This is a genomic window from Bradyrhizobium sp. 153, from assembly GCF_023073835.1.
Classification (GTDB): Bacteria; Pseudomonadota; Alphaproteobacteria; order Rhizobiales; family Xanthobacteraceae; genus Bradyrhizobium.
This window is the reverse complement of record NZ_JADPKH010000069.1, coordinates 57,672-115,342: the sequence shown is the minus strand read 5'-3', so window position 1 is coordinate 115,342 and position 57,671 is coordinate 57,672. Positions and strand designations below refer to the sequence as shown.

The 57,671-nt window shown below is 60.0% G+C and carries 37 protein-coding genes and 6 pseudogenes (1 of these 43 only partly in view); 24 read left to right on the top strand and 19 right to left on the bottom strand.

Annotated elements, in window-relative coordinates:
- A protein-coding gene (locus IVA91_RS15780) for an ATP-binding sensor histidine kinase (RefSeq protein WP_247458955.1) crosses the window boundary here: on the top strand, positions 1–3,437 show its 3' portion. Its footprint begins 2,134 nt before the window's first position; 3,437 of the gene's 5,571 nt are visible here — the last part of the coding sequence; its start codon lies off the left edge, out of view; it ends in the stop codon at positions 3,435–3,437.
- Between the two features lie 524 nt (positions 3,438–3,961).
- On the opposite strand, the gene IVA91_RS15775 is transcribed toward IVA91_RS15780, so the two are convergent.
- On the bottom strand, positions 3,962–4,588 hold the full coding sequence (locus IVA91_RS15775; RefSeq protein WP_247458954.1) for an FMN-binding negative transcriptional regulator: 627 nt from the start codon (positions 4,586–4,588) through the stop codon (positions 3,962–3,964).
- A gap of 979 nt (positions 4,589–5,567) precedes the next feature.
- On the opposite strand from IVA91_RS15775, the gene IVA91_RS15770 reads away from it, so the two are divergent.
- Both IVA91_RS15770 and IVA91_RS15765 read left to right on the top strand, forming a co-directional pair.
- Positions 5,568–6,782: a hypothetical protein gene (locus IVA91_RS15770; RefSeq protein WP_247458959.1), complete on the top strand. Its 1,215-nt coding sequence runs from the start codon at positions 5,568–5,570 to the stop codon at positions 6,780–6,782.
- 407 nt (positions 6,783–7,189) lie between these two features.
- Positions 7,190–8,119, top strand: coding sequence for a TauD/TfdA family dioxygenase (locus IVA91_RS15765; RefSeq protein WP_247458953.1), 930 nt, complete (start codon positions 7,190–7,192; stop codon positions 8,117–8,119).
- Between the two features lie 754 nt (positions 8,120–8,873).
- On the opposite strand, the gene IVA91_RS15760 is transcribed toward IVA91_RS15765, so the two are convergent.
- The 5 genes from IVA91_RS15760 to IVA91_RS15740 all read right to left on the bottom strand — a co-directional run bounded on the left by IVA91_RS15760 (position 8,874) and on the right by IVA91_RS15740 (position 14,858).
- On the bottom strand, positions 8,874–10,427 hold the full coding sequence (locus IVA91_RS15760) for a carbohydrate porin (RefSeq protein WP_247458952.1): 1,554 nt from the start codon (positions 10,425–10,427) through the stop codon (positions 8,874–8,876).
- A gap of 249 nt (positions 10,428–10,676) precedes the next feature.
- The gene (locus IVA91_RS15755) at positions 10,677–10,820 is read right to left on the bottom strand and encodes a hypothetical protein (protein ID WP_247333138.1); all 144 of its coding nucleotides are present in this window, start codon (positions 10,818–10,820) and stop codon (positions 10,677–10,679) included.
- An 860-nt stretch (positions 10,821–11,680) separates the two neighbouring features.
- Positions 11,681–11,830, bottom strand: a complete 150-nt coding sequence (locus tag IVA91_RS15750; protein WP_247278995.1) for a hypothetical protein — start codon at positions 11,828–11,830, stop codon at positions 11,681–11,683.
- 232 nt (positions 11,831–12,062) lie between these two features.
- Positions 12,063–13,397 (bottom strand): oxygen-independent coproporphyrinogen III oxidase, encoded by a 1,335-nt coding sequence (gene hemN, locus IVA91_RS15745; RefSeq protein WP_247458951.1) that lies wholly within the window; start codon positions 13,395–13,397, stop codon positions 12,063–12,065.
- Between the two features lie 1,134 nt (positions 13,398–14,531).
- Positions 14,532–14,858 carry a GcrA family cell cycle regulator gene (locus tag IVA91_RS15740; RefSeq protein WP_247418522.1) on the bottom strand — a complete coding sequence of 109 codons (327 nt, stop codon included), beginning with the start codon at positions 14,856–14,858 and terminating at the stop codon, positions 14,532–14,534.
- A 560-nt stretch (positions 14,859–15,418) separates the two neighbouring features.
- On the opposite strand from IVA91_RS15740, the gene IVA91_RS15735 reads away from it, so the two are divergent.
- Together IVA91_RS15735 and IVA91_RS15730 are read left to right on the top strand one after the other, a co-directional pair.
- The gene (locus IVA91_RS15735; RefSeq protein ID WP_247458950.1) at positions 15,419–16,657 is read left to right on the top strand and encodes a cytochrome P450; all 1,239 of its coding nucleotides are present in this window, start codon (positions 15,419–15,421) and stop codon (positions 16,655–16,657) included.
- A 600-nt stretch (positions 16,658–17,257) separates the two neighbouring features.
- Positions 17,258–17,728 carry an EAL domain-containing protein gene (locus tag IVA91_RS15730; RefSeq protein WP_247458949.1) on the top strand — a complete coding sequence of 157 codons (471 nt, stop codon included), beginning with the start codon at positions 17,258–17,260 and terminating at the stop codon, positions 17,726–17,728.
- Between the two features lie 456 nt (positions 17,729–18,184).
- Here the strand turns inward: IVA91_RS15730 and IVA91_RS15725 are convergent, their stop codons facing one another.
- The 4 genes from IVA91_RS15725 to fixL form a co-directional block, all read right to left on the bottom strand.
- Complete coding sequence (locus IVA91_RS15725) at positions 18,185–18,883, bottom strand: helix-turn-helix domain-containing protein (RefSeq protein ID WP_247458948.1); 699 nt, start codon at positions 18,881–18,883, stop codon at positions 18,185–18,187.
- A 103-nt stretch (positions 18,884–18,986) separates the two neighbouring features.
- Positions 18,987–19,406, bottom strand: a complete 420-nt coding sequence (locus tag IVA91_RS15720; protein ID WP_247278990.1) for a response regulator — start codon at positions 19,404–19,406, stop codon at positions 18,987–18,989.
- Positions 19,407–19,450: 44 nt separating this feature from the next.
- Positions 19,451–20,068 carry a response regulator FixJ gene (gene fixJ, locus IVA91_RS15715; protein WP_247458947.1) on the bottom strand — a complete coding sequence of 206 codons (618 nt, stop codon included), beginning with the start codon at positions 20,066–20,068 and terminating at the stop codon, positions 19,451–19,453.
- Positions 20,069–20,071: 3 nt separating this feature from the next.
- On the bottom strand, positions 20,072–21,589 hold the full coding sequence (gene fixL / locus IVA91_RS15710) for a sensor protein FixL (protein WP_247302472.1): 1,518 nt from the start codon (positions 21,587–21,589) through the stop codon (positions 20,072–20,074).
- 188 nt (positions 21,590–21,777) lie between these two features.
- Here fixL and IVA91_RS15705 point away from each other — a divergent pair, with 188 nt between their 5' ends.
- The 12 genes from IVA91_RS15705 (at position 21,778) to IVA91_RS15650 (ending at position 32,142) form a co-directional block, all read left to right on the top strand.
- Entirely contained in the window at positions 21,778–22,122 is a 345-nt protein-coding gene (locus IVA91_RS15705) for a hypothetical protein (RefSeq protein ID WP_247458946.1), read from the top strand.
- Between the two features lie 48 nt (positions 22,123–22,170).
- Positions 22,171–22,605 (top strand): universal stress protein, encoded by a 435-nt coding sequence (locus IVA91_RS15700; RefSeq protein WP_247458945.1) that lies wholly within the window; start codon positions 22,171–22,173, stop codon positions 22,603–22,605.
- 37 nt (positions 22,606–22,642) lie between these two features.
- Positions 22,643–23,068: a CBS domain-containing protein gene (locus tag IVA91_RS15695; RefSeq protein ID WP_247418527.1), complete on the top strand. Its 426-nt coding sequence runs from the start codon at positions 22,643–22,645 to the stop codon at positions 23,066–23,068.
- 196 nt (positions 23,069–23,264) lie between these two features.
- Positions 23,265–24,914, top strand: a complete 1,650-nt coding sequence (gene ccoN / locus IVA91_RS15690) for a cytochrome-c oxidase, cbb3-type subunit I (protein ID WP_247458944.1) — start codon at positions 23,265–23,267, stop codon at positions 24,912–24,914.
- Between the two features lie 10 nt (positions 24,915–24,924).
- Positions 24,925–25,656 carry a cytochrome-c oxidase, cbb3-type subunit II gene (ccoO, locus tag IVA91_RS15685; RefSeq protein ID WP_247458943.1) on the top strand — a complete coding sequence of 244 codons (732 nt, stop codon included), beginning with the start codon at positions 24,925–24,927 and terminating at the stop codon, positions 25,654–25,656.
- 13 nt (positions 25,657–25,669) lie between these two features.
- The gene (locus IVA91_RS15680; RefSeq protein WP_247278982.1) at positions 25,670–25,834 is read left to right on the top strand and encodes a cbb3-type cytochrome c oxidase subunit 3; all 165 of its coding nucleotides are present in this window, start codon (positions 25,670–25,672) and stop codon (positions 25,832–25,834) included.
- Between the two features lie 6 nt (positions 25,835–25,840).
- Positions 25,841–26,716: a cytochrome-c oxidase, cbb3-type subunit III gene (ccoP, locus tag IVA91_RS15675; RefSeq protein ID WP_247458942.1), complete on the top strand. Its 876-nt coding sequence runs from the start codon at positions 25,841–25,843 to the stop codon at positions 26,714–26,716.
- A 109-nt stretch (positions 26,717–26,825) separates the two neighbouring features.
- Positions 26,826–28,292, top strand: coding sequence for a cytochrome c oxidase accessory protein CcoG (gene ccoG / locus IVA91_RS15670; RefSeq protein ID WP_247458941.1), 1,467 nt, complete (start codon positions 26,826–26,828; stop codon positions 28,290–28,292).
- Positions 28,293–28,307: 15 nt separating this feature from the next.
- Positions 28,308–28,793 carry a FixH family protein gene (locus IVA91_RS15665; protein ID WP_247458940.1) on the top strand — a complete coding sequence of 162 codons (486 nt, stop codon included), beginning with the start codon at positions 28,308–28,310 and terminating at the stop codon, positions 28,791–28,793.
- 11 nt (positions 28,794–28,804) lie between these two features.
- On the top strand, positions 28,805–30,997 hold the full coding sequence (locus tag IVA91_RS15660; RefSeq protein WP_247458939.1) for a cation-translocating P-type ATPase: 2,193 nt from the start codon (positions 28,805–28,807) through the stop codon (positions 30,995–30,997).
- On the top strand, positions 30,997–31,164 hold the full coding sequence (ccoS, locus tag IVA91_RS15655) for a cbb3-type cytochrome oxidase assembly protein CcoS (RefSeq protein WP_247458958.1): 168 nt from the start codon (positions 30,997–30,999) through the stop codon (positions 31,162–31,164). Before IVA91_RS15660 ends, ccoS begins: the two co-directional genes overlap by 1 nt.
- 522 nt (positions 31,165–31,686) lie before the next feature.
- On the top strand, positions 31,687–32,142 hold the full coding sequence (locus tag IVA91_RS15650) for a Fic family protein (protein WP_247458938.1): 456 nt from the start codon (positions 31,687–31,689) through the stop codon (positions 32,140–32,142).
- Between the two features lie 614 nt (positions 32,143–32,756).
- Here IVA91_RS15650 and IVA91_RS15645 read toward each other — a convergent pair.
- Positions 32,757–33,098, bottom strand: a complete 342-nt coding sequence (locus IVA91_RS15645) for a hypothetical protein (protein WP_247458937.1) — start codon at positions 33,096–33,098, stop codon at positions 32,757–32,759.
- A gap of 194 nt (positions 33,099–33,292) precedes the next feature.
- Positions 33,293–33,463 (bottom strand): hypothetical protein, encoded by a 171-nt coding sequence (locus tag IVA91_RS15640; RefSeq protein WP_247458936.1) that lies wholly within the window; start codon positions 33,461–33,463, stop codon positions 33,293–33,295.
- A 429-nt stretch (positions 33,464–33,892) separates the two neighbouring features.
- Here IVA91_RS15640 and IVA91_RS15635 point away from each other — a divergent pair.
- Together IVA91_RS15635 and IVA91_RS37140 are read left to right on the top strand one after the other, a co-directional pair.
- Positions 33,893–34,386, top strand: a pseudogene (locus tag IVA91_RS15635) (DUF4118 domain-containing protein); the annotation flags it as partial.
- Positions 34,387–34,735: 349 nt separating this feature from the next.
- Positions 34,736–35,743: pseudogene (locus tag IVA91_RS37140) on the top strand (nucleotidyl transferase AbiEii/AbiGii toxin family protein).
- A gap of 66 nt (positions 35,744–35,809) precedes the next feature.
- Here IVA91_RS37140 and IVA91_RS15625 read toward each other — a convergent pair.
- Positions 35,810–36,067 (bottom strand): annotated as a pseudogene (locus IVA91_RS15625) (recombinase family protein); the annotation flags it as partial.
- Positions 36,068–36,895, bottom strand: a pseudogene (gene istA / locus IVA91_RS15620) (IS21 family transposase); the annotation flags it as partial.
- Between the two features lie 115 nt (positions 36,896–37,010).
- Here istA and IVA91_RS15615 point away from each other — a divergent pair.
- Together IVA91_RS15615 and IVA91_RS15610 are read left to right on the top strand one after the other, a co-directional pair.
- Positions 37,011–37,174 (top strand): annotated as a pseudogene (locus IVA91_RS15615) (DDE-type integrase/transposase/recombinase); the annotation flags it as partial.
- 1,172 nt (positions 37,175–38,346) lie between these two features.
- Positions 38,347–46,815 carry a shikimate kinase gene (locus IVA91_RS15610; RefSeq protein ID WP_247458934.1) on the top strand — a complete coding sequence of 2,823 codons (8,469 nt, stop codon included), beginning with the start codon at positions 38,347–38,349 and terminating at the stop codon, positions 46,813–46,815.
- A gap of 568 nt (positions 46,816–47,383) precedes the next feature.
- Here the strand turns inward: IVA91_RS15610 and IVA91_RS15605 are convergent.
- From IVA91_RS15605 to IVA91_RS15585, 5 genes and pseudogenes are all read right to left on the bottom strand, one after another.
- Positions 47,384–47,604, bottom strand: a pseudogene (locus IVA91_RS15605) (DDE-type integrase/transposase/recombinase); the annotation flags it as partial.
- Positions 47,580–47,855 (bottom strand): hypothetical protein, encoded by a 276-nt coding sequence (locus IVA91_RS15600; protein ID WP_247333111.1) that lies wholly within the window; start codon positions 47,853–47,855, stop codon positions 47,580–47,582. The gene IVA91_RS15600 and the pseudogene IVA91_RS15605, both read right to left, overlap by 25 nt.
- Positions 47,856–48,680: 825 nt before the next feature.
- A complete protein-coding gene (locus tag IVA91_RS15595) occupies positions 48,681–49,259 on the bottom strand; it encodes an aminodeoxychorismate/anthranilate synthase component II (RefSeq protein ID WP_247333108.1) in 579 nt (192 codons plus the stop codon).
- Positions 49,256–50,650, bottom strand: coding sequence for an aminodeoxychorismate synthase component I (gene pabB, locus IVA91_RS15590; protein ID WP_247458933.1), 1,395 nt, complete (start codon positions 50,648–50,650; stop codon positions 49,256–49,258). The genes IVA91_RS15595 and pabB overlap by 4 nt, the downstream gene beginning before the upstream one ends.
- Positions 50,651–50,747: 97 nt before the next feature.
- The gene (locus IVA91_RS15585; RefSeq protein WP_247333274.1) at positions 50,748–51,074 is read right to left on the bottom strand and encodes a Dabb family protein; all 327 of its coding nucleotides are present in this window, start codon (positions 51,072–51,074) and stop codon (positions 50,748–50,750) included.
- A 1,508-nt stretch (positions 51,075–52,582) separates the two neighbouring features.
- Between IVA91_RS15585 and panB the strand changes: the two genes are divergently transcribed.
- The 3 genes from panB to IVA91_RS15570 all read left to right on the top strand — a co-directional run bounded on the left by panB (position 52,583) and on the right by IVA91_RS15570 (position 56,597).
- Positions 52,583–53,455: a 3-methyl-2-oxobutanoate hydroxymethyltransferase gene (panB, locus tag IVA91_RS15580; protein WP_247302516.1), complete on the top strand. Its 873-nt coding sequence runs from the start codon at positions 52,583–52,585 to the stop codon at positions 53,453–53,455.
- 14 nt (positions 53,456–53,469) lie between these two features.
- Positions 53,470–54,321: a pantoate--beta-alanine ligase gene (gene panC / locus IVA91_RS15575; protein WP_247458932.1), complete on the top strand. Its 852-nt coding sequence runs from the start codon at positions 53,470–53,472 to the stop codon at positions 54,319–54,321.
- Between the two features lie 1,139 nt (positions 54,322–55,460).
- Entirely contained in the window at positions 55,461–56,597 is a 1,137-nt protein-coding gene (locus IVA91_RS15570; protein ID WP_247458957.1) for an MFS transporter, read from the top strand.
- The last annotated feature ends 1,074 nt before the right edge of the window (positions 56,598–57,671 follow it).

Here is a 57,671-nt window from a genome sequence, read left to right as displayed (position 1 = left end):
GCGAAGAGGCTATCTTCGACATCGTCAGCCAACTCAATCGAGGTGTCGCGCTAATTGCCTCCGGTCAGGAGCGTGAGCAGCTCGCAGAGCTGAATTTAGTCGCAGGGCAGCGTGCCAGGGCGTCGGCGGCCTACGCCTCGGCACTCACATATTTCACCGTCGGTGCTGCGCTGCTCGCGGAGCACTCTTGGCAAAGGCGCCACGAACTCGCGTTCGCACTGGAGACAAGCCGGGCCGAATGCGAATTCTTGGTAGGCCAGCTGGACATTGCAGAGAGCCTCCTGTCCGTACTGTCGAAGCGCGCCTTGAACGCGCCCCAGCGAGCAACGGTCGCATGTTTGCGGGTCGATCTTTACTTGACGCTCGGTCAGCACGGGCGGGCAGTGCTCACAGGGCTCGAATATCTTCACGACGCCGGGATCGAGTGGTCGCAGCATCCGACGGACCAGGAAACATTAGCCGAATATCAGCGGATGTGGTCACAACTGCCCGACGCAATCGAGGATCTTGCTAGTTTGCCTGCAATGACAGATCAGACCACGCTTGCCACGCTTGCCGTCTTGACCCGGATTCTTCCGCCCGCAGGTTTCACGGACGCCAATTTATCCGCTTTGGTCATCTGCAGAGCTGTCACCATCAGCCTCGAATACGGCAACACTGATGCTTCTTGCGCCCATTACGCATGGCTAGGCCGAATCTTGGCCGGGCGCTTCGGTGACTACCAAGCAGCTGACAAATTTGGTCGTCTTGCTTGCGACCTGGTTGATCGCGGTGAGTTCTCCCGTTTTCGGGCTCCCGTCTATTTGGCCTTCGGGTGCAACGTCATCCCGTGGACGAAGCCCCTAAGAGGTGGCCGGGTTTTGATTCGGCGAGCGCTCGCAGCTGCGGTCAGCAGCGGCGATGTCATCTATGAGGCGTACAGCTTGCTTCATCTAACCTCAAATATGATCATGGCCGGAGATCCCCTGAAAGAGGTACAGAACGAGATAGAGAAAAGCCTCGCTACGATACGGAATAGAAAGGTTCAGTTTGCTGCTGATACCGTAGCCGCTCAGCTCGCAATCATTAGAAGCATGCGCGGCCTCACACGCTCATTCGGTTGCTTCGATGACCAACAATTTGACGAGCTCGACGTCGAGCGATCGTTGGCACGGAGTCCGGAGCTGTCACCTAGCGAAACCGTCTACTGGATCCGTAAACTTCAGGCGCGATTTATAGCCGGCGATTATGCTGCGGCTGTTGATGCTCGCGCCAAGGCGAAGCCCAAATTATGGACCATGCCGACAGAGCCGTTGATCGCGGAGTTTCACTTCTATGGTGCGCTGTCTCACTCATGTTATTGCGACAAGCCAGGCGAAAGCGAACAACAGCAACATCGGGATATCATTGATGCCCATTACAGACAGCTGCAGATATGGGCGGCGAATTGCCCCGAAAATTTTGAGAATCGGGCTGCCTTGGTCGGCGCTGAAATTGCAAGGCGGGAATACCGCGATACAGACGCAATGCGACTGTATGAACACTCAATCCAGACCGCAGCACGTGACGGTTTCGCCCACCACGAGGCAATCGCTTGCGAACTTGCAGCGCGCTTTTATGCTGCGCGCGGTTTTGACAGAATCTCCCGGGTTTACCTGCAGGACGCGCGGCGCGGCTACCTTCGTTGGGGAGCAGATGGCAAAGTGCGTCAGCTCGACGAGTTGAATCCCCATCTCAACCATGAGGAGACCACTTCTGCCGCGAATGGAATGAGGATCGGAGCTCCGGTTGAGCATCTTGATCTCGCGACGGTGACAAAAGTGTCGCAGGCGATTTCCGGCGAGATGGTTCTTCAAAAACTAATCGACACGCTTATGCGGACTGCCATTGAGCAGGCCGGCGCCGAACGAGGTTTGTTAATTCTGCTGCATGGAGGCGAGCCGCGGATCGAGGCGGAAGCCGCAACGGTAGCGGATGCGCTGCTTGTAAAGGTGAATGAACAACCCGTAACTCCGATGGCACTTCCCGAGTCCGTGCTGCATTTCGTCCTACGTGTCCGCGAAAACGTCATTCTCGAAGATGCTGCCGCCGAGCCTTCATTTGCGGAAGATCCGTATATCCGTGAGCGCAAAGCGCGTTCTATTCTTTGCCTGCCACTGATCACGCAGGGCAAGCTGATCGGCGTACTTTATCTGGAGAATAATCTCGCCGCGCGCATATTCTCGGCTGCCCGCAACTCGGTGCTGAAAATGCTTGCCTCGCAAGCTGCAACAGCGCTGGAAAACAGCCGGTTGTACAGCGAAGTTCAGCAACGGGAGTCGAAAATCCGGCGCTTACTCGACGCTAACATCATCGGAATATTTATCATCCGCGAAGGAGGCGAGATCATCGAGGCAAATCAAACCTTCCTCACGATGGTTGGATACGACCGAGAGGATCTCGTCGCGGGGCGAGTGAACGGTCTCGATCTGACACCGCCAGAATGGCACGAGCGCACACTGGATGCTGGAACAGAAGCAAAACGGACCGGAGCTGTTCAGCAGTTCGAGAAAGAGTATGTCCGCAAGGATGGCAGCCGCGTGCCGGTGCTAATTGGCCTCGCCGTCTTCGATGCGCGCGACGACCAAGGTGTTGGCTTCGTCCTCGACCTGACAGAGCGAAAGAGAGCGGAAGCGGAAGCCCGTGAAAGCGAACGACGGTATCGCGAGACTCTGATGGGGCTGGCACACGCCAATCGGATCACGACAATGGGACAGCTGGCCGCCTCAATCGCCCATGAGGTCAACCAGCCGATTGCCGCGATCAGCAGTAATGCGGGGGCGGGGCTAAATTGGCTCGGTGCTCAGCCGCCAAATCTGGAAGAAGTTCGACAGACCTTCGGTTTGATTGTCCGTGACAGTATGCGTGCAGGGAACGTGATCCGTCGGATCCGCGCTCTTATGAATAAGGCTCCTATGCAAACGGAGCTTCTCGCAATTGACGAATTGATCTTAGAGGTGCTGGCGCTAGTTCGCGCGGAACTTGCGAAAAATGATGTATGGGTGCAAACGCGACGGGCTGAGGCGTTGCCGCTCGTCCGCGCGGATCGCGTCCAGCTCCGGCAGGTGATTCTCAATTTGATCACGAACGCCATCGAGGCCATGAGCGAGATCAACGAAGGTGACCGCGAGTTACTGATCAGTGCGCGGAGAGATGACTCGAATAACGTAGTGGTCACTTTTCGGGATACGGGTCCAGGACTCGATCCGAACAGCGCTGACCGCCTGTTCGAGGCGTTTTACACCACCAAGTCCGAAGGGATGGGCATGGGGCTCGCTATTTGCCATTCTATTATTGAGGCGCACGGAGGCCGGATGTGGGCGGGCGCCAATGATCCTCGCGGGGCCGTCTTTCAGTTCAGCATGCCGGTTGCGCCGGAGGGCGTGGATCAGTCGGAACAGGTCTCTTCAACGTCTTAGGCTCGAGTTCGATATCGAGCAGGGCGCTCCGGGAGCCCCGATCATCGTGACAGAAGCGAGCGGCGAGACCTCGAGGATTTGAGACATTCGCGTTTCTGCCCATCGGGGAGTGTTGGAACGAGCGCAGATTGTCGCGAATTGTCAGAAGATCTACAGTCTGACCGTAACATCAGATTCAAGACGCTTTGAGGGCTTCCTGCAAGTCTCTTGAGACTTGCAGGGCGTCAATCCGATCTCAATGCAGAGCATTCCTGTCATGCGCCGCCGAAGCAGGCCCCGGATTACAACCGGTGTACCGCTCTTCTTCTCCGGAGTTGGCTTGGGCCCTCGCGCCGCTGCTGCCGCTCGCAATAGCTGACGCGCAAGCGATGGCGTCGTGTATGGTTTTCTGTGCTCTGTAAAAGCGCCTGAGGCGAGCAGGAACCGACCGCCGCCGGCGCATCGCTGCGCAGAAGGAGAGCAGTCGAGGATATGGAGAAAATCCAGGTGATACCGCGTCGTTCACAATACGTCGTTCGAGTTCGTCATCCTTTCGCAATGAGGTGAGCCACACGACGGTCGTCGTCACGGTCGCTCTTCGATAACCCTTCGATGACGCCGGCGCGATCCGCCGCGTTGCGGTTCTGGCTCATCTTCCGCGTGCCATCGAGCCGTGTAATTTGCAATCGCAGACCGACAATCCCCTTAAGCTCCGTTTTGATGAAATCGGCAGGGGCGTCAGAAACCGCCCAGCGGTCTTTGCCCGAGCGCTCATGCACATCGGTCAGCCGCGTGACCACCGTTCGCAGCCGATCGGCATCATCGAAGAATTCGACCGGCCCGTAGGCATGCACAGCGACATAGTTCCACGTCGGTACGGCCTCGCCTCTCTCGTGCTTGGTCACGTACCAGGAGGGGCTGACATAGGCCTCCGCTCCAGCGAAAATGGCCATCGCCTCGCCAGTCGGTGTCAGCTTCCACTGCGGATTCCCACGCGCCACGTGGGCGTAAATCGTGCCCATGGAGCCTTCGCGCTCGTCGAGTACTACGGGCAGCATCGTTCCAACAAGCCCTTCGTGAGTAGCGGTGATCAGTGTCGCCGAGCGTGCCTGGCGCATCGTCCGATGAACGTCGGTGATATCGACAACTTGGAAGGAGGGCGGCGTGTACATCGACGAAGCTCCCCGGCAGCCCGAGGGAAAGCCGGGCGACTCATGATTCGGACTGGGGTACACCTCATGCTGGATCATAAAAACGATCAGTTTTGGTGGGTGGTTTCAGTCCTCCGCGCGCGCTAGGCCCTGGGGGCAGTAAACCTATGATGCGTCAAAGGTGCAGGTGCACATCGGAGGGTGAGTTTGCACGCTGGTCAGCCGTTGCCTTCTATGCGCCCGCTTGCAGACGAATTCGGCTCTTCGTGCCGATGACTGCAGCACATGAGCAGCTTCACCTTAGGGCTGTGAGTGGGGACGACCAGAATTGCGGCTGAGCCCTGCCGCATCAGCTCGAAGCGCCGCGAGTCGCAGGTTGGCGCTGACTGGCTGTGCTAGATCCGCCCCTGGCACTGGACAGACAATCAAAAACAAGGAAATCGTAGCCATTCCGGCGGCGTGATGATTGCCGGTTATGAATCGATAGGAGGCGTCCGTCCGTGTGATGTGTCTGGCACGCGACATACGGGGCCAATCTGGCCCATCTATATCGCAGAAGAAGGGGCCTGACATCCGACGTGCAATCCAGGAAGACGAGGATCCCAGCCGCGCCGCCTATCTTCCCGCCGGTCCAGCAAAACGTCGGGAGCGACGGCCCATCCTCCCAGGCCAGACGTGTTGCGCGCTACAGTATTCCGCTGACGGGGCCTCGAAGCATCGACCGCTGCTTTCATCGGCCGTGATTGGCTCTATGGCTACCCAGATCCATCACAGCTGGCGCGGAGCCTGCGGCTGCACACTTCGGCTGTTGCGTAGCATGGTTCCGATCTTCCGATCCTGCCTTATTGAGGACGATCTGATGGCGTTAACGCCGCATGCTGATGGCCTATTCCAGTTCAGCATTTCAGTTCGAGAGTTCAAGTCCTCGTGCGGATTTTCCGGGTAAGAGAGAGCATATGCCTATGAAGGACACGATGAGCACATCAAGCGGTCGTTGCGCGTGCTCGGTGGACTTGCTGTCGTCGTCGGCGTCTCTTCCGCGCTCGGATCGAACAATGTGCGATCGGAAGCCCTCAAGGGCTTTGGCTCTGCAGCGACGGGCGGCCTTGGAGGCGAGGTAGTTCAGGTCAGATCAACCAAAGCTCTGAAGTATGAGTTGTGTCGTTCGTACAGCTACGGGCACTGCAATGACAATAGTCCGCGCGAGATCCAGGTAGCCGGAACAATAGACTTTACCGGTACGGAAGGGCAAGGCGAGGGGCAGGGTTGCCAATACGGCCGTGCTTGTTCGGCACCTTACAAGAGTGAGTCCCTTCTCCTTATAGACGGCAACGATGCGCATTGCGATGGCAAGGAGAAGACATTGGTCGGCTTCGACAGGGCCGGCAAGCGCCCGCTGGAGATTGGCTCAAACAAGACGGTGATCGGCGTTGGCCCGAGCGCTACAATCAAAGGGAAGGGGCTACGCCTAAATGGGGTCAGCAACGTCGTTATTCGCAACCTGACCATCAGTGATATCAATCAAGGCGTGATATTTGCCGGCGATGCTATTGCAATTGCACGAGCCGACCTGGTTAGGATCGATCACAACCGATTTCACAATATCGGGCGGCAGATGATTGCCGGCGGTTTTGGCCCTACGACGAATATTACGATTTCCTGGAACGACTTCGATGGCAGCGATACCTATTCCTCCTATTGTAACGGGGAGCACCATTGGAATCTCCTGTTTCTTGGTGTCCCGCAGACGATCACCATCGCAAATAACTATTTCCATGAGATCTCAGGGCGGGCGCCGCACATTGACGGAGCGCAGGCTATTATTCATCTCCTTAGCAATTACTTCCGCAACACGAATGCGCAACAGAGCGGCGGATTCTTCCATGCAGTGGATGCTGGACCATCTGTGCAAGTACTGATCGAGGGCAACTACTTTGACAACATTGAAACACCTATCAAGACTGGTAGTGGACATATCTTTGGCTTGTTGAGCAAACCGAGCCGGACCGTGCAGAACATCTGCCTCGCCGTGCTCGGACGTCTGTGCATCGAGAACATCGCGATCCCAGTGCCGCGGATCAATGGCTTTCGCCTCAGCCGTAGTTCATCGTTTGGAGCTCTTCCAAGGTCATCTATTCCTCTTCCATTTCCAGCCGATGATGTTTCGGCAGTGATCACGGCCAGGGCAGGTCCCGGACACCTTGAGAGCCGGTGATGGGCCCTTTCGCAGAGGCGGCTCGAGACTGGCCGACTTCCGCAAACTGTTGAGCGGAGGGCGCATACTGGACGAGAACAGCACGCACAGCTGGCTGCCCGACGTTGCACGAGGACCGTATGGCCTTTCTCTTCGGGTGCCGAGCGGTACATTTCTTGTCGATTATGTGCCCTATGCCTTTCGCCGCCGACCCGGGTGGCGTTGGCAAGAGGGTGGAGGTGGCATCGAGTTCCTGGCAAACTGTTTGACTCGAATCCGATCCTGTACCTGACGGACGTTCACAGCTCCGTTTTCCGACTGGCATGGTGCTTGCTCGAGAGTACCCGTAGCGCGAGGCTCGCCTTCGAAACCGAGTCACACGCGCCCTTGTCCGCTTGAAGAATCTGCAAAGCTTGGAAAAATTCGCAATGAAACAAACGGCTTCGACCGAGAGTGTCATTCCACTGACCGACGTCGTCAAGCGCGCAGCGCGCATCGGTGTTGAAATCAGAAATATCACGCTCTCGGGTGATTTACCGAGCCAAACTATCGCTGGGATCAACAGCTTGCTGCTCGAACACAAGGTGATCTTCTTCCGTGATCAGGGGCATCTTGATGACGCGGAGCAGGAGCGCTTTGCTGCTTGTTTGGGAAGGCTGGTGCCGCATCCGACACTCGGTACGATCAATGGAACGACCTCGATCATCGAGCTTGATTCCGCGCGCGGAGGTAGCCGGGCTGATGTATGGCACGCCGATGGAACCTTTCTCGCGGCGTATCCTAGACTTGCGGTGCTGCGAGCCATTGTGGTCCCATCGTCCGGTGGCGATACGATTTGGTCAAACGCTGTGGCCGCCTATCTGGATCTGCCGCGGCCGCTCCAACGGCTTGCCGACGAACTCTGGACCGTTCACAGCAACGCCTTCGACTACGCCGGGACCTGCCGTGTTCGCGAAATCGACCAGAAGCATTTTGATGAGGTCTTTACCAAAACGATCTATGAGACGGAGCACCCGGTGGTCCGTGTACATCCCGAGACCAGCGAGCGCGCGCTGGTGCTCGGCGATCTGGTGCAAAGGTTTATTGATATCCCAAAACGCGACGGTCAGAAGCTGTTTGATCTATTCCAGTCTCATATCACGGCACCCGAAAACACCGTACGCTGGAGCTGGAAAGAAGGCGATGTCGCGATCTGGGATAACCGCGCAACGCAGCATTATGCGGTCAACGATTACGGTGACCAGCATCGCGTCGTTCATCGTGCCACAATCGATGGTGACGCGCCCGTCAGCGTCGACGGTCGATGCAGTGTAACGCGCCTCAAGACGACGAAGCACTCGTCCACGAAGGTTGCCTAGCAAGGCTCGGCAAATTCACCGATCATGCACTGCTCTTATCGCATGTTCGCGCGAATAGATGTTTGAGAAGAGAAGTGAACCCAGCAGAACGCCACGCGCAATTGGGTGGGAGGGCTAACGCGCCGCAGACTCGGGAGGCGACCTCCTTGCTGGAGTAAGATGCTAAAGCTCGTCTCGACCGACGAAAATGAGTCAGCATTCGAGTGGCGCAAGTCATCCGGCCGCGTTCGGTCGATTTGCCGCCGAAGGGGGGGCACATCTCCGCCGACCTCGCGCATCGCGTTTCGGCCAGCGCCACGACCGTCGGACAGATATAGCGATTGCCGTAGTTGGGTAGCTTTGGCACCTGTGTCGCGGTTCCGCTTACCACACCTCTTCGGCGTGAACTAAGCTCCGAGGGCACGATTTCGGCTTGTCATGGCAGAGTACGAGCTCGGACGCGAGTCTGACGAACTGCACCAGCAATCATCCAAAAGCAATGTCGCTGCCGCAAGCTCAGCACTCAATTGAACAAATGAGCATCGAAGATCATTCCGCGGCCGGATCGGCCTATCGCTCGTAGACCGAAGCAGCAGGCTCTAACCTACCATTCCCAACAGCATGCTACGTTGGATATCACGGCTCAATCTACGGGGTACCCGGCTTCGCGTCAGGAGCACAGCGGATACCAAAATCGCCGTGATGGGAGGCCCACACCGTTGAAAAGGGCGAGTGGGGATATCGACTACATGACGGTCCGCGCAGTCCTGAGAGCCTAGAAGAATACCGACGTAGATACCAATATATTCAGGGCGTGTCCTGTTTGCGGCGTGTAGGTAATGCTTGTCGGGTGATTGATGTACGTCAGTCCTACGGTTGTATATATCCCGGGCGCCAGATGCGCCGTATACAGTCCCGAAATTGCTGTGCTGTCCCGGTGCGCCAGCTGCTCTTTCGCCAATGCAGCGTCCACCGCGAAATGGCTCCAGATGGTGTTGTTGACAACAAGACTCATCTGATCAGTGGGCCGGCTGTCAAATAGGCCCTTCGCATACAGGCGAAGCTCGTAGTACTGACTAGCCCTATTTAGGTCAGGCGGAGCGTACATCGCAGAGAACCCGCCATAGATTCCGCGAGATGCCGAGCCATGGACGGCAGACTGCCAGAATTGCCTATCCGCAGCTACATAGTAGACGCTGTTCGCCTTGGCTGTCGGTTGCGTCGGATGCTGTAGGTCCGTGTAGCTGCTGTTGTTAAAGCCCGCGCCAGCCCGCAGCCAAGTCTCGGGTACCCCGGGAGCAGGCTTGTTCTTATAGCAAACTTCATCAAGTAAAAGAATGCCCGCGTCGCGCGTGCTCCAGTTCAAGCCAGTGGGATTTTCGCTTACATGCGTATATTGACCGGCTGGACTAAGCGAGCGCTGGATTGAGAGCTTGTTATATAAGCGATCGTCAAAATTGTACTTCAGATTAAAAGCCGGCGTTGGCGCCCAATTGTTGCTCATGCCTGCTTGGAACAGCATCTTCGACGAGGGTCCAAAAACTTTTTCTCCGGCACCCGCAAACTCATGTTGGTTCCTGAGGTAACCCACTTTGAGTTCGATCTTCCTTTCGAAGAACGTTTGATAGTAGGAAACTGCATTAATTCCCAGTCGGTCTGGCCCGGCGCTCTTCCATGTCCAATATTGATGCTCGGCTCCCACGACGATCTGACCGTCGGGAATTCCAAACCGAGCGAGGTCATAGGTCACGATCATAGAGTTGACCGTACTAAATGTCGGATTCTGGCCGACATATTGTTGATTGGCGATGGTGCTTCTGGTCGCATTACCGAGTTGATTGTTGACAAACGTGTTTAGGGTCCAGCCGGCGAATCCAATCCCGAGATCCGAAAGCTCGGATCTGACAGAAGCTGTATCCTGATCTATGGTGTCCGCAGGACCAGGCCCAGTGAACGCCGCACCTTTTTCGCGGAGCTTCTCGAATTTTGCGAATGGGTCAATCTGCTTTTGACTTCTGCTCTTGGCGGTGACCTCCGCACTGTCGCGCGTTGTGGTAGACCTAGCTGCTTTTGGCAGCGAGTTCCCAGAAAGGCGCGCTGCTCCTTTGGGCCGGCCGCTTCGGAAGGTTACAGCCGGATTCGAGATTGTTTGGCTTCTTGCTTCGGCGAGCTCATCGGGGCTGTGACTTCTAGGGCCAGAGATATCACCAGGTTCTGCCTCCGCCGAACTGCAGGCGAGACTAGCTATCAGGGAAAGGAGAATACGCCCTCTTGACTTCGCACTTGGTCGAGAGATGAAAGCAACTTCGCCAGCCGAGTATGTCCGCATGGATACTGGCGCTATACCGCAACAATGCATCGTGATTTCCACGTCCGTCGATTTGAATAAGGTGCACGTCCACCTGACGGTCTAGACCGGTTCGGGATCCTAGTGCTCAAGGCGGACTAGGTGACGCTTGAGGCCAGGCGGCATCTCTATGCCAACGAGACCCGCTCAGCCTTCCGCGCTATCACCACTGCTGGCGCAGCTTGGCCAACGTGGTGGTACCCAGCGCGACGCAACCCAGCCGCTCGATCGCTAATCGAGTGCAAGCATCTGCTGCACCGTGTCGAGACGGGGTGTGGCCTGCTCGATGTGACGTTCGCTGGCAAGAGATTGGCGGCCAGCGCCGGAGCCCAGGGATTCTCGCGACAAATCCGCTGCCACGAGGATGTTCTTCAACAGAGAGCCGCGCTAGCTGAGCTCGCATAAGAACACGCCGGACCCTAGAAACGCCCGCAGCTCGGTCCATGGGATGAAGCACAGGCGGGCAGAAGGGGCTAACATCTTTTGACGCCCGTAAGCTCGCTGAGGCCGGCACGAGGCCTTGATTGGCTCTCATGGGAAGATGGAGAGCGCGATTGGAGGCGTTTTGATAGCTGCGGGACCAGACAGAACATCCATCAGCTCGATTGGAGTTACCGGATCTATATCGCATCGCGACTTCGTCCTTGATGTGGCCCGAGCGAGTTTCACCGGCACTGACTGGCATGTGTCCGTCATCTCCATCAATTGCTAGGTTTGGTAGGTTGACCGGGCGCGGGACGTCGGCCTCGCTGTGCGAATCTGTCGTGCCGCTCGGCGCGAGACCGTCCCGGCGTCAGGGACGAACTCCGGTATGGCAGCATCGAGGGGTGCCATTCGGGAAGGTCGCTTCGATTCCGGTTGCGCGAGGCTCTTACGGGAAACTTGTTTCGATCCCGCGGGATCCGGTTCTAACTGTGGTGCTCGATTATCGTTGGCGCCGTGTCGAGCCGGCGCCGGTCCTTTTGTGCTCTTTGGTCTAGCTCATCGCGTCGACCAGCTGCTGCTCTGGATTGCACGCAGCGATCCGTAGCGATTCCGGTCGAGCGGCGACCATGCACATCAATAGGATCCGTCGTGCATCACCACGAAGCGCTCCTCTTTGCTGGGAGTTCGTATCCAGCGTAGACCGCAGGCTGATTGCGGTATCCCGGGCTGCCAGCGCTTGAGGAGGTCGAAATATCCTCGTACATCCGGACGAGCTCGATCAGGTTTTCGATACCGAAGTCGCTGAACGCCTACATCTCATCTTCTCCGACGCGGTAGACCCAAATGAAGCCGTCCTCGATCGCCATTTTGTTGGCGACGTCCCGCAGCCAGTCGTCGTCCTGGTCGAGGTCCGCGGCCACACGGGCAATGGTGGTGATGTGATGAACTTTGTCGGTCACGCCGCTTGAGCGGACTGCGTTGCAGTCGGGGGCGTCCAATTCCAGGCAGCAACTCGCCTAGCTGACTTCGCGGCTAGGGCCGGGCCGGCTCTCGTCGCGCAGCTGCGCACGGCGTCCTTTACGAATTTGGCGCTGTACGTGAGTGCACCAGGTGAGCGAAACTCGTTACCCGGGCTTCTGGGCGCGTAACGGAAGGTAATGCATTCATACGATCAGCGCTCCTTGGCTGGCCTTAACAGAGCGGCGCGCCGAGATAAGCATCGAATGCGGCGGCCACAGCGCGAGTTAGAAAACGATGCTCCTGCCTCACGCGGATGAATCCCTTTTCCACCTCCACGATCCCATCCTCGGCGAGCATTGCCAAGCGTTCGGGTGAACCGAGGAACGGGACCGGGTCAAATCCATGAGCAATGCAAATTGCCGGCACGTCGACCTCGAAATCGCACATCAGCCGCTCGATGATTGCGGCCCGGACGCGGTCTTCGAGGCTGAGACAGTAGCCCTTTGACGTCGCCAGACGGCCGGCTTTGATTTGGCCGCTGTAAGAACCCGCTGCAACTTCATTCTGGACGTAACCATCGCCAACTCGGCCGATGGCCGACGGGCCGAAACCGATGACTTTATGGCAGGTGTCGGCCGAGTAACCCAGTGAGTTCCGCCGCAGGCGACCGGCTTTCTGCGCCAGCGCGAGCTCATCGTCCGGCAAGGCGAAATGGTCAAGTCCGATTTGGCGGTAGCCCGCAGCAATCAGTGTATTGGCCATTGCCGCGGCCTGTTCTGCACGGGCAGGGCTGTCTGGCAGCGCTGCCTCGTCGATCAGGCGCTGATTCTTCTTAAAGGAAGGAACGTGCGCGTAGCCGAATACCGCAAGCCGGTCTGGTCGCATGGCCACCGCCGTAGTCGCGGTCTGAACGCAGGACTGCACCGTCTGATTTGGCAGACCGTAGATGAGGTCGAAGTTGATGCGCATTACTCCATGCTGCCGCAGCATTTCGACAGCGCGCTCTGTTTGTGCCTCACTCTGAACGCGGTTAATGGCCTTTTGAACAATTGGATCGAAGCTCTGGACGCCCAGGCTCGCGCGGTTCACGCCGGCAGCCGCTAACGCTTCGGATGTGGCGAGCGTGAACGTGCGCGGGTCGATCTCAACAGCGATGGCGGCCGTTTTCGAAACCGCAAAGCGGCGGCGCAGAAGTTCCATCAGTGCCCCGAACTGCGCGGGCTCGATGAGGGTCGGCGTTCCACCGCCGAAGTGCACGTCGCTCACAGGCAGCCGTTGCGGCACCTGCGCCGCGACCAACTCGATCTCCTTACGAAGAACCGCCAAATATTCTCGGATGGGTGAATCCCGGCGAGTGATGCTTCGAGCGAAGCCGCAATACCAGCAAATCGATCGACAGAACGGAACGTGGAAATAGAGCGACACGGACTCATTAACCGGCAGGCGCTGCAGCCATTTCTCAGAGGCTTCGGCGCCGACCACCGTGGAGAACTGGGCTACAGTTGGATAGATGGTGTACCAAGGAAGGCGAGCATCGCAATACTTTTCCAGGACCGAGGTCTGCAACGATTGTTATCCTATGTTTACGAAGTTTGTGGTCGCAAGCGGAGTCTTTTGCATTCCTTTTTGCCGACAGTAGTCCGGAATATCGCTACACAATTGGAAGCTTGCGTGACGGCCGATCCGCTGACGAAACGCGGTGTGGGATAGCAAGCCGTTCCTCTCGAAGACAGAGAACAACTGCTGCAGGCGAGATACTCGAATCAACACGGCCACGGCGAGGCCCCAGATTCAACTCCGCTTCGCTAATCTCCGACCTTCGCCAACGAGACATCCACCGGGGCCGTTGACGCTGCTAGAGCTCGAACTGCTCCACGAACTGACTCGTGCGAGGTCCATCGATCAAAATTGATACGTCGCCTCGCAATGTTCATCAACTGACAAGGTTTGGTAGTTGACTTCTGCCTGGCGTATTCCCCATTTACCCAGGGATCCTGCGCCGGCTCGGGACATCCACGTAGTCGAACTTCACCAATGCGAGGATCGTCGGTGTCGCGCGGCGCCACGGCTGTTGGCGTGAGTGTGTTCTCGCAGTTGGTATGGAAAAAGTAATGAGCCGGGTAGGCGAGCGAGAAGTGATCGATGCAATTGAACAGCCGTTTCAGACTTGCCACCGGTTTTGCACAGATCGTCAAGGCACCTATGGTGGGTGGTGGTCGTCTTCGTGTGTCTGGGCACTGCAGGAGTCTATTTTGACCGACGTCAGACAATATCTCGAGAGCTCGGCGGTCCGTGAAGTTGCTCCAAGGCTGAGCTTGTCACCGATGCCGGGGCGGTACCTGTCGGAGGTTCCATCGGGACAGGCTCACGGTCAAGCGGCTTCACCCGAGCTCGTGTACTTCGTCGGGCACGGCGTGTGCAGAAACTTCCAAACACGGCGCAAACCAGGACGTCGGGCGCTTCCCCGAAGACGCATAACCGAAAACAGGCTCAAGAACCAGAACGCATTCTTCTTCTAATTCAGTGCATCCAGCCTCTTGAGATTGGATGACTTGACCTACGATCGAGCCTCCGCCGCGAACATTCTACTCGACGCCACTGTTCGTCCCATAGCCACAAAGCGCGCAAACCAACAAGCAAATCGTCCGGATGGACCAAGTACGGCGCATAGCCCGGGAGATCGCGGCGCGCCTGATAGTTCTACGCGGTATTCCTGACTGCCTCAGCTAGCATCGCGTAAAGCTGCCGCTTGCTCATTTCCTGAGGCTGGCTATCTAGCGCCTTTTGCGACAGCTTCGTTCCGACGCAATCGCGACCAGCCGCCATCGCCGTCGGCCCTCGCTTCGGGGCGGGTCTAATCTTGGGTTTTGCTGTTGGTGGCTTGTGACCTCGAGTGAGGCCCAACCGAGCTAGCCTGCCGCAAACTGCGTTGCGACTGCACTCGAGATGACGCGCGATCTGCGCGGCACTCTGTCCCGCGGCCCAGAGCTTTTCCAGCTGTGCCAATTCTCTTTTATTCCAGCGCATGGACGCTACTTTAGTGCCAGTTGTGACGTCAGGTTAGTTTACTCTTCGTCCGGCTCGCGCACGATCGCCGGTTTGGTCTCCTGTTCATTCATTCTACGAAAGCCCGCATCGCGAGTGAAGGAAAAACGAGTGTCCTTGGCAAACCGCGCTCTCTTCTTAGTCCCTACCGTGATTAGGGTCCCATCTGCTCGCGCAATATAAGTAGTCGAGTGGCAACCGGGCGTGCCGCTGGGTGCCATCGCGGCGAGTGCTTGTGTCCTGATGTTGACTACCACAAAAGCGAGTTCGCGCGCCTCCCCAATCTTGATAGGGGAGCTTCGCTCGCCTTTCCACTATCTTTATCGACGGGGGCCGAACCAAGTTCCCAAGTAACTTAGGCCGTAAGATAATTTCAGAGTTCTGACGATTGTGCGAGCTCTCGCGAAGCCCAGCCATGGACATGCGTCACACATTGTTACTGGAGGGCCCAGCTCGTTGTGTTTCGACCGAGCTTCCATGCGAGTGCAAATAGCGCATGAGCCGAGCTTTCAAAATTGCACGCCAATGTCCGCGAGACAATCATGACAGACTTATCGGCAGAGAACGCTTGCGAGGAGGCTGACATCCCGCTGAGCCGCCTTGATGTAAGCGAGCCCAAGCGCTTTGAAGATGATACCGTTTGGCCTTGTTTCGAGCGGCTGCGAAGGGAAGATCCCGTCCATTATTGCGAAGACAGCCCGTACGGTCCATATTGGTCGATAACAAAATACCGCGACATCGTAGCCGTGGATTCAAATCACACAATATTCTCGTCAGAGCGAAGCGTCACAATTGTGGACCCGCCGCAGAAGTATTGGACTCCCAGTTTTATTAAGATGAGTCCTCCTGTCCATGCTCAGCAGCGTAAGACTGTCAGTCCGATCGCAGCATCGGAGAACCTGGCGAAGCTTGAAGGCTTGATCCGCTCGCGGGTTCAGAAGATCTTGGACGGTTTGCCGCGCAATGATACCTTCAACTGGGTCGATAGAGTCTCCATCGAGTTGACGACCCAAATGCTGGCCACGCTGTTCGACTTTCCATTTCAAGATCGACGGCTGCTGACCTACTGGTCGGACGTAGCCGCCTTGAGTCCACAAATGGGCCACCAGATCGACAGCTGGGAAAAGCGAAAGGCGGTGCTGTCCGAGTGCTTGGACTATTTCACACGGCTTTGGAGCGAACGGGCAAAATCCGAGCCGCGCGCTGACCTAATCTCTATGATGGCGCATTCACCGGCGACCCGAAACATGGAGCCATGTGAGTTCCTGGGCAACCTCATTCTGCTGATTGTTGGAGGTAACGATACTACGCGCAACTCAATTACCGGTGGCGTCTTGTTCATGAGTCAAAATCCGTCCCAACTGCGAAAACTCCGCGATGATGCTTCGCTAGTGCCGGGGGCGGTATCCGAGATTATACGATACCAAACGCCTATCGCGCATATGCGCCGGACCGCTGTGGACGATTTCACGATAGGGCACAAGCAAATCAGGCGAGCCGATAAAGTTGTGATGTGGTACATCTCTGGCAACCGAGACGACGACGTTATTGCTAGCCCCAACAGCTTCATCATCGATCGAGAACATGTACGGCAACATCTCTCTTTTGGCTTTGGGATTCATCGTTGCATGGGTAGGCATCTTGCAGAGCTGCAGCTGAAAATCCTGTGGCAGGAGATGCTGAAGCGATCTCTGGAGGTAAAGGTGGTCGGCGAACCGGAGCGAGTTCAATCCAATTTTGTGCACGGTTATTCCGCACTGCCGGTGCAGATTCCAGGTTAGTCTCGGTTGCGAGCGACATTCAACACTGGTCATATCGTGCAGAACCAGTTAGGACCTCGTGGAGACCAGTTGTCTAGGTAAGTTCACCGGGGTTGCCTTGCGGGCTTCTGGGTGTTTTGACGCTTGCCGGCAGGGCCACAGCGTCGCTATCCCGCCGAAGACCTTGGCCGGGCGGTTGCGATATTCATCGCGCCACCCCCTGGTACCACCTCCGACGGCCTCGCTTTCTGTGTCCTGGTTGTGCTCCGCCGAGCGGCCCTCTCGCCTTGTTCTGGGCGAAACGCTCGCTCGCGTTCGCCTTCGAGGGATGGTGAGCGGATCGGCTCTCTCCGAGAAGCCCCAAGTGACGGACCGATCCGTAATGGCTTTGTTTCCATGGGCGATCGCCTGCCGGAACTTTCCGCCCCGGTCGCTTGGCTTCAAAAAGCGCGTCCCACCCGACAGTTCTGTCATGCGATATCCCCTCGACATGCCTGAGCGGGCAAGGCCTTTTTGGCGGTAGGCTGATCGCGCTTAAGCGGCGTGAGCGGCGCTCTGAGGCTGTTCGATTGCCCAGATTGACGACCGGGTGCTGATGGAAGCTTGCCGTGAGGCCGCGTCGTGGAACCGACTCTTGAGATCGCCGTCAACGTCTCGGCCGCGCAATTCCGCAGGGAGAACCTCGATGCGCAAGTCCGAAAGGCGCTGGGCGAAAGCGGGCTGTCGCTGGCCGGCCTCGAGCTCGAGATCACCGAAGGCGTGCTGATCGAGGATGTCTTGCGCGCGAAGAAGACGATGCAATCGCTCAAGAGCTTCGGCATCCTGATCGCGCTGGACGACTTCGGGACCGGGTATTCCTCGTTGTCCTACCATCGAGGCCTTCCCTCTCGACTGGATCAAGATCTATCGGGCATTCGTTGGCTCGCTTGGACAGAACGAGCGATCGTTGGCCATCGTTCGCGCTGTCATCGGCTCGCTCAGGGTCTTGGCGTGCCGGTGCTTGCTGAAGGGATCGAAACGAAGGTCCAAATGTCGCTCCTTGTCCAGGCGCGCTCTGATGAGATGCAAGGCTACTTGATCGGACGCCCGTAGCGTCTTGCGGCGGAAAGTCGGTCCAAGCCGAGGGTCCCATCTCTCGTCCAGTCGGCCTTGTAGGGGAGATTGCGGCGGGCTCGACAAAGCTGTCTTCAGGATTCGGCATTGAAGGACCCGGACTGAGAACCAGACCAGCGTCACTGGTGCGAGAGCTGCCAGCAGGCCCAGTACCGCGAAAATCAGGATGATCTAGAGGACGTCAACATCCGCGCCGCATTCGCCTGCGCGCACCGTAACGTCAGGCCGGCTGCTAGGCCACAACCTGATGGGAGAGGTCGAACCGGTTTGGTCGTTTTGGGCTTCAACTCCGCCGCAGCAGTTGGCACACGTTTTGGCAACTCTGATCCTCTTGGCCGGAAACGCAGCCCGCGGCTTGATTGCGGCAAGAAAGGCCCGCCGAAATGCGTTCGGCGGGCCAAGTCGGAGAGGAGAAACGCGGCCGGGTGAAAGCGATCAGGCATCGAGATTGTGCAGGCGCTGGCGGTTGCGCAGTACGATCTGGCGGGCGCCGGAGAAGCCGAGTATGCGCTTTGCGTGAAGCTGCGAGAGCGCGCGCGACACGGTCTCGAGCGTGAGGCCGAGATAGTCGCCGATATCGCGCCGACACATCGGCAGTGCCATCATGCCGGCGACGGCGAGGCGGCGATCCATTTCGAGCAGGAAGGTTGCAACACGCTCCATCGCCGTCTTGCGCCCCAGCAGCAACATGTGATCTTCGGCGTGACGCAGCTCGCCCGCCGTCATGACCCAGAGCTTGCGCGCGACCTGTACGTCGGTGCTGGCGGACCTTTCGAGGCTGGCTCGCTCCACGAGGCGTACGCTGGTGGCGATAATCGCTTCGGCCGCAAGGCGATGCGTCTGGCCGGGTTCGAGGCCGAACACGTCACCGGGAAGATGGAACGCGCCGATCTGACGGCGGCCGTCGGAGAGCAGCTTGTAGCTGCGCACCGCGCCGGAGACGACCTGATAGACATATTCGGCGGGCTCGTACTCGCCATAGATCTCCTCGTCCTTGCGATAAGAGAACTCGGTGGCAACGAGGCCGGCATGTCCGGCGATCGCGCCGAACTGTTCGGAAACGGAAAGCGCGGGAGCGATCTTACCGCCGATTTGGGTCTTAATCGCCTGGGTCTTGAGCGTCTGGGTCAGCATCTGCGCCATCTCCGTTGTGATGGTGCATTGGTACGCGGGATCGCGCGATCCGGAAATTTCGAGCGATATCTTAAGGAGGTTTACCTACGGAGAATCCCGTAGGTCAGTGGCCGCGCCTGTCCTGGATGGCGTGGCGGATGCATTTCGCTAGGTTTTCATCGAGGAGCGGCTTCAAAATCACGTCCGTGATCCCTGCCGCCGCTGCCTTTACCGAGATATTTCCGTCGGGATAGCCGGTGATCAGGATCACGGGCCTGTCGGCGTCGGATTGGCGCAGCCGCCAGGCCAACTCGATGCCATTGATGTCAGGCATCTTGTAGTCGATCACGTAGCAGTCCGCGCCGGGCGGGGTCGTCGCATTGAGCAGCGCCGGAGCGCTCCTGAAGGTCCGCACGGCAAAGCCCTCGGTTTCCAGCAGGAAGCGCAGGGATCCCAGCACAGCGGCATCGTCGTCGACCACGTAGACGGTGGGCTTTGCCGATGCGCCTGGGGGCCGCTGATGGGGCGAGCCGATCTCGATCATGCCTGCGTGGCTACCACAGGCCCGCACACGTGCCTTGACCTGCCTCAATCCTTCAGCATGCCGGCGCGCATCGCCAGCCGGACCAGTTCCGAGAGGCTGTTGGCCTGCATCTTGGTCATCACATTGGCCCGGTAGACCTCGATCGTGCGCGGGCTGATGTCGTATTCGCGGGCGATCAGCTTATTGGAGAGACCTGCGATCAGCCCCTCCATGATCTGGTGCTCGCGCGGGCTCAACGAGGCCACACGGGCGGCCATATCCTGCGCGATAGCCTCGTTCTTGGCGACCGGTTCGGCCCGGCGGATCGCGGCCTCGATCATGGTGACGAGGCGGTCGTCCTCGAACGGCTTTTCCAGGAAGTCGACCGCACCAAGCTTCATCGCTTCGACTGCGAGCGGCACGTCGCCGTGACCGGTCATGATCACGATCGGGAACGGACTGTGCTGCGCCTTCATGCACTTGAGAAGCTCGATTCCGTCAACGCCCGGCATGCGGATGTCCGAGACTACGCAGCCGAAGGCGAGGCCGGGCAGGGCGCCGAGGAAGCGTTGCGCATTGTCGAATAGGGTGACGCCGAAGCCGCAGGAATCCAGCAGGAAGTTCAGCGAGTCCCGCATCGCCTCGTCGTCGTCGATGACGTAGACATGTCCCTTGGTTGTCATGAATCAGTTCTCGTCGGCTGCCGGGAGGGTGAAGCGGAATGTTGCGCCACCCGATGCGTTGCTCTCGGCCCACATGCGGCCGCCGTGAGCCTCGATGATGGAGCGGCTGATGGACAGTCCCACGCCCATGCCGGTCTCCTTGGTGGTGAAGAAGGTCTGAAACAGGTTTGAAATGACATCGCCCTGGAAGCCGGACCCGCTGTCGGACACCTCCACTTCGATCACATCATCGGCGATGCGGCTGTTGGCAATAACGAGCTCGCGCCGCGGCGACTGCGCCATCGCTTCCAGCGCATTGCGAAACAGATTGACCAGGACTTGCTGGATCTGCACCCGGTCGGCGAGGACGAGATCGGCGTCCGGATCGAGATTGAAGCGGAGCTGCACGTTCTGCTCGCGGGCGCCGGCAAGCCCAAGCGCGCCGGCTTCCTCGATCAGCTTGGACAGGCTCTCGACCCGCTTCTCGGACTCGCCGCGAGACACGAAGTCGCGTAAGCGCCGGATGATCTGGCCGGCGCGCAACGCCTGTTCGGCGGCGCGGTCCAGCGCGCTTTCGATCTTCCGTGTGTTCGGATCGCTGCTGCCGGCGAGCAGCCGTCGCGAGCCCTTCATATAATTGCTGATCGCCGCCAGCGGCTGGTTGAGCTCGTGGGCGAGCGCAGAGGCCATCTCGCCCATCGCGGTCAGCCGCGAGACATGGACGAGCTCGGACTGCAATTCCTGGAGCCGCGCCTGGGTCTGTTGATGCTCGGTGAGGTCGCGGATGAATCCGGTGAAATAAGGCTCGGCGCCCGACTGCATCTCGCCGATCGCCAGATGCATCGGAAAGGTGGTTCCGTCGCGGCGCTTGCCTGTCACGATACGCCCGATGCCGATGATATGCGGATCTCCGGTGGTGCGGTAGCGCGCGATGTAGCCGTCGTGGCGGGTGCAGTCGGGCTCAGGCATCAGGATGCTGACGTTCTGGCCGATGGCCTCCTGCTCAGGCCAGCCGAACAGGCGCTCGGCCGCCGTGCTGAAGAGCTGGATGATGCCGTGGCCGTCGATGACGATCATTGCATCGGGAATGGTCTGGAGGATCGACTGGAGGTGAGTCTCGCGGGTGCGCAGTGCCTCCTCAACCTGTTTCTCCTCGTTGACGTCGAGAAAGATGCCGCTGAGATGGCGGGCGGCACCGGCGTCGTCCCGGATGAGACCTGCCCGGGCGCGAATCCAGCGCCCCAGGCCTGAGGCATTGGCAACTCTGAAGGATACGTCGAAGCCGCCGCCGTGGTCGACGACATGCTCGATCGCGCTCTCCAGGCGCGCGCGGTCCGCGGGACCGAGGCGCGAGAGAAGGAGTTCATAGCTCGCCGGTTGATTCCGTTCGATGCCGAGCAGCATTCTCGCGGTTTCCGACCACTCCAGCTCGCGCATCCTGAGATCGAGATCCCAGGTGCCGACGCCAAAGCCTTCGATCCGGACGCCGAAATGCTCGCCGCGAGCGTCCTCTGGCGGATGCGTTACGCGGCTCAGCGACAAGCTATTGCTCCCATTCTCCCGCGGCGGGGTCCCGTGGCGGCAATTTCGCCCAAGGCCGGACCGGAGGCAAGTTCGGATGTCTGATCGGCGGATTTCTCCCAACTGGGCGCCGAAAATTGATCTACCTCATCCTGCCTTGCGTCGGCGCGGCTAGATTTCCACAGCAACGTACTGCCCGGAGGCTCCCGATGACATATCCGACCGTGGTGGTCAGCCTGGCGCTCGATCAGCCCAACGAGGCACGTCTTCAGGTCGCGGGCGAACTCGCCGAGCGGTTCGAGGCGACCATTGTCGGCGTTGCCGTGGCGCAGTTCGCTCCGCCGCTCTATTTCGCAGATGGCGCCGAGGCCCTAGGGCTGATCGATCGGGAGCAGGCTTCCGTCAGGAACGCCTTGCCGAGCTGGAGGCGCAATCCGCGCCGCGACGAAGGCGCGCGGCGGACACTTGGAATGGCGCAGCGCCCTGGATTTTCCCAGGCGGTTTGTCCTGGCGCAGGTGCGGTGCGCCGACATCGTCGTCAGCGGCGCATATAGCCCGCTTTCTCCGATGCCTTTTCGCTTGGAAGCCTGAAGGATCTGGTAATGCAGGCTGGCCGGCCGGTCCTGATGGTAACCGACGGAGTCAACTGGCTCGATCTGCGTAGCGTGCTCATAGTCTGGAAGGACACGCCCGAGGCACGGCGGGCGGTTGTCGATGCATTGCCTAGGCTGCGCAACGCGAAGGACATAACCATCGTCGAGCTTCCGGAATACGCTGGCGACGGCTCGGCCGCGATGGGGCGCGTCACGGACGTTGCCACATGGCTCGCTCGCCACGGCCTCGCTGCGATCGCGCGCATCCCGGAAGCCGCGAGAAACCAAACCGCCGCCGCGCAATTAGAGAAGATCGCCTATAACATCGGCGCCGGCTTGATCGTCGCCGGCGCCTACGGTCATTCGCGCTTCCGCGAGCTGATCCTCGGCGGCGCCACGCATGATCTGATGACGCAATCGGCCCGCGTGTTGCTGTCGCACTGACGGCCGGCGAACCCAGACCAATCCAGGAGGACGCGCCGTGTACAAGTCTCTTGAACAGACCGTCGGCGGCTACATGACACGCAACGTACGGACGGCTCAGTGCGATCTCGACCTGCTCGAACTCAGCGAGATGTTCGAGCGCGACGATTTCAACTCCTATCCAGTCGAGGATGACGGGCAGGTGGTCGGCATCGTCACCAAATTCGACATCCTGAAGTGCTTCGCCTTCACGCCGAGCCAGATGCTGCCGCGCTATCCCGACCTGATGAGCCGCAAGATCGGCGACGTCATGACGCCCGAGTTCATCTATGTCAGCCCCGACACAACGCTGACGCGCGTGCTCCAGATCATGGTCGAGCATCGCATCAGGAGCATCATCGTGCTCGACGGCGCAAGGAAGCTGGTCGGCATCATCGCCCGCGAGGACGTCATCGCGGCTCTCAAGGCCACCGCGCGGGACTGATCCCGCGATTTCAAGCTCCGTGATTTTCCGGAGGCAATGCTTCGCGGTGTGCGCCGTGCCGTGCGCAAGCAATTGATACTACTCCCTGATCCGCCTCGGTCTCACATCAACGGAAATCCAGCTAGCTTGATTTCAATCAATTCCCCGCGAGGGCGGATGTGGTTTCTGGCGGCGTGTTCTTTCAGAGAGAATCCGCATGAGCCAGCCCGCCCTCTCCAAATCCATGACGTCAGGTGAAAGCGGCCTGGCTGTCGTGTTCGCAGTCACCGCCTTCTTCTGCTTAATCGCCTCGGCCAAGGCGCTCGACGCGCCCTTCGCCTTCCACGCTGCGCTCAGCGCGGCCGCGAGCCTGGCCGCGGTGTTCTGCATCATCAACCGGTACTTCGATCGCGCGGCGGCGCTGCCGCCGGCGGAGATCAACGGCCGCCCCAACTACAACATGGGCCCGATCAAGTTTTCCTCCTTCATGGCGATGTTCTGGGGCATCGCAGGCTTCCTCGTCGGCCTGATCATCGCCTCGCAACTGGCCTGGCCGGCGCTGAACTTCGATCTGCCCTGGACCAGCTTCGGCCGTCTGCGTCCTCTGCACACCTCGGCGGTGATCTTCGCCTTTGGCGGCAACGTGCTGATCGCCACGTCCTTCTACGTCGTCCAGAAGAGCTGCCGCGTGCGCCTGGCCGGCGACCTCGCGCCCTGGTTCGTCGTCGTCGGCTACAATTTCTTCATCCTGATCGCCGGCACCGGCTATCTGCTCGGCGTCACCCAGTCGAAGGAATATGCCGAGCCGGAATGGTACGCCGATCTCTGGCTGACGATTGTGTGGGTAGCCTATCTGCTCGTCTTCCTTGCCACCATCATCAAGCGCAAGGAACCGCACATCTTCGTCGCAAACTGGTTCTATCTCGCCTTCATCGTGACGATCGCGGTCCTGCATCTCGGCAACAATCCGGCCCTCCCGGTCTCGGTGTTCGGCTCCAAATCCTACGTCGCCTGGGGCGGCATCCAGGACGCCATGTTCCAGTGGTGGTACGGCCATAACGCGGTCGGCTTCTTCCTGACCGCCGGCTTCCTCGCCATCATGTACTACTTCATCCCGAAGCGCGCCGAGCGGCCGATCTATTCCTACCGTCTCTCGATCATCCACTTCTGGGCGCTGATCTTCCTCTATATCTGGGCCGGTCCGCATCATCTGCACTATACGGCGCTGCCGGACTGGACGCAGACGCTGGGCATGACCTTCTCGATCATGCTGTGGATGCCCTCCTGGGGCGGCATGATCAACGGCCTTATGACGCTGTCGGGCGCCTGGGACAAGCTGCGCACCGACCCTGTGCTGCGCATGCTCGTCGTCTCCGTCGCCTTCTACGGCATGTCGACCTTCGAAGGCCCGATGATGTCGATCAAGGTGGTCAACTCGCTCAGCCACTACACCGACTGGACCATCGGTCACGTGCATTCCGGCGCACTCGGCTGGGTCGGCTTCGTCTCCTTCGGCGCGCTCTACTGCCTGGTGCCGTGGGTCTGGAATCGCAAGGGCCTCTACAGCCTGAAGCTCGTCAACTGGCACTTCTGGATCGCAACCCTCGGCATCGTTCTCTACATCTCGGCGATGTGGGTGTCGGGCATCCTCCAGGGTCTGATGTGGCGCGCCTACACCTCGCTCGGCTTCCTCGAATATTCCTTCATTGAGACGGTCGAGGCGATGCATCCCTTCTACATCATCCGCGCCGCCGGCGGCGCCCTGTTCCTGATCGGCGCGATGATCATGGCCTACAATCTCTGGATGACGGTTCGCGTCGGCGAAGCGGAAGTCCAGAGGCCCGTCGCTCTTCAGCCGGCGGAATGAGGAGTTTTCCATGTCGTTCTGGACACGCCATCAAGTCTTCGAAAAGAACTCGATCATCCTGATCGTCGGCATCCTGCTGGTGATCGCGATCGGCGGTCTCGTCGAGATCACGCCGCTGTTCTACCTCAAGAGCACGATCGAGGCGGTCGACGGTGTCAGGCCCTATACGCCACTGGAGCTCGCAGGCCGCAACGTCTACGTCCGCGAAGGCTGTTATCTCTGCCACTCGCAGATGATCCGCCCCCTGCGCGACGAGGTCGAGCGCTACGGCCACTTCTCGCTCGCCGCCGAGAGCATGTTCGACCACCCGTTCCAGTGGGGCTCCAAGCGCACCGGTCCCGATCTTGCCCGCGTCGGCGCCAAATATTCCGACGACTGGCACGTCACCCATCTCACCAACCCGCGCGCGATCGTGCCGCAGTCGGTGATGCCGGGCTATCCGTTCCTCAGTCAGACGGAGGTCGATCCCGACATGATCGCCGACCACATGCGTACGCTGAGAACCGTCGGGGTGCCCTACACCGACGATCAGATCGCGAGCGCCGGCGCCGATATGAAGGCCCAGGCCGATCCGGACAACTCCGGCAGCGATGCCTTCAGCAAGCGCTACAAGGCCGTCGTGCGCAATTTCGACGGCAAGACCGGCTCGCCGACCGAGATGGACGCGCTAATCGCATATTTGCAGATGCTCGGCACGCTGGTCGACTTCAAGATCTACAACGAGAAAGCCAATTTTCGCTGAGAAGGCATCAACGATGAAAGCCATCCTGACACTCGACAATCTTGCGTCCGGTCTCGTGACCACGATCTGGACGCCGGTCTTCATCGCGATCTTTCTCGCGATCATCGCCTACGCATTTTGGCCTCGCAACAAGCCCGCTTTCGACGAAGCGGCACACCTGCCGTTGCGGGAGGAGTGAGAGATCATGACCGATCATCATAGCGACATCGATTCCGTCACCGGCAGGTCCACGACCGGGCACGAGTGGGACGGCATCAAGGAGCTCAACACGCCGCTGCCGCGCTGGTGGGTAGTCACCTTCTACCTCACGATCGTCTGGGCGATCGGCTACTGGCTCGTCTATCCGGCCTGGCCGCTGATCTCCAGCAACACCACGGGCATGTTCGGATACTCGTCCCGCGCCGACGTCGCAGTCGAGCTCGCCAATCTCGAGAAGATCCGCGGCGACAAGATGGTGGCGCTCGGCGCGGCCTCACTCGCCGACATCGAAAAGGATCCGGCCTTGCTGGCGCTTGCCCGCGCCAAGGGGAAAACCGTGTTCGGCGACAATTGCGCACCGTGTCACGGCAGCGGCGGCGCCGGCGCGAAAGGCTATCCGAACCTGAACGACGACGACTGGCTGTGGGGCGGCACGCTCGACCAGATCATGCAGACCGTCCAGTTCGGCGCGCGTTCCGGTCACGCCAAGGCGCATGAGGGCCAAATGCTCGCCTTCGGCAAGGACGGCGTGCTGAAGGGCGACGAGATCGTCACGGTCGCCAATTACGTGCGGTCGCTATCGGGCTTGTCGACCCGCAAGGGCTACGACGCGGCGAAGGGCGAAAAGATCTTCGCGGAGAATTGCGTCGCCTGCCATGGCGACGGCGGAAAGGGCAACCCCGAGATGGGCGCGCCGAATCTCACCGACAAGATCTGGCTCTATGGCTCGGACGAGGCGAGCCTGATCGAAACCATCAGCCTGGGCCGCGGCGGCGTCATGCCGGCCTGGGAGGGGCGGCTCGATCCGGCCACCATCAAGGCCATGGCGGTCTATGTCCACTCGCTGGGCGGTGGAAAATAGCCCATTGACGGAAGACGGGGGCGAACAAAACGCCCCCGTTTGCGCTGGATCAATGGACGCCGCAGCGTCGGGTCTAGGTTTAATCGCACCTGTCAAAAAGTACCAGGCGATGAACAAAATCGTGAACCCGAACGAACTCACATCGGACGACGATTACGGGCCGCTCTACGCTGCGCGGAAGAAAGTCTATCCGCAGAGCGTCTCCGGCACCTTCCGCCGGATCAAATGGGGCCTGATGGCGTTCTGCCTCGGCGTCTACTACTTGCTGCCCTTCGTGCGCTGGAACCGCGGTCTCGGCGCCCCCAGCCAGGCGGTGCTGATCGATCTGCCCAACAGCCGCTTCTACTTCTTCTTCATCGAGTTGTGGCCGCAGGAGGTCTACTACTTCACGGGCCTGTTGATCGTCGTCGCGGTGGCGCTGTTCCTGATGAACTCGGTCGGCGGCCGCATCTGGTGCGGCTATCTCTGTCCGCAGACGGTCTGGACCGACCTGTTCTACGCCGTCGAGCGCCTGATCGAAGGCGATCGGCGCGAGCGGATGAAGAAGGACAAATCGTCCGATCCGATGAGGCTCGAGCGCATCTCGGAGATCGTGCTCAAGCATTCGATCTGGCTCCTGATCGCCTGGTGGACGGGCGGCGCCTGGGTGCTCTACTTCAACGACGCGCCGACGCTGGTGAAGGAGCTCGTCACCTTTCAGGCGCCGATGATCGCCTACGCCTGGATCGGCATCCTCACCGCGACGACCAATGTGCTCGCCGGATTCATGCGCGAGCAGGTCTGCGTCTATATGTGCCCCTGGCCGCGGATCCAGGCGGCGCTCACCGACGAATGGGCGCTCAACGTCACCTACCGCTACGATCGCGGCGAGAAGCGTACCTCGGTCAAGAAGGCCGCGGAGCTGCGTGCGCTCGGCGAGCACGCGGGCGACTGCGTCGACTGCTATCAATGCGTCGCGGTCTGTCCGACCGGCATCGATGTCCGCAATGGGCCGCAGCTCGAATGCATCCAGTGCGGCCTCTGCATCGACGCTTGCGACAACGTGATGACCAAAATCGGCCGTCCGAAGCGGCTGATTGGCTACGACAACGACATTAATATCCATCGCCGCCAGGAAGGCAAGGCGCCGGTCTACCGCATCGTCCGGCCCCGCACCGTCGCCTACAGCGCGATCATCGCGGCCGTCGGCGGCATCATGATCTACACCCTCGCGACCCGCAGCCTGCTCGACGTCAACGTGCTGCACGACCGCAATCCGGTCGCGGTCAGGCTCAGCGACGGCTCGATTCGCAACGCCTATACGGTGCGGCTGCTGAACAAGAGCGGCTATGACCGCATCATCGCGATCGACGCGAACGGTCCGGTCAACGCGACCATTCACGTCATCGGCGTTGATTCCGTGACGCCGGACCGGCCCATGATCGTGATCCCCCGCGACTCCACCAGCGAGTTGCGGCTGCTCGTCAGCGCGCCGGCGGACAGCAATCCAGAGAAGTCTATTCCCGTCCGCTTCCACGTCACCGACATCGGGCTCGGCGAGGCCGCGTCCGCCACCGACAATTTCGTCTCACCGTAAGTCCAGGAGACACCCATGGCATCCAAGCCGCTGACCGGGACCAAGGTGTTCCTGATGCTGGTCGCCTTCTTTGGCGTCGTGATCGGCGTCAACGTGACCATGTTGAAGCTTGCGATCGCGACGCTGCCCGGCACCGACGTCGACAGCCCCTATGCCGCAGGCCTCACTTATGACCGCGAGATCTCGGCGGCGCAGGACCAAGCCGCGCGCAAATGGCAGGTTAACGCTCATATCGAGCGGCGCGCCGATGGCAATGCCGTGCTCCAGGTCGAAGCGCGCGACGCTGCCGGGCAGCCGGTGAGCGGGTTGAGGTTCGGCGGACGCCTGGAGCGGCCGACCGACAAGCGCGCTGATCTCGCGGTCGAGCTCTCGGAGGCGGGCATCGGCATCTATCGCGGCAATGCCGCCTCCGTCGTGCCCGGGCAATGGGACATGGTGATCGAGGGCGAATTGCGTGGCGCGCGCGTCTTCCTGTCACGCAACCGCGTGATCCTGAACTGAAGGATTTCGCCATGCAGGTCACGCGGGACTTCTCGCACTACGTCCGGACCGCGGGCGAAGGCGTCCAGCACATCGATCTCGCCGTCGAAGGCGTTCATTGCGCCGGATGCATGGCCAAGATCGAGCGCGGACTGTCGGCGATTCCCGACGTCACGCTGGCGCGGGTGAATCTCACCGACCGGCGCGTCGCGCTGGAATGGAAGCAGGGCACGCTCGACCCAAGCCGTCTCATCGATCGGCTGGAAGAGCTCGGCTACAAGGCCTACCCTTACGAGACCGAGAGCGCGGAGGCGACTGAAGTTGCCGAATCGCGCTTCCTGCTGCGCTGTCTCGGCGTCGCCGCGTTCGCCACCATGAACGTGATGATGCTGTCGATCCCGGTGTGGTCCGGCAATGTCTCGGACATGTTGCCGGAGCAGCGCGACTTCTTCCACTGGCTGTCGGCGCTGATCGCGCTGCCGGCGGCAGCCTATGCCGGCCAGCCGTTCTTCCGTTCGGCCTGGCGCGCGCTGTCGAACAAGACCACCAACATGGACGTGCCGATCTCGATCGGGGTGTGCCTCGCGCTCGGCATGTCCGTGGTCGAGACCATCCACCACGCCGAGCACGCCTATTTCGACGCGGCGATCATGCTGCTCACGTTTCTTTTGGTCGGCCGCTTCCTCGACCAGAACATGCGGCGGCGGACCCGCGCGGTCGCGGGCAATCTCGCCGCGCTGAAGGCGGAGACCGCGGCGAAGTTCGTCGGCCCCGATGAAATTTCGCACGTGCCGGTGGCGGCGATCCATCCCGGCGATATCGTGCTGCTGCGGCCAGGCGAGCGCTGCGCGGTCGACGGCACCGTGATCGAGGGGCGCTCCGAGATCGACCAGAGCCTGATCACCGGCGAGACGCTCTATGTCACGGCGGAGCAGGGCACGCCGGTCAATGCGGGATCGATGAACGTCTCGGGCACGTTGCGGGTGCGGGTCTCGGCGGCGTCAGAGGCGACGCTGCTCGCGGAGATCACGCGGTTGCTCGACAATGCGCTCCAGGCCCGCTCGCGCTACATGCGGCTCGCCGACCGCGCCTCGCGGCTCTACGCGCCGGTGGTGCATGCGACCGCGCTCTTCACCATCCTCGGCTGGATCATCGCCGGTGCGGGCTGGCATGATGCGATCGTGACAGGCGTTGCTGTCTTGATCATCACCTGTCCCTGCGCGCTCGGCCTTGCGATTCCCACGGTGCAGACTGTCGCTTCCGGCGCCATGTTCAAATCCGGCGTGCTGCTCAATTCCGGCGACGCCATCGAGCGGCTGGCCGAAGCCGATCATGTCATCTTCGACAAGACCGGCACGCTCACCCTGCCCGATCTAGAGGTGACGAATGCGGCCGACATCCCCGCAGACATGTTCGACCTCGCCGGTCGACTTGCACTGTCGAGCCATCATCCGGTGGCCGCCGCGGTCGCGCAGGCCGCCGTCGCCAAATCGCCGATCGTGGGTGCAATCGAGGAGGCCGGGCAGGGCGTGCGGGCAACGGTCGACGGCGTCGAGATTCGTCTCGGCCGTCCGTCGTTCTGCGGCGCCGATGCCTTGGTCGGCGACGGTGCCGGTCTAGATCCCGAAGCCTCCAGCGTGGCTTTCTGCAAGGGGGCCGAAAAATTCATCCTTTCGGTGCGTCAGGGCCTCCGCCCGGATGCGCAAGCCGTGATCGCGGCGCTGAAGGCGCGCAACATCGGCGTCGAAATTCTCTCCGGCGATCGCGAGCCGGCGGTGAGGGCGGCGGCCTATTCTCTCGGCGTTCCCGAGTGGCGCGCCGGCGTCACGCCCGCCGACAAGATCGCGCGGATCGAGGAATTGAAGCGGCGCGGCGCCAAGGTGCTGATGGTCGGCGACGGCATGAACGATGCGCCGTCGCTAGCGGCCGCTCATGTCTCGATGTCGCCGATCTCGGCCGCGCATCTCAGCCAGGCGACCGCCGATCTCATCTTCCTCGGCCGGCCGCTGGCGCCGGTCGTCGCGGCCATCGATTCCGCGCGCAAGGCGCTGCGCCTGATGCTGCAAAACCTCTGGCTCGCGATCGCTTATAATGTCCTGGCGGTGCCGATCGCGATCAGCGGCGTCGTGACGCCCCTGATCGCAGCAGCCGCGATGAGCGGCTCGTCGATCCTGGTCATGCTGAATTCGCTGCGGGGGCGTAGCGCGTCGCGGGAGATTGCGTGATGGAAATCCTGGTGATCCTAGTCCCGCTGGCGCTGGCACTCGGAGGTGCAGGCCTCGTCGCCTTCCTCTGGTCGCTTCGGAGCGGTCAGTATGACGACTTCGACGGCGCAGCGTGGCGGGCAATTGCCGACGACGAGCCGCCGCAAGAGGCCCCGGCTAAGCGGTAAAGCGGTAGCCTTCCGCACGAGGTGCGGCGGACTTCCAGTGAATGGGAGAGCATCCCTGTCGTCGTTGATAGACAGGGCTCGCGAGACCGTCTCCAAGATGAGGCCGATAGTCGCCGATGTCACGGCGGCACTCGGACGGCCATCAGGCCGGCGGCCGCGGTGCGGGATGTCCGTCTCGAGCAGGAAGGTCACGACCCTCCATGGCGTTCCTGCGGCCGAGCAGCAGCATGTGGTCCTCCGCGGTGGCCGCCGATCGGCAAGGAACCCGGTTATGCCTACGCTTCGAGTCCTCCTGAACAACATCGAGGCCCATCGGGCCGGATCCTGACGGGCGCGCCGGCGTTCCGAGCCAGGCGCCATGGCCAGGGCGTTGCGGCGGGCCCGCGCAATTGACCCTTCTCCTCAAGGATTCAAAATCGAGCTGCGTCATCGAAGGCGAGAAGCCGCCGCAGGATCTTATCCAGCGGTGGGATAGGGTCATCGGCGAAGCAGGATGGACGCCGCTCGATGAGACGGTGTTTCTTGCGGCTGCACCACATTGTCATCGGTGATGAGCGTTTCGTGAAGCTCGGCTTTCGGAAGGAAGGCGGTTTCGTCGGTGAGCATGACCACGAGACGCAGAGACCCATTCCGGACCATATCAGCGCGCATCACGAAGATATCGCTTCCCTCGTCCACGGATTGATCGCGTTCGACCAGGCCTCGTCAATTGAGCTTGACCCCGTCGTGGCTGCCGCCGTGCTGGCCTTCGAGTTCGTCTACATCCATCCATTCGAGGACGGCAATGGCCGCACCTGGTACGACGGATTCAATCCGCCGGCATCCACTTTCCGGTTTTCAGCCGCCATCCTAAGACAAAATCGCCGCACGCGGAGTTTCTGTACGAATGCGTGCAGAGGACCATCGAACAGGATCTTCCGAAGGAAATCCGGTTCTTGCGGAGCTTCGATACATTCCGGGCGGGCGTCGAAAACATGATCGACATGCCGGAGCGCACCCTCAACAATCTCTTTGGATTCTTGCAACAGAATGAAGGGCGACTCAAAGCGCGCCCGTGACAACGAATTCTCCCAATTAACGCCAGACGAAGTCACGAAGATTGAGGAGCTTTATCAAACGGCCTTCTCGAACGACTCCGGAACAGCGAGCTGAGCCTCTGTCATCCCCATTGGATCATAGCCTGGATGTCGAATCAGAATCCTCTTCAGCGGCCGCCACAAAATATGATCCAAAGGCTCGCCGCGTGCGTGAGTTTTGATCCTAGACGAGACCGACGAGCTGGTCGATGCCCTCATCGTATTTTCCGACTACTCGTCGATCGTGCTCCAGAGCGAAAGCGATGAGTTCGAGAAGCTCTGCGCATTGCCGCCCCCTCACGTTCGATCCGATGAGGTGCAGGCTCAGACAGCCGAAGAAATCGACCGCATCAGGCGCATGGCGGCGGATGGTCCGCGCGTCCCGAACAGATGAAGACTCAGATCGCCGAAACGGAAGCAAGCATTGTGGCCTTTGCTGAACAAACGAAGTCTGGGGAGACATTCGCGGAGCGCGATGAAGGACGGATTGGTCTCTCACAGGCCAAAGAGCGTTGATCAATGAGCGTGCCGCTCTGAACCGCGAGCTTCCAAGCCGACAGGTCGGGTATCGCCGATCGATCTGTGGAGCAGGGCTGCTCCCATGAGACCAGCCAAGCTGGCGACCGGCATTGAACAGGCCGATGCCGGATGCGCGGTTGCGGTCATTGAGGTTGCTGAAGCGATCAGGGTGATCGACAGGAAAACGAAATGACCGATCGTCGACATGAGCGGCTTCGGGGTCGACAGATTGAACATCAGCCCGAACCGACCTTCGGGACCAGTCTTGTCCAGCTCGTCCATCAGCTCGTAGAGATCGATCCACTCGATGAACGAATACTGAGAGAACTTCGCCAGCATCGCATCTAGGTTTGAGTTACAGGCCGACATCGAGCAGACGTCGAGGTGTTGACGAAGGGTGCGTCGTAGATCTCGGCGCCGTTCATCTCATTGATGGCGACTGGAACGCCGTAGCTCGATAGCTTTGTGAACAGGTTGAAGTTGGGACGAACTCCGCCCCCAGTAGTTCGTCGGGTCCACGCCGGCATGCTCGTCTAGTGATAGCCGAGCACATCGATCTTGACGCCATTCGCCTTCATGAAGTCGATGTAGCCGAACATCGTCGATGTGGTGCCGACGATGCGCCGAAGGTTTCTGCCGGTGTCGCGGCGTACCTGCTCGATCGCGTCCGACATTCCCCGCAAGAGATTGGCGAAGTCGGCCATCGACGGATATGCAGCGAACTCGGCAGAGGTCCATCCCTTGCCGAACAATGGAGAGCCGTTGCCATCACGGAAGGTCAGATTGATCTCGTTACCAAGTTCTCAGTCGCCGACTGAAGATGCGAACTGGCGAACGAATGCCAGGGTCCGATTGTGGCCCTGGGAGTAGATCGCAGCAGCGTCGCCGGCAGGATACTTGCCAGCATCGGTCTTGTCGCCCCACGTTAGCGGAAGCGCCAGAACAGGTTCAAGAATGACGCCATAGTTGGCGGCAAGGCCTACGATCGAGGTGAAGCGCGTCGCTACCCATGGATCAGTGTCAGCCGCCAGAGGAATAGTCAGGCGGTATCGCTTGAGTTTATGTGCGGCGAGCGTCTTGAAGACGTCCTCTCATTGATCTGGCGGTACGCTGGTCGTGGCCGTCGGCCTTGCGCCAGCGTCGCCGCCTCGCTGTGCTACAATTTCTTCTTCCTGCCGTCGGTCTACACCTTCATGATCACCGAACCGACCAACGTCGCCGCCTTCTTCTTCTTCATGCTGATTGCGATCCTGGTCTCGAATGTCGCGGCGCGGGTCCGCACCCAGGCGGTTACGGCGATCGGCAGGCTCCGCACCACCGAATCGCTCTACGCCTTCAGCCGCAAGCTCGCGGGCACCGCGACACTGGACGACGTGCTGTGGGCGATCGCCTATCAGACCGCGCTGATGCTGAAAGTACGCGTCGTGCTGCTGCTGCCGGAAGACGGCGTGCTCACCGTAAAATCCGGCTATCCGCCCGAGGATGAACTCGACAGGGCCGACCTGCAGCGGCGAACTGGACCTGGTCCAACGATCGCCCGGCCGGACGCGGCTCGGATACGCTGCCGGGCGCCAAGCGGCTGTTTTTGCCGATGCGGACCGGCCGCGGGCTGATCGGCGTCATCGGCACCCTCGTCGACTGCGTCGAGCGGCCCGACCTGGCGGCGGGCACCGAAGAACTCTCTAACGCGCTACCGACCGTGCGCGCCCTCGACGTGACCAAGCTCGTCGAGTTGACGACAGCTCGCGAGAACCAGTCGCTCGCTGGTATCCTCGGTTGCTGGCTGGAGAGCCGTCGCGAAGACCTCTTCGTCGACGACGAGATGCTGAAGGATTTGAAACGGTTGGCACCGTCGTCGCCGCGCGCGGTGCTAGGCACGACGTCCCAGGCCGGCGAGGCGCATCCGGAATGGAACGTGGTGCTGCCTAGCGAATTCCACATCCTTCGTTCGAAGGTGGCTCTCCGGAGATGGCGCCATGATCTCGGTAGAACGCCTGGAGAAGCTTTCCAATGAACTGTCGTTCGAAGCCGCGACAATCGAACGCGTGGTCCGCTCATAGACGTGCTCGACCGACTCACCAAGGACAGGGAGATCGGCCATCTGTTCGCTTTGAAAGGAGGTACGGCGCTCAACCTGTTCTATCTCGGTCTCGATCGTCTGTCGGTGGATATCGACTTGAACTACGTCGGTGCGAAGATCGGAAAAACGATGCTCGCCGACAAGGCGCTCATCATGAAGCGTCTGCCACTCCTTATGGGGAACTACAGCTACGAACTTTTCCGAACCCCGCGCGACGAACACGGCGGCGAAAAGTGGCGCTTCAGGTACGTTTCGGCCCATCGGCGGCCCGGCACGATCGAGGTCGACGTCAACTACATGTACCGCACGCCGTTCTTCGGGACGTCGCTAATGAATTCCGTTCCTCTGGGCGGCTACACCGCGAAGAAAATCCCCGTTGTGGATCTGCGCGAGATCGCCGCCGGAAAAAGCGTCGCGATGGCCGCGCGCTGCGCATCGCGCGATCTCTAGGACGCATGGCGCCTGCTGCACGTCCGCGGGCTGGATTGGAAACAGGTCAAGCTCGCTACGCTCGCGATCGGGGCGGACCTGAACTGGCGGACGGCCTCGCTGAACGGATATAGCTACGACACCAACGAACTCCGCGGAAAATTGCTGACCGTCGTGAAGAGCGACATGTTCGACAAGGACGGCCGCCCGGAAGCCTGGTGCGAGCTCGTGCTGGCCGAATGGCAAGAACGACTGGCGCCCTTGTTCGAACATGATCGCGGCGAGATGTCGTTCCTTGATGCTCTCTACGAAGAGGGACGGATCGACGTCAGCAGTCTCCAAGGCGATGCCGCCGTCAAGCACGCGATAGGGAACTTCCCCCGCGCTGCAATGGAAGGCTCTGAACATCAGGAATCACAACGCCAGTCTTCCGCACTTGTGGGCAGGGTCCGACGTTACGCCAGAGGGAGAGTAGAATTTCTCCTTATTTGTCACACCAGGACGAAACGGGAGGGCGGGAGAACGGCGGCGGATGCCCGTTTCAGCCGTCAGCGGGTTCGTGCACCGTTAAACCGAGACGCCTCGCATGATCGAGCAGATGCTCGACCGACGAGGCCGCCCATTGCCAGCCGCCGCGCGGCGTCCGCTCCCGCATTGTCTCGAGCTGTGCCGCGATCGCCCGCAGACTGAGGTCCGGATCGGCAATGGCAATGCGGGCGACGAGTGTCATCAATCGATCCTCCGGCTGTCGTCGCGGCGCGCGCTGGACAAGTTCAGGCTTCGCGAGGCCTTCCCGCACAGCGATGCATCGGTCGAGCAGCCAGGCGTTGAGTTCCTCCAGGTTTTTGAAGCGGAGCCTCGGCGTGAAGAAGCGCTCGCGCACAGCCCGACCTGGTTCTCGACCTAGCCCTTCTCCCAGCCCGACGCCGGCGTGCAGGCCACCGGCTCGACAAGATAGTGGCGGCGCATCTGCTGGAAGCGGCGGTTGTATTGCCTCTCCTTCCCGATGAAGATCGTCTCCACAGCCGTCTTCATGTTGTCATAGATGCCGCGCGTGCAGGTGCCCCGGAAGAAGGCAAACGCCCGATCCTGCGCGTCGAACACCATCTCCTGGCTTTCGCGCAGATAGCCCTGACGAAGAACATCCGGCTATGGCACAGCCGCATATGCGCCAACTTCACCGTCGCGTCACCCCGTTCAGAACAACGATCTCGTGGCTCCAGTCGAACTGGTAGGCTTCGCCCGGCGCGAAGATCAGCGGAACATACGCATCGGCGGCGGCGCTGCCCCGTTCTTCCTCAAAGGCCCGCGTATGCCCCCAGACCGAGCTGTAGCTGCCGTCATAGCCCAGATCGCGAAGCTGCTCAAAAATCCGGATCAGCGTCAGCTGTTCCCGCGACGGCTTCGTCGCATTGGTCGCCAAAAGCCGCTCAAGCTCATCGCGCCATGCACCCACCCGAGGCAACGGCTGGTGCTTGCGCACGTAGCGGAACTCCGTTTGCCCCGAACGCAGGACCTTGCGGACCACCTCCCGAGAGACCTTCAATTCCCGGCAGATCTGCTTGATCGATTTGCGCTGAACCAGCGAAAGCCGGCGTATCTTTGCAATCGGCTTCACAACCAACATCAAAACAAATGCCTCCGATGAAACCGGAAGCAGTGTCGCGCCCCTGCGTTAAGGGGGGTCCCGTTTGGATGAAAACGACCCCTCAAGCAGGGTCCCTATTCCATGAACAATCACACTGCGGTCCTATTGAGCGGCGAAACGGCAGGTCATGCCGGATGCCGAGCACCGCGCACAGGGGCTTCAACAACAGGGCCGAGAATTCCCATGTGCCGCTGCGAAAGCGGGAGCGAACGATGCAGGGCTTCCGTTCGCCGGGGAAGCCTGCAGCGCTTCGTCTCGATATTCTCAACCTTCCGTAATCTCTTCGTCCCAGCCAGCTCAAGACGCTCCTCAGATAGACAGCGCCCGATCGCAGGCCCAGGCGGCCTGACCTGCGGCCTTCGCCGGCCGGTGTAGGCCGCAGCCCGATTCATCAACGCTTGAGCCAGGTCTCGGATTTTCTTTATCGGTCCGGGAGAACGCCTTCGTCAGCCAATCGTCAGCCAGGCGGTCTATCTAGGCCTGCCGCGCCTCATCAGCCCGAACCCAATGCAAACGCAGGAGTGCGAATCATCATGTATGGTCGAATTGGTGCCTCGTTCGATGTCCACTAGAGTGGCGAAGCTGACGAAGCGAATCAGTCGGGTGCCCGGATGCATTTAGCCGGAGTGGTACTACCGGCAATTCATCTTCGCGTAGGTGGACGAAGAACGGTCCCGGTGAATGGCAGCGAAAACTGAGGATAGCGAGTGCGGCGCGATGCGATCGCGTGCCAGTCTCGGCCGATCTTGGGCTGCTGGCGTGTACTTTGGCCAGGATGTAGGCCACGCCGTCTTGGGTCCGGGCTGACCATGACGGTTGACGAAAACATGCCGCAGGTTCCTCAGACCTCATGCCATGCGCCATCTGGGCGATTGCACTTATGGGCCAAAGCCTTGATACGCCATGGCTGAGCGACATCAGCCCGCAACATCATAAGCAGCGATTCTCGCCTTTATCAGAGATGGAATATGACGGGCATTGGCCGATCTGGCAGATCGCGCATTGGGGATGCTGGAGCCGGATCGAGCAGTTCACGCTCGCACTCAAGTTTAGCCCCTGGGGAAGGCAGTCAATCGTTCGATTCCGTCGTGGAGCGGATGCGCTCTGGGCCTCAAGATAGAGGGACGCCCTCCGCTAGCATGGCGCGCGGTGCCGACGATGCTCTTGGCGACAGGTCTTCCGGTCCCTCGGTTGGCCCAGATCGAATCCTAGGCGCTGCGCCACGTGCAGCCGCTGCGCCACGTGCAGTCACTGCGCGGCGGCGCGGCTTTCCCTCAGTGTCGGAGGGTGGAGACACGACGCCGGTCGCCAGCCAGCCGCCAACTTTGGGTGCGGCAGTCTCCATTTCCTCATCAGAGGAAGAAATCAACGCAACCAAGCGACACAGGGATTGCCTGGTTGAGGAACTTGACGCTTGCCGTAATGCGGCCATGCACGCCCAGAACCCGGAGGAGGCGCAAGAGCTGACCGATCGGTTCGTCAAAGCAGGCTCAGCAGTTCTGGACTACTACGCGAGCCTGCGCCCGGCCGTGGCGCGGAGCATTCTGTCCGACGCTGAGGCCCGTGGATACCGCTATGCCGTGCTCGATGCGGCCCACCAATGCAACGCACTGGCCTCATCGACTATCGCCGCCTTGGAAGAGCGCAGAAAGAATTCGGCAGACCTGTTCCAGCGGATTTTCGAATCTAACGCTACCCCCGACCAGCTGAGCCGAGTGGCTTCCAGTGTGGCGAAGGAGCATTTGGCTTGCATGGAGTGGTGGGGAAAGAAGCTGTTGCGCTCGGAACGGATGGTGTCCGTCTGCGAGGCCACCGCCAACTTGCCAAGCACGACGCCCGAGATGCGGAAGCCCGAAGAGGCCGCACTACGCCTGAATACCGGCTTGGTACTTCATGCGAGGTACAAGTGTCTGCAATCGCGGATTGCGCTCGCGCGACTTATGATTGAGTCTCAGGCGAGCACGTTTGAACCAGCCGTGAGGGACGCCCTCATGGGTGACAACGGGGGGGTGCGTCTGCTCGGGACTTTTGTCGAGGATGTTTTTCCGGCATTCCTCTCGACGGAGGAAGCCGTTCTGCACAAGGACGGAGCGGCACTCGACGCAGAGCACTGCACCGTTCTGGAAGGAGTCATGGAACGGCTTTCGGAATTTGCGTTGGCGTTGCACGACGACATCCTTGCCAAGCTAAGCGATAACCGAACAGGTGCCAGCCTCCCATTGGAACTGTTGGGCCAGATCGTGGACGACTCACGGATCACTGCGCACGAGGTCATGCACTTCCTGGCACTGCAGCTGAAAACGTCAGCCATCATTGCACCGCCGGCCGACGCTGGCGCTACGATACCGGCCGACACTGCCGGCAAGGCAGCGGTGGCCAAAGGCACCGCTGCGCGCAGGGAGGGGAAAGGCAACCGCAAGCCGGCTGCTGACGCCGCGAGTTCGGCCGGGCGGCCCGAGCCGCAAGTCGCCGCGGGCGACAGCGACACGGCGCCAGCGGACAAGGTTCTCGTGCGCTCGGATCTAGGTACGAAGAAGCTTGTGAGCGCCAAGGAGGCGCATGCAAGTGCGTCGTCGGCGGCGGCACACTCGGCGGTCTGGCAGGCCCCGGCGTCGACGGAGGCGTTGGCGCCACTGATCAAGCGGTTGGACGAACTTTTGCAGTTCGATCTGGCTGGTCAGCAAAGGACCGTCTCGCAAGCGCGCCAGATGAAGCCCGAGGACGCCGATCACGTAGTGGGCATCGTGGTCGAGCGCCTGCAGACGCAGGCCGCCGAGATGCAGGCCTGTCTGGACGCGCTGGAAGAGCCTCGTCGACGCGGCCTGCTCACGCTTGCGCATGTGCACGAAGTGCACGAGAAAACAGTCCGGCTCAAGATGATGTTGTCCGAGGCGCAGGGACTGGCGAAGGCGGCGAACTCGGAATCAAGTCTTGCCCCTGGGGAAGGCAGCCAATCGTTCGATTCCGTCCTGGAGCGGATGCACTCTGGGCCTCAAGATAGAAGGACGTCCTTCGCTCGCATTGCGCGCGGTGCCGATGATGCCCTTGGCGACAGATCTTCCGGACCCTCCGTTGGCGCACATCGGATCCTGGGCGCTGCGCCACGTGAAGCCACTGCGCGACGGTGCGGTTTTCCCCCAGTGCCGGAGGGTGGAGCGCCAGGTCGAGAAGAAACCTCTTTAGGTTCTGATGACAAACCCTGGCTCGGCAATCAAGGATCCAGAAGCTCGCAACCAGACACCGTGCCACCCCATAGGCAAACGGAGTCCGACCCGGGTGCAGGACCGGGAAGGCGGCGTTTCGTCCATGTAGCCGAACAGAGCTTCAAGCGTGGATACTCGGAAAACCTACTTAATAACGCTTTACATGACATTTCTTTCGCTGGCGACATCACTAAATTCTCATGCGCTGTGGTGGAGTATGACAGGAAGCTGCAGGGTCGACCGGACCACGCAACATTCCTGCAAAAGGCCGCTTCCGAGTTCAAACGCGAATTTGTCCCAAGATGGGAACAAGATATCCGCGCCCGGAATACATGGGGGTACGCCACCTCATGCAACACGATGAGCCGGGAGGCTGGAGGTCAGGCAGGCGTGGAAGCTTGCAGGGCCATGGCAGCTCAGGTGTCGAGCCTCGGCAATGCGCTAAACGACGTCGAAAGCAAAACGCTTTCCCTATTCGTATTGTCGTTCAGTCGATATCCCCGGGTGGCGGAATGTCGTAATGGAATGATCCGAATCGCCGGGTTTTTTCGTGAGCAACGCGGAGCGCTTTCGGAGCTCAACGCTCAAAGTCTCGCCCTGCTGGTCAACGGCTTCAGCAAGTGGCCGGAACAGGAGAACTCTCGTGAGGCCACAATAGCAGTTGCAGCTGAGATTCGCCGCCGCGCTCCCGGGCTCTCTGATTTTGGTCCGCAGAGCCTGGCTATCGTGGTGAACGGTTTGAGCAAGTGGCCGGAAGAGGCGGAGTGTCGCGGTGCTATAAGGGCAATCGCCAGCGAGGTCCGTCACCGCGCGGGCCGCCGCGATGTCTGGCTCTCTGACTTTGGTCCGCAGAACCTGGCTACCGTGGTGAACGGTTTGAGCAAGTGGCCGGAAGAGGCGGAGTGTCGCGGTGCGATGAGGGCAATCGCCGTCGAGGTCCGTCGCCGCGCGGGTCGCCGCGATGTCTGCCTCGCTGATTTTGATCCACAGGCGTTGGCGAACCTGGTGAACGGCTTCAGCAAGTGGCCGCAGGACTGCCGAGACGCTATAGTTCAAATCGCCGTCGAGGTGCGTTACCGCGCGGGCCGCCGCGATGTCGGGCTCTCTGATTTTGATCCACAGGCGTTGGGGAACTTGGTAAACGGCTTCAGCAAGTGGCCGCAGGACTGCCGAGACGCTATAGTTCAAATCGCCGACGAGGTCCATCACCGCGGCGACCGGCTCTCCAATTTTACTCCCCAGCACTTGTCGAACCTCGTGAACGGCTTCAGCAGGTGGCCCGAGGGGGCGAAGTGCAACGACGCTATACTTGCAATCGCCGACGAGGTTCGTCGCCGCGCTGGCCGAGCGGACCGGCTCTCCAGTTTTACTCCCCAGCACTTGTCGAGCTTGGTGAACGGCTTCAGCAGGTGGCCGGAAAGGACAGACTGCCGCAGCGCTATAGTTGAAATAGCCGACGAGGTCCGTCGCCGCGCCGACCGGCTGTCTGGGTTTGATCCGCAGGGTCTGGCGAACCTGGTGAACGGTTTCAGCAAGTGGCCTGACGAGACGGGCTGTGACGAGGCCACGCTGGCGATCGCCGGTGAGGTCTGTCGCCGCGCCGACCGGCTTTCTGGGTTTGATCCGCAGGGTCTGGCGAACCTGGTGAACGGTTTCAGCAAGTGGCCTGACGAGACGGGCTGTGGCGACGCCATGCTGGCGATCGCCGATGAGGTCCGTCGCCGCGCCGACCGGCTTTCTGGGTTTGATCCGCAGGGTCTGGCGAACCTGGTGAACGGTTTCAGCAAGTGGCCACAAGAGGAGAACTCACGTCACGCCATCGCTGTGATCGCCGGTGAGGTGCTTCGCCGCGCCGACCGGCTCTCCGATTTTACCTCTCAGCACCTAGCGAATCTGGTGAACGGCTTTAGCAAGTGCCCACAAGAGGAGAACTCACGTCAGGCCACCCTTGTAATCGCCCATGAGGTCCTTCGCGCCGACCGGCTGTCTGATTTCACTCCGCAGGGTCTAGCGAACCTGGTGAACGGTTTCAGCAAGTGGCTGCAAGAGCAGGACGCTCGCCAAGCCACAGTCGCGATTGCCAACGAGGTCTCTCGCCGTGACAACCGGCTCTCTGATTTTACTCCGCGGGAACTGGCGATCCTGGTGAACGGCTTTAGCAAGTGGCCGGAAGAGGCGGTGTGCCATGGGGCGATAATCGACATAGTGGGCAAACTCGGCTCGGGAGACCTCCGATTCGGAGCGTTCACCACAACTCAGCTCAGCATGATAGCCAATGCTCTGGGGCGAGGTGTCACGAGGGGAGAGGGCACTGGAGAGATTATAGAGACCGCTCTGCTGAAGAATCGGCTGCACGATCTGGCCCACTACCTTCACTATGCCAGTGATCGCCTGGAGCAGACCCAGGTTCTGAACATCGCCATGATTTTCAAAGCGCTGGCTAAGGCTCAATTGTTTGACGATCTCGGTTTGCTCGCACGCACCGGGTTAGACCGGCTGACGGAACTGCATCGTGGCCCTGATTTTGCCGCTGAGAACGACCTCGAAATCATGGGTACTCTCTGCATCGCTCTGCTGCCGCTGGCGCGCAGCCCGCACCTGCGCTGGCACCGGAGGCGGGCTTTAAACTTGCTGAACGACATTCAACCGATCGTCGAGCACAAGATCGAGGGGCATCTCAAAGCAAGCGATGCCGAGCGAGCCCGAGGGCCGTACTCGAGCCGTGGCCCCGCCTTGTCGATCTATCAAACGCTCAAGGCCCGTGCGGTTTTGGCGGCATTGTTCCGCCGGCCCTATGTCGAAGGCAAGAAGTCCGATTTGCGGGTGAGGCAGGAAGAGCTGCAGCGCAAGACTAAGGAGATTTTGGACAAAACGGGCGGCCTCGTCGAAGGCGATCTTTCCAACATGAGCTGGAACCTGATGGCGGAGATCGCGGCGGAGAGTCCGGTCGATGCGCTGGACACGTTCTTGGCGCAGAATGCGGCGACGGTCCAGGCCCAACATCCAGCGTCCGTGTTCGACGTCCATCAAGTGTTGCGAACCATGGCCCACGAGCCCAGACCTCCGCAGGGTGACGCGGGACTGATGCAGTTGTCAGTGGTGGACATGCAGGGCCGGCCAGTGGCCACGGAGCCCGAGACACGCTATTCGATTTTTCATCGCCTGACCTCGGGGGTTTTGCCCGTCGTCGCGGTCCAGCTGCCAGGAAAGCCGAGCGCGTTCATGCTGGCGCGTACGGTCACCGTCGAGGGTGTGCCATACCGCATGGACCTGTTCGGCGGAAGCAAGTTAAAGCCGCCCAAAAAGCCCGTGTCGCAGATCGCCGCCCGCCTTCCAGGTGGGGCGAGGGCAGAGTCTTCCGGGGGAAAGCTGCTGGCGATTCCGTATGCCGAAACGGCGCCGGGCACAGCGTTCGAGCAGCTGTCGCGTGCCTGGGCCCCTTTCAAGGAGGCATACTATTACACTCAGCGCAGGGGTTTTGCCGCGCCGCCGGCAATCAAGGACCTAGGTCCTCGGGACTACGCGCTGGAGGGCGCCTTCAAACTGTCGCTGCTGCCGGACCGTCCTGCCGGCGAGGAGCATCCCTTTAAGCTGGCTGGGCCAGAAGGCCCGATCGCCTTGCGGCCGCATGATGGTTGCGGTTTCATCAAGGCCTCGTTGGCCAACCGTATGCCAGCTGTAAATCGCGCCCGCCGACAGGAAGGTCCTGATCGGGTGCCTGCCTTTGGTGAGGGAAGAAGAATGTCCGTTCCCGCATCGGCGCTGCAACACTATCCCCGAAGCGAGCCGGTGACCGATGAGGCGCGGGAGAAGGCCAAAACCTGGCTCGAGAGCAGACAAGGGCGAGAGTTGACGTCTGAAGAGTTGTTTCGCACCGTGACGGCCGGACACATCGACGGTCCCGGCGCGGTTGCCGTACCGTCCAGCGATGACTGTCTCCATGTGCCGACGCTCAAGAGCGAGACGTTGATGGGGGCGAGCGGCGTGCTGATCGGGCGCTCGCCCTACGACAAGCCCAATCTGCGCCCGTTTGCCGCCGAGCGAGTCAAGTCGGCCGTTAAAGGGGACCCGACCGCTGTGTTCCTCGAAAACTGCACAGCCATCCAATACAGCTTCAATGTCGCTCAGAAGTCGGGGAAGGAACTGGCGGGCGACGATCCGACTTTTTTTGCCAAAGGCATTCTGATGGTTGTGCCGGATAAGATGTGGCCGGCCGGCTACGCCGACCGTGGGCTGGTCATGTCTGCCGAGGACGTCAAATGCCATTCGAGCTGGACCTCGAGCAAGGACCGCGCCAAGCTGGACACGCCGCTCGAGTGCGTCGGCATCCTGCAGGCTACCGAGGTGTTCGCTCCGGGCTCGTTGGTTGCCGTCCCGATCGGTGAACAGAAAAAACTTGACGGGGACTTCGACGGGGACACCGTCGTCATCATCGGCGACCGGCCGCAGCTTTATGAGCATGTGCGCCAGTTCGATCGCAAGGAGCAAGCTCTCGGACTTCCGTCGCTGAAGCCGCCAAAGTCGCATACCCCGGCGCTTGACGGCGACAATTACCAGTTCGGTCGCGCCCGCCAGATCCTCGCCGCCACGCAGGATGTCCTGGAAACCTATAGCTGCCTGCAGCGAAACTTTCTGGCTCAATCCCATGAAGCACAACGCTGGTTTGCCGAGCGTGCTGTCTTTGGCACCTATGAGGGCGTTCACCACGAGCTCAGGCGAGAGATCCGTCAGCTGTTGGGCCAGGAAGAGGTGAGTAGCCAGGATATCCAGAACACGTTTGCGAGAGCGAGGAGCGAGATTGAGGTCGCCAAACATCTGGTTGCTCGCGAAATGGCCGAGTTGCTCGTCGACGACCTAGCGGCATGGGCAGTGAAGCCGAATGAGCAACCCCTGCCCGAAACAATCGAAAGCTCGAACGCCGCAAACCCGAGCCTCAGCGCAAGGCTCTGCAATCTTTTCCCGGATCTGGCGGAGACCTATCCGGCAACGCCTCAGCCACGAGACCGCATCCAGCTTTTACTCGACCACTATCCTCCCCGCATCGATCCCCGCCCGGATGGTTACAATGCGGACGATCTCGTAAAAAGCGCAAACAACTTGCTGAGCCTCGGCATCAAGGTCGGCACTGATGCCTATAAATCCGATACTGGCGCCAACCTCTTTTTCCAGAAAAGCAGTCACCTTCAGCGGCTCCTCTACGAGACGCCGGGCTTGAAGTCCGTGCCCTACGTCAAGGGCGTGGCGGCGACCCTCGCCCACGGAAGGTTTGATGTCGATGCGACCTTGGAGGATCTGAGGGACAACCCCACTCTGGCGGCTTCAATCATGGAGACCTCGATCAAACTCGCTGCGGAGCAGGGCATTTTGCGCAAACCCTCCGGCTTCCGGCCCGCCGCCGACGATGCTGAGATGATCACGCTGACCCGCGAGGAGGCCTCAGAACGCGCCCGAAATGAGGCTGACCGAGCTATAGCCGAAGAGAGGAAAATCACCGCAGCGGCACGCGAGATTGCCGGAATCCTTGCGGAAGCCGGCATCGAAGTGAAGATGCCCCATCTGGAGCGCCGCTTGAAATCGCATGCCTCCATGACAGATCAGCTCACCGGCATGAGCATCCCGCCCGGCAGCGCCCCACAGCTCTTCAGCAACGCCGTACGCCACGTCTTAGAAATTCCTGACAAGGATTTTACACGTGCCTTCAAGAAAGCCATGCTGGCCTTTGAGGAGCGGGACTACACCGAACGCCAGACAACCAACTGGTTCAGAATGCGCAGTCCGACTTTCGTCGGCATCAAGACAGTCCTCACCACGGCGGAAGCTTATCGCTTCGAAGTGGAGTTCCACACGCCAGGCAGCTATCAAGCCAAGCTTGCCAATCACGACACCTATAAAATTCTCGGCAGGCTGCGGCGGCAATCAAGCGAGGATGCTTTGGAGCAAGCTAAGGCCGAGAAACTGGTGCAGCGGACGAGAGAGGTCTGCACACAGATTGCGATCCCCGACGGCGCCCTGGGCATACACCACTGGGGAGCCGAAGGAGATGCGGCATTTGGATTGCGAGCTTTCGAACAGTCAAGAATGCCCGAGATCGCCAGGTCAACGGAGGCAAGCGAGATTATCGCGGCCCTCGGCGTGCGGCCGATCGTGCTTGTCGGCATGCCGAGCGCCGGAAAATCCACCATTGGCCCGGCCATCGCCGAGCGACTGCGGCTGCCCTTCATCGATACCGACCAAAAGATCCAAAAAGAGGCCGGTAAAATGATACCGCAGATTTTCGATACCCATGGCGAGGAGTGGTTCAGGGAGCTCGAAGCGAGGGTAATCGCGCGTGTGCTCAAGGAAGGGCCCGCGGTGATCGCGACTGGTGGCGGCTCGATCATGCATGAGCCGACCCGGCGTCTCGTCGGGGAGAAAGCCGTCTCGATCTGGCTCAACACCGACTTCGACGTGATCCAACATCGCCTTAGGAAAGGTATCAACCGCCCGCTGCTGCAAGGCCCCGACCGGGATCAGACAATCAGCCGACTGATGCGCGAGCGCACGCCGCTTTATGCACAAGCCGATATCACGTTCGTGCCGCCCCGCAAACAAGACAAAAAGAATGCGGATCCCTGCGTGAAGGCGCTGCACGCCTATCTTCGCGGCGAGGCGGCCGCCACTCAGCCAGCCTCCAATACCAACGAGCTTGTTGGCTGACTCACTTGAGATTCCCAAAGCGGAAAAGGTCTAATTCGCTGCCCTGATAGGTGGTGGTTTGAGCGAGCTCCGGCTTATCCGCAGCAGGTTATGCCAACCAACCTCGCGCTCGGGTACCTCGAGCGCATCCTATGTGCTCGACGAGATCGTCCAGCTGCCCGCAAGGCCAAGGCTGCCAAGCGCCCGCCGACCCGGTTGCTGAAGAAGCGGGGCTGCGGGCCCAGGCGCATGACCACGACAAATTGCGGGCGCGGCAAAGACCCAGATGCCGCAAGTCGAGCATCGCTGGCACAAGGGGCTGACGATCGCGTTGAGCATTCGCATGTGCCGCTGCGAAAACGGGAACGAATCGTGCAGGGCTTCCGAACCACCGGTTTGCAACGGTTCGTGTCGCACTTCCCAGCCTCGCGAATCGAAGCATATCGCGGCCATCGCCACTGCGCGCAAGCCGAGAGGGCGGGAGCTGCATACACAGCAGCGACTTCCCCATGGCGGACTCGGCCCGGCAAGACGAAGGTTGTGGAAAAGGCGGCATTCTGAGCCGATAGGGCTATTCTACAACATCCGTCTGCATCGGCTTGCCTGGCGGGATGTAGTGCCATTCGATCCCGTGATCCTTCATGCAAGGATGGCGTTCGAGGTGAATTCGGTGCGTGGTCGGAGACGATGATGCCTGGCTTGCCGCGCTGGGCGATCAGTTCCGTCAGCTCGCGAGCAACCCGATGGCCGGAAATCGAGGTGTCCGGGATCGCGGCATTCGCGCGTCACGTCGTCGACGATGTTGAGCAAAGCGTTGCTGCCGGCATTGTCAGCAGTGTTAGCATCCGCTCGTTCCACTTCTGCGGCCCAAAGGCGTCATTGAGCACCTTCTTCGCCGGCGCCCAATGAGCTGCAAGTATGACATGCGCCGAGCGAATCTCCTCTGAACCAATCCGAACGCCGCATACACCGCCCTCTTGAAGAATCAACGAGGTGACGGCCGCGCCCCGATCGACAACTCCGCCGCGCACGCGAATGCTTTGGGCGACCGGATTAGCCATGACCTCCGTCATTCTGCCCGAGAATGCAGCAAGACCAGAACTTGCGCGTGCACTGTTCGCCGCTGGGCACGTCGAGGTTATGGTCAGGGCTCTCCAAAAGAGGCTCAATGTTGACTAGCGCGAACTGGGTTCGGGAGCACAAAAGGCCCAACTGGCCTCGCTGGCGGGCTCCTGCACGCGGTTGTGATGAGCATTGAGGAAGCCGTGTGATGTAGTTCACAAGCGGCAGGTATCACCAGGGATAGCGTGCGCGCCTCAACTGGAGGGAAGCGCCATGCAATTTAATTGGACAACCTCTCGAATGCTCGCTCTGACGGCCGTTGTTTTGGTGGCGGCTGGCACCACTATGGCAATCGGTACTCCTCGCGCACTCTTTGAGCCGACTTTGGGACAAGATTGGCAATGCAGCCGAACCATGCTGCTCGTGACCACTTGTTCACACAGCGCAAAACCAGGGTGAGCCGGCCGCTCCCTGTGCCGTTCCTGATCGGAACGGTATCGCCAATGTGCGGAAGCGAACAAAACAGCCGTTTGACCTGTGAGTAAGCTCGCGCTCGCTTGGCCTTCTAAGGTTCAAGCGCCTCCAGCGGCCCCGGCCTCCGCGACCCCAAAAGCCCCATGGCCAGGGCCGTCTTTAAGGCTACCGATGGCCCATGCCGCCGATGGACCCTTCGACATTCAAATGGAAATTTCCGAACCTCGGCGCCGAGCCGGCCACAGACGCCTCAAACGAACCGCGGCTCGATGTCCGACAGCCGCATGTCGTCGGGCCAGCGATCGACCGGAAGCGCCACGCTATGGCTGCACCAGTCCTCTACGGCCGCCTTAAGAAAGCTCTGCAAGCCGTAGGAAGTTTGCGAACAGTACGTCCCCTTGTGGGGTGAGTATCGACTCCGGATGGAACTGCACGCCATATGTTGGTTGATCGCGATGGGCGAGGGCCATGAGTTCTCCATCATCCGAGAGCGCTGTCACCGTGAGGTGACGGGCAGATGACGCATCCAATTCGACGATAAGCGAATGGTAGCGCCCCACACAAAGTGGAGACGGTAGTTCTTTGAAAAGCCCGCCGCCTTCATGTGTGACATACGAGGACCGACCGTGCATAGGACGACGTGCGCGCGTTACGCGTGCGCCGAATACGGTCCCAATACACTGGTGTCCGAGACAAATCCCGAGAATTGGCACCTGACCCGAAAGTTCACGAACGACGGCTGTCGATATTCCAGCCTCAATTGGAGTGCAAGGACCGGGGGAGATGACAACCGCGCGGGGCCTGAGGTCAGCAAGTTCGCTCACATCCATCGCGTCGTTCCGGACGACACGTGTTGCTGCACCAAGCTTGCGAAAATATCGCGCAATGTTGAAGACAAAAGAGTCGTAGTTGTCGATAATGACAATCAAGATGCACCGGCGTCTTCAGCAATGAATGCGCGAAAAATGCGCTCTGCTTTTGCAAGGCTCTCCTCATATTCGGCGGCCGGATCGGACATTGCCGTTATCCCGGCACCTGCATGGAAGACGGCCTGGCCGTCGTCGATCGTTACGGTGCGAATGGCAATATTTACATCCATAAGTCCATTGAATCCTATGTAGCCTATGGCCCCGCAATACACCTCTCGCGACACACGTTCGATATCCAGGATAATTTCCATCGAGCGTACCTTGGGAGCTCCGGTAACTGAGCCGCCGGGAAAGCAGGCCCTAAGTAGGCCCACGGCATCCTCTCCGTGTGCTAGCTCACCCGTAACGATGGACACGAGATGGTGCACCGAGGCATAGGACTCGAGATTGCACAAGGACAGGACGTGGACTGATTCAGGCCTGCAAACGCGCGAGAGATCATTGCGCAGGAGGTCGACGATCATGGTGTTCTCGGCGCGGTCTTTTTCCGAACCTAGCAGCGTCTCAGCGCGACGCCGGTCTTCCTCGCAATCAGCAGAACGCGCCACCGTCCCCTTGATAGGTCGCGTTTCGACCTGTCGCCCGTGAAGCTTTAGGAAACGCTCGGGCGAGCTCGATGCAATGGTGAGCTTGCCATACCGAAGAAGGGCGGCAAAGGGAGCCGGATTCATTTTCCGCAGCTGACAATAGAAGGCTATCGGATCGAACGAGTTCGCCAGGCGGGCGCTGAAGCGCTGCGCAATGTTGACCTGGAAGGCGTCACCCGACAGAATGAGATCAATCACGCGCTGTACCGCCGCGATGTATCCCTGGCGACTGAAGTTTGAATGCCATGAGCCGGCCTCGCCTGGTGTAAAATCAGGAGGAGGGGCTGAGACTGTAAGCAGCCCAACAAATTCTTCGGCTCTTTGGCGAGCTCTCTCACGCCGGCGAGCTGGATCCTGCTCCGGCCACCCGGTAGAAAGGATCCAGCATCTATTATGGCGGTGATCGAAGCTTATCACGACGTCGTAAAGATGTAGGAGTGCCTGAGGCAAGCGATGCCCCCCGATGGTCGGCACCGGCAATCGCTCCAGCGTCCTGTTCAGCTCGTATCCAAAAAAGCCGGCGGCGCCGCCCTGGAATGCCGGGAGATCGGCGCGATGTATTTGCGGATAGTTGGCTAGCAGAGCGCGAAGTGCCGCCCACGGATCGCCCACAATGGACTCTCCGTTGCAAATACCTCTCCCGTCCGCGATTATGTAAGTGCTGAAGGGATCGCACGTCACATACGAGTACTGCCCGAGCACCGCGTGTCTCGATGCGCTATCCAGGAACGTGAGGTGCCTCCGATGCGAGAGGCGTCGCATGGCTGTGACGGGCTCAATCCACTGCAGTTCCAATACATGCATTAGTCTGTCGCTCAGCGATACATGGTCGATTGTAATCCCGTCCGGCGAAGGCGAGCCTCATGGGCACCCAAAAACCCCTACGTGCCTGCCAGGTTAATTACGCTTGCGGGTAGGGCCTGCCAAATGGCTCCGCATCTGTTGACATGCTGTAATCGGCCGCGAGACGTAGCTCTCGGAGCGGCCTGACCTGCCGGATCGATTCCTGGTAAAGCTCGTGCGCTTTATAGGCTTCGAGTTCGACTTCGTTGTCGAATTCACCGTAGACGATCACGTCAATTTCGTTGCCAAGCCGGTCACTCTTACGGTTGCGAGCGACCTCAAGCCGGCGTGCGTGCGGGATTTTGGCGAGAACGGAAAGGCCGTCGACTATTTTGTCGACATGCGCCTTATCTTTTGCGGTGAAGAATACGATGTGTCGAATCATAGATGACCGTCGGTAATCGCGAACATTGCGGTTTGACCTCGCCCAAAGCGACAGAAGCCTCATCGCAAAGTCTGCAAGGCTCGCGCAGCCGCTCAGATGCCACTGCACGGCAGGCTCCCTGCACGATCGCGCTGGCCGGTGTTTAGCTCGAGTCTTCCTCCGCTATTACGCAAGGTAGACAATCTCTGAGACGAATTTCTGCATCGAAGTAAGGAACCGCCTGATCATTCAGTCGCTAGGACAACTTTCAGTGGATGTCCGACGGTCATTAGCTTCGCGCGGATCTCGTGCATGAAACGGTCTCACTTGCAGGATCGCCGCATAAGAACTGCAGCAAAATGCGTTCTTTCGTTGAATACAGGCTGGTCATAAAACAGAAGGGGGAAGGCCGCCGCCAGCCCCCGAAGCGTTGACATCGACACGTGACTTCAAGGTTGAATCCGCTCTTTGGCTGATCATCGCAGAGAGATCGATCGTGAAACTCTTTCATCGCGGAACGTGGCGATAGTCTCAGCCATACATGGCGCCTGGGAGGAGCTTATCGTCTCGGCCGGACGGCAAGCGCACCGGCGCCTCAGGTCAGCGACGCCTCTAAGCGGCTCGCCTGACAAGTCTGTACGCTCGGGTTATCCACACGCCATCGAATTAGCGGCGGCAGACGCGCGTCTGCATAGCTTTCACGATCTGCTGCGCTGGAAAGCACTCCCATGCTTGCATTTGACGAAGGCGAGGGCGGTCACTCCGACCTCGTTTGAAGAATTTCATCACGGAATTACGCCCAAACGCAATGTTCGGCCGACAGGCAGGGGTTCATCGAACCAATCGATCGCGATATGCCGCTACAACAGAGGGTGAGCGCGAGGCCTGTTTCGGGAGCTGGAAAATGCCAAGTATCCTGGGGAAGGGATTGGAGCAGGGCATGGTACGCAATTTCTATCAGCTCCGTATGGGGAAGTATGCCGGAGCGTTGATCAGCGCAGCAGGTGTGAGCGGCAACAGATCCTCTGGCTGCAGTTGAACTTGATGAGGCTCGGAAACGAACTTGCTCCGGTAGAGTATTGCCTCCGGGCAGAGCCAGCCAGTCCGACATGCAAGAGATGCGGTTCAGACAACGCCGCACGCAAATTGCGTCAGAATGATCCCATCGGCGCGTCCTGAGGCCCAGCGTGACGCAAGGCGCTTCCAAATGACAATTTGAATCTGGGAGTTCTTGCTTGATGGTCGCGCGACCATTGGATTTTTTATGCACGCGCCTGCTACTTTGGAGACGTATGTTTCCCTTTCACGGTTGACAGTTTTCACTCGTCCGCCATAGAAAAAGGGTGGTCCCCCGGGGCTGAACGGCTTCGGTCGCAAGAATCGGATTACCGTTCGGCTAGCATATTCGGTGACGCGGGGACTTCGGAAGGGCGGTGGCTTCAAAATCGTAGGCGACACAGGTGAGATCAAATCAGTATCGCTTCGAGCTGCGAAATCGACCTGAGGCCATCTGACGGAACGGATCGAAAATGAGCCACGCTTCGGAAGTGTCAGTTGAGCGGATCACGATTCCAATCCTGCAGCGATGGAAGCAGGAGCGGCGGCGTGTCGCCATGACCACCGCCTACGATGCGGTTACGGCAGGCATCGCTGACCCCATCGTCGACATCATTCTTGTCGGCGACAGTGTTGGCAATGTCTGCCTCGGTTTCGACAACACGTTGCCAGTCAGCATGGCGATGATGAACCATCATCTCGAAGCTGTTGCGCGCACAAGGCCCCGTGCCCTGCTCGTGGCCGACATGCCGTTTCTTAGCTTTCACCTCAGTCCGGAGGAGACGATACGCAACGCCGGAGGGTTCCTGCAGCGAGGCGCAGATGCAGTGAAACTCGAGGGCGGAGCCAAGCGCGTGGAAATCGTGCGTGCCCTGGTCGATTGCGAAATTCCCGTCATGGGCCATCTCGGCCTCACCCCGCAGAGCGTCAATATCATGGGGGGATTCAAGGTGCAGGGCCGGAAAGCCGATGACGCTTTGCGGCTGCTTGATGACGCTCACCGTCTGCAGGAGGCCGGATGCTTCGCGTTGGTGCTTGAAGGCATTCCGGCCGAGCTAGCCCAGCGAGCGACCGAATCGCTGTCCATACCAACTATTGGAATCGGCGCGGGTCCCGGATGCTCGGGCCAAGTGCTCGTATTCCATGACGTGCTGGGGCTGACCGAAGGTCATCGGCCCAAATTTGTTCGCGCCTATGCAGATGGTTTTCAGCTGTTGCAGGACGCGCTGTCGCGCTGGGCTACCGATGTCCGCAGTGGAGCGTTCCCGGCGCCGCAAGAGTCCTATCGGCTTCCTGAAAGCCTGGGTAACATCATCGCAAACTGGGCTCCTCCCAACCCAACCTGATGTAAGGTGCTACAATGCAGACGATTACGACGGTCGCTGAGCTTCGTCGTGAGCTCGCGAAGGCTTGCAGCGCGGGCAAACGCGTCGGGCTCGTGCCGACAATGGGCTATTTGCACGATGGCCATCTGGCCCTGGTCAAGGCGAGCCGAGCGCAATGCGACGTCACCGTCGTTAGCATCTTCGTCAATCCGACTCAGTTCGGACCAAACGAGGATCTCAGCAGCTATCCTCGCGATTTCCTGCGCGATGAAAAACTGTGCCGCGATGCCGGTGTTGCGATTGTCTTCGCGCCGGGTGCACAGGAAGTCTACCCGGCTCAATTCGAGACCTTCGTCGAACCGGGCGAATTGGCTAAGCCACTATGCGGGGCTTTCAGGCGTGGGCATTTTCGCGGCGTCGCAACCGTCGTATGCAAGCTGTTCAACATGGTGCATCCGGACGTCGTGTTTTTCGGGCAAAAGGATTTTCAGCAATGCGCGGTCGTGCGTCGCATGGCAACTGATCTCAATCTTCCCATCGAGATCGTCACCGTGCCAACCGTTCGGGAACCGGACGGGCTCGCGATGAGCAGTCGCAATCGGTATCTCAGCGAGGAAGAACGTCGACGAGCCGTTGCCATCAGTCGTGGGCTGTTCGCCGCGGCGGATGAGTTCCGCTCAGGAGTGCGCGAGGTGGACAAGCTGATTGCGATCGCCGAGCGGCATCTTGAGACAGTTGATCTGCTGCAATACCTTGAACTTGTCGATGGTGATACGCTCAAGCGCGCCGAGAGTCCGCTGCGGCTTCCGGCGGCGCTCTGTGCCGCAGCCTACGTCGGTTCGACCCGGCTGATCGACAACGTACTGCTCGCGTTGCCAACTCTGTAGCGCAATTCAGAACCAAATCGATAAACTGTTTTCTTTTTATCCGTTTCGCCCGCGTCGTCGGTGTCTGGGAGTTCCGACGCAGCCGCCCCTCGCGCTTCGCCGCGGCAAGATTTGTCGGCGGGGTAGGGCGAAGTGGTCGAAACTAATGCGCACGTAGCCCGCGTCGACCAGGGCTTCCGCAATCAATTCCGACTGAAAATGACGCACGACTTCTGGGGCAGGGCGTATTCGCTGATCTTGCACTGCTGCTTCTTGAAGCAGGGAATATACGCGTAACCGAACACCGGACAGGCGATCCGGACGGAGTTCGATGCATTTGGCGACCGTGTCTAGCACTACAGTCGCAATTTTCGGGGTGGTTCTGACTCTATGGGCGACCATGATTCGGCATTTGATGATTGGTGGAGCGTCGGCCGAAGATACGCGACGCCGTGGGCTTCTTTGTTGGAGTCGTCAATGGCGAGCCGTGACGCGGGCGTTGACAAAGACCATGAGTCTACCAGGCACATAAGCTGCGTGCCTTCCATGATCAAAGTGTTTATGTCGGCGTCTACACCGCGCTGTCGGTTGCCACAACGTTTTGGCAGGCTACGCAAGCCCAGAGTAACCGGGTTGCAAACCCATCGCCTCGCATTGAGACCGATTGCGATCGGCAGATGGAATTTCATCTTGTTGTCAGCTTTGCGACTGAGCCATATTGATTTGTCGCGGATATGACTACGGGAGGCGAGGCCGCGCTGGCGCGCTGAAGGGCGCCACGGCGCAGTCTCGAGGCGCACTCGGGTGGTTCGTGCTCCTTCAGTGCGCGACCGCGCTCATCAATCAGCAAGTAACAAGCTTGTTGAGAGCCCCCAACGCTCCATGCCTAGCCGGCACAGTTGCCCGATCGTATCGAGTTCGGATCGAGACGTCACGTGCGTTTTCGCGGTGGCATCGTATTTGCTATCAAAGATGTCGTCGCGGATCGAACTAGAAGAGTGACGATCGACGCGATCCGATATCACGCGCTGAACGTCCGGCATGGCGGATTGCGCCAACAAACGATGTCCTCTCGACCGCCGAACCTGCGCACTCTCTGTCGCTCGGGAGTCCGCCGCTGGTACAGCGCCCGCGGGTCGTCTATCAATAAGGTCCCTGTCATGGCGTCTGCTGGTCAACCATCCTCTCGGTTAGCAACGTGTCTTGCATTCTTCGTTCCCGGGGTCGGCTTCGGGGTCTGGGCCCCGCTCGTACCATTTGCAAAAGACCGGCTGGCGGTCGATGACGGCGTGCTTGGCCTACTACTGCTCTGCCTGGGTGCTGGATCCATCATCGCGATGCTTCTGACCGGTGTTTTGAGCGCCCGCTACGGCGTCAGGCTGATCATTCTTGTGGGTGGGCTTAGTCTCGCGATCGTCCTGCCGTGCCTCACGATAGCTAGCAAGTTGGCGCTCGGCGTCGCGCTATTCGCCTTAGGCGCCTCGATCGGCTCGATTAGCGTGGCCGCGAACATTCATGCGATCGAGGTGGAGCGCACGGCGGAGTGCCCGCTGATGTCCAGCTTCCACGCTCAATTCAGCATCGGGGGACTTGTGGGGTCTGCAGCCATGACCGCTTTTCTCTCGCTGCAGATTGATGCATCTGTTTCGACTGTGGTCTGCTCGGGATTGATAGTGATAGCGATCATGCTGGCGTGGCCGCGATTGGTGCCAACGGCGCAGGCGGACCAGGGACCGTCGTTCGTTCTGCCGCGTTCCATCGTGCTCCTTCTAGCCGCGATTGCGGCGATCGCCTTCCTTATCGAAGGCGCGATGCTCGATTGGGCTGCCTTGTTGGTCGTCGGCGCTGGTCTTGCTCCAAAGACGCAGGGCGGCTTAGCGTATGTACTGTTCTCCATAGCCATGACGGTGGGACGCCTTGCTGGCGACGCCGTCGTCGAACGCGCGGGGGACCGCGCGACACTTATGTTCGGAAGTCTACTGGCCTTGGCCGGTTTCGGAGCTCTGCTGGCCGCACCGGTAGCCGTCATCGCCATGGCCGGCTTGCTGCTCATTGGTCTTGGCCTATCGAATGTCGCCCCGATTCTGTTCCGGCGCGCCGGCACGCAGGAGGCGATGCCCGTTGGTCCGGCGATTGCCGCGATCATGACGGTTGGCTATGCCGGAATTCTCATTGGACCGGCTGGTATGGGGTTGCTGGCCAAGTACGTGGGACTGCCGGCCGCATTTGGGGTCCTAGCCGGGCTCATGTGCCTCGTCGTGCTCTTGGCGCCCATCGTGACGGCGAACACACGGTGAATGCGTTTTAAACGTGACAGAGCGGCACCTGGTGCGCAAGAGAAGCTTCGATCGTGGCTTGTCTCTGATCGAGCAGACGGCAATGAGTTGGCTAGCTGATATCTGCCTGGCGCCGATGATCGGCTACTTTTTGCTGGTCCCAAAGCGGTGCGCTTCTCCGGAAGTGCTTCAGGCCCGGCGATTGGTGGTCCGCGCTCTTCCAGAGATCTGCCTTCATGCCTACGATGGGTCGCTTGTTGCGCTTGCTGTTCGCCCAATCATTGCTTCATCCCAGGCTTCTATACCTGAGTGAATGCGCGCTTTCGGCTGTTCGCAAGCTCGAGTTTTCAACCCGATTGCGAAAAGCGGATGTTCGCCGAGCAGGCGTTGATGCCTAAGGGACTTGGAAACACCGGTATCTGGTATCTCGCAGCCCATGGACAGGTTTGTGCGGTGGCCTTAACCTTTCGAATTCTGCAAGCCTAGTCGATTTGACATCCATTCTTTCTCGGGACTCGCCCGACGTTCGAAGCCGAGACAACGCCGCGGGTGCGGGCGGTGCTCGACAACGTCTGCGACAGATGAGAAACCACGAGATCGGCCTTAGTAGCGGTATCGCTTGGAAGAGTCTCGAAGTCAGCACCCGATGGAAAGCTCAATGATGGCCAGAACCAGGTTAGCTACTGAGCGCGCAGTGATGCGCTACAGACGCGTACACGATGTGGAGATGAGTTGCAGTTCTTAGTCCGTACGCTTTCTCATGGGCATGGTTGGGTCACTTCGTTCCCTTAGAATGGTGCCGCGCTTATTGCAAACCCTGCAGATGAACCGCTCCTCGCAAGGCGGACGTGTGTCTGGCCACTAGTCGAGCCTAGACCGTGACGAGGTACTGCCGGACATTGGCGGCGACGATTGTCGGGTTTGAGATCAATTTCGACCACCGACGCTCCCCGCATTTATCACGAAGCGCCTGCACCCTTTGGTTTTCAGAGTCGGTACGCGGCCTGGTCCGTTCGGGGCAACATTATGGCACGAGAATCAGGATGAGAGCGCGTATTGCCTCATAAAGGAGTGTTCCCGAAGACGCGATCGTTG

Bases quoted from the DNA above. Each gene is read 5' to 3' on its own strand.
- IVA91_RS15665 (WP_247458940.1), top strand. From the start codon at position 28,308: ATGGCATCCAAGCCGCTGACCGGGACCAAGGTGTTCCTGATGCTGGTC.
- IVA91_RS15705 (WP_247458946.1), top strand. From the start codon at position 21,778: ATGACATATCCGACCGTGGTGGTCAGCCTGGCGCTCGATCAGCCCAAC.
- IVA91_RS15720 (WP_247278990.1), bottom strand. From the start codon at position 19,406: ATGATCGAGATCGGCTCGCCCCATCAGCGGCCCCCAGGCGCATCGGCA.
- IVA91_RS15585 (WP_247333274.1), bottom strand. From the start codon at position 51,074: ATGATTCGACACATCGTATTCTTCACCGCAAAAGATAAGGCGCATGTC.
- IVA91_RS15610 (WP_247458934.1), top strand. From the start codon at position 38,347: ATGCACGCCCAGAACCCGGAGGAGGCGCAAGAGCTGACCGATCGGTTC.
- IVA91_RS15740 (WP_247418522.1), bottom strand. From the start codon at position 14,858: ATGCGCTGGAATAAAAGAGAATTGGCACAGCTGGAAAAGCTCTGGGCC.
- IVA91_RS15570 (WP_247458957.1), top strand. From the start codon at position 55,461: ATGGCGTCTGCTGGTCAACCATCCTCTCGGTTAGCAACGTGTCTTGCA.
- IVA91_RS15660 (WP_247458939.1), top strand. From the start codon at position 28,805: ATGCAGGTCACGCGGGACTTCTCGCACTACGTCCGGACCGCGGGCGAA.
- ccoP (WP_247458942.1), top strand. From the start codon at position 25,841: ATGACCGATCATCATAGCGACATCGATTCCGTCACCGGCAGGTCCACG.
- IVA91_RS15775 (WP_247458954.1), bottom strand. From the start codon at position 4,588: ATGTACACGCCGCCCTCCTTCCAAGTTGTCGATATCACCGACGTTCAT.
- ccoS (WP_247458958.1), top strand. From the start codon at position 30,997: ATGGAAATCCTGGTGATCCTAGTCCCGCTGGCGCTGGCACTCGGAGGT.
- IVA91_RS15725 (WP_247458948.1), bottom strand. From the start codon at position 18,883: ATGCTGACCCAGACGCTCAAGACCCAGGCGATTAAGACCCAAATCGGC.
- IVA91_RS15680 (WP_247278982.1), top strand. From the start codon at position 25,670: ATGAAAGCCATCCTGACACTCGACAATCTTGCGTCCGGTCTCGTGACC.
- IVA91_RS15600 (WP_247333111.1), bottom strand. From the start codon at position 47,855: ATGGCTAATCCGGTCGCCCAAAGCATTCGCGTGCGCGGCGGAGTTGTC.
- IVA91_RS15645 (WP_247458937.1), bottom strand. From the start codon at position 33,098: ATGCTGGCGAAGTTCTCTCAGTATTCGTTCATCGAGTGGATCGATCTC.
- pabB (WP_247458933.1), bottom strand. From the start codon at position 50,650: ATGCATGTATTGGAACTGCAGTGGATTGAGCCCGTCACAGCCATGCGA.
- ccoG (WP_247458941.1), top strand. From the start codon at position 26,826: ATGAACAAAATCGTGAACCCGAACGAACTCACATCGGACGACGATTAC.
- IVA91_RS15640 (WP_247458936.1), bottom strand. From the start codon at position 33,463: ATGGCCGACTTCGCCAATCTCTTGCGGGGAATGTCGGACGCGATCGAG.
- fixJ (WP_247458947.1), bottom strand. From the start codon at position 20,068: ATGACAACCAAGGGACATGTCTACGTCATCGACGACGACGAGGCGATG.
- IVA91_RS15760 (WP_247458952.1), bottom strand. From the start codon at position 10,427: ATGCGGACATACTCGGCTGGCGAAGTTGCTTTCATCTCTCGACCAAGT.
- panB (WP_247302516.1), top strand. From the start codon at position 52,583: ATGAGCCACGCTTCGGAAGTGTCAGTTGAGCGGATCACGATTCCAATC.
- IVA91_RS15765 (WP_247458953.1), top strand. From the start codon at position 7,190: ATGAAACAAACGGCTTCGACCGAGAGTGTCATTCCACTGACCGACGTC.
- IVA91_RS15735 (WP_247458950.1), top strand. From the start codon at position 15,419: ATGACAGACTTATCGGCAGAGAACGCTTGCGAGGAGGCTGACATCCCG.
- panC (WP_247458932.1), top strand. From the start codon at position 53,470: ATGCAGACGATTACGACGGTCGCTGAGCTTCGTCGTGAGCTCGCGAAG.
- ccoN (WP_247458944.1), top strand. From the start codon at position 23,265: ATGAGCCAGCCCGCCCTCTCCAAATCCATGACGTCAGGTGAAAGCGGC.
- ccoO (WP_247458943.1), top strand. From the start codon at position 24,925: ATGTCGTTCTGGACACGCCATCAAGTCTTCGAAAAGAACTCGATCATC.
- IVA91_RS15700 (WP_247458945.1), top strand. From the start codon at position 22,171: ATGCAGGCTGGCCGGCCGGTCCTGATGGTAACCGACGGAGTCAACTGG.